The sequence below is a fragment of the Puniceicoccus vermicola genome (assembly GCF_014230055.1).
GTDB classification, from domain to species: domain Bacteria; phylum Verrucomicrobiota; class Verrucomicrobiia; order Opitutales; family Puniceicoccaceae; genus Puniceicoccus; species Puniceicoccus vermicola.
The window spans coordinates 1-51,676 of sequence record NZ_JACHVA010000047.1 but is presented as its reverse complement, the minus strand read 5'-3'; the positions used below and the strand labels follow the sequence as shown (position 1 = coordinate 51,676).

Below are 51,676 nucleotides of genomic sequence, written 5' to 3'. Positions count from 1 at the left end.
TTGCCTTGGCACACCGTCAAACGCATTGACAAAGCTAGGTTGGTTCGGGAGTTGCCTGAAGTCGATTACGGTTCGCTCAGAACTCTGGTCATGGATGAGTTCGCATTGCACAAGGGGCACCGCTACGCCTCCGTCGTAGCCGATGCGGACACTCGGCAAGTGCTTTGGATCGGTGAAGGGCGCAGTCGCGAATCCATACGCCCCTTCTTTGAATCACTGGGCGAACACTGCGATCAAATCGAAGCGGTCGCGATGGATCAGAACAGCGCCTTTGACCTGGAGGTGAAGATGCACTGCCCGAATGCGGAAGTCGTCTACGACCTTTTTCATGTCGTTGCCAAATACGGCCGTGAAGTCATCGACCGAGTCCGCGTGGATCAGGCCAATGAACTAAGGCAGAACAAGTCGGCTCGCAGAGCGGTCAAACGTAGCCGATGGTTACTTCTAAAGAACAAGGACAACCTCAATGAAGAAGAACTTGTCAGGCTCGAAGAGCTGATGAATGCCAACCAATCCTTGGCTCAAGTCTACGTCCTGAAAGAACAGCTCAAAGAACTATGGCGAAGCTCAAGCATCTGGGGCGCCTTCAAACGCTGGCGCACATGGTGGAGGATGTGCCGTGAGTCCAAAATCAAACCCCTGCTCGCCTTCGCTGATAAACTCAGACCCTACCTCCGTGGAATCATAGCCTCAGCCAAATACCCACTCAACACCAGCGTGCTCGAGGGCATGAACAACAAGATCAAGGTCATCAAAAGAACCGCTTATGGCTTCAGGGATACGGAATACTTCTTCCTCAAGATTAAGCATGCTTTCCCCGGTAAATGACGATGAACCTTTTTTTTGGGGGCCGGCAACCAGTGAGAACGGGTAAAGAGAATCTTTAGAGGCGCACAAATCCTTACACCAGGTGGGCCCGCCTCAACCCGACTCCCCAAAATCGGACTTTCGCTGGGATTTCAGCGATTTCCAGCGCCGCAATCGATCATTGATCGCCTTCTCCGCGCCATCCACCCCAGGGGCATAAAACTTCTTCGGCTCGATCATAAACTCCTGTCCGCTCACCGCTTCCGGATAGTTATGACTGTAGCGATATCCCTCCCCATGACCCATTTCCTTCGAAACCTTGGTATGGGAATCGCGCAACCAGAGAGGAACGGATTGCAGCCCCTTGCGCCGAATCTCCTGCTTCGCCGCGGCAATCCCCATGCAGGCCGAATTGCTCTTCGGCGCTGTCGCCAAGAAAACGGTGGCATGGGCGAGATTCAATTCGCACTCCGGCAACCCGATGACTTCACAGGCTTGATAGGCAGCCATCGCCAACGGAAGGGCTCGCGAATCGGCCAATCCTACATCTTCTGAAGCCTGAATCACCAACCGCCGGGCGATAAACCGGGGATCTTCCCCGCCGACCAACATCTTCGCCAACCAATAGAGAGCCGCATCCGGATCACCGCCCCGCATGGATTTAATAAAGGCCGAAATCGTGTCGTAGTGCTCATCCTCCCCCGCATCGTAGCGAATCTGGCGCTCATTCAGAAACCGCTCCAACTCGGGAAGGCCCGCGGTGCTCCCGACCGGCTGCCCCAGAATCAAGGTCTCTAGAGAATTCAACCCTCGCCGGAGGTCCCCATCGGCGATCCGGGATAATCCACTCAGAACTTCATCCTCAATCTCGACCCGCGCCGCCTGGAGCTGGGGATCTTCCTCCAATGCCAAGCGCAACACCCGCTCCACCTCTTTGGGTCCGACCGGCTGCAGCCGAAACAGATGACTACGGCTCAATAGGGCAGGGATGACGTAAAACCCGGGATTATAGGTCGTCGCTCCGATCAATCGCACCCAGCCCTCTTCAACATCCGGCAAGAGCAAATCCTGCTGCGCCTTATTAAAACGGTGCAACTCGTCGATAAAGAGAACGGTCTTCCCCTCCCGATCGGATCGCGCCGAAGCTAAATGCTGCCGCAACTCCGCTACATTCGACGAAACCGCATTCACACGAATCATGCGGCTCCCCGTCTCATGGGCAATCACCTCTGCCAAAGTGGTCTTCCCGCACCCGGGAGGGCCGTAGAGCAGCAAACTTCCGAAACGATTATCCCGTACCAACCGCGGTAAGAGGGACCCCTCGCCCAGCAAATGATCCTGCCCGACAACCCCTTCCAACTGAACCGGTCGCATGCGCGCCGCCAAAGGCCGATGCAAAGGCACCGCAGGGGCCCCTTGAAAAAGATCCCCTTGGCCGCTCACGAAAAGCTTCTCCCGTTCAAATCAAATACCCCGTTCAGCATCTCCTCAACCTAGGTCACCCCCTCCCGAATTGCCAACTTCATCATGAGAGAAATCGGTCAATTAATTTTAAGCAGGTAACTTATTCGTAGGGATCGGACAAAATGGAACGGACCTCCTATTCCGCAAAATGGGGACTTCACCCATCATATAAGCCTTTGGTCATTAGACACCTTCCGACAATATGCTCCGACAAGCACTCCCACCTACCTAGACTCCTTGGTCAAATCTCGCACAGAAGGCTTCGACTCGCGACGGGCTCCGCTCTTCCTGATCCTCATACCATTCGGACTCGGTCTTTTGGCAAATCGCGCCCTTCCTCTGACCACTGCGATCCCGGCGGCTTGCTTGGTCCTTCTTCTCCTTGGGCTCCTACTCCGAGCCCATCGCGACCTGCGGTCCTTTGCATGGCAGTCCGTCTTTTTTCTCGCCCTTTTTAATCTCGGAGGGCTCTACGGCGCTCGTTTTTCTCCCGAAAGAAGTCCTCTTCAGAACCACGCTCCAACTCCTCTCCGGGAGAAATCTTTTACGGTCGAGCCCGTTCAGGCTTTTGTCACACCTCCCTACTCGGATTCGCAGATTGGCCTGGCTCGCGTCCTGGATGAGAACGGGCTCATTTACTACAAAGCCCCATCCGGCCCCCAGTCTCAGGAACTTCCGCCAGGATTCTTGATTCGGTTTTTCGGGATTGAACGCGACCTCGAAGATTTGGTGATGGACCCGGGATTTCGCGCGTTTCTGGAGGACCAGGGAGCCACGGCTGGACTGGATGCGTTGAGACCCGGGGAAATCGTGGGAGTGGAAAACCCCTTCCGAGCAACCTTTGCACTTCTACTCCAAAACAGCAAAATGGCGCTCGCTGCGGGTTCAACTCCCCTCGATCTATCCACCCGGGTCTATCAGGCCCTAGTCCTTGGCCAGCGAACAGGCTTGGATTCACGCCAAAAGGAAATTTTCCGGGATACCGGGACCGCCCACTTATTCGCGATCTCCGGACTCCATGTCGGGCTTGTCGCCACATTTCTGTTCTTCTCACTACGATTTCTCCGCGTCAGTCGGCCCACACAGGTAATCGGCACCCTGACCATCCTCCTCTTCTACGTTCTCCTGACTGGGGCAACCCCTTCTGCAGTCCGCGCGTTTCTGATGATCACCTTCCTCGTGGGAGCCAAAGCCTTTCGCCGCGCCTACTGTCCCGCCTCCGCTCTTGCCGCATCCGCCTTGGTCGTCCTTCTCATCGATCCAAACCAGATCTTTACCCTCGGCTTTCAGCTTTCCTACACGGTCGTTCTCTCAATCCTAGTTTTCGGAGCACCTCTCGCCCAATTCCTTCTCGATTCCACGGATCCCGAGTATTGGCTTCCCGGTCAATCCGGGAGCCCCTTCCACCGATGCCGCCGTTGGATTTTTGCGAGTTTCTCCATCAGCCTCGCCGCGTTTTTGGGAAGCTCGGTTCTCATCATCGACCATTTCGGAATTCTTCCTCTCTCTTCAATTCTGCTCAATTTACTCCTCATCCTGCCCGCTACGGGAGTTCTCCTCATCGGTTTCCTTTCTCTCGTTGCCGGTCTCCTCGGAGCCCTCTGGATTTCCGCGCCCCTCAACTGGATTGCCAGGGGCATTCTCGACGCCATGACCTGGCTCGTCTCTTCGGCTGCGGAAGTCCCTGTCTCGGCCATTCCAATTTCCTTCCACAACTCTTGGGCCGGTCCGATCGGCATGCTCCTCCTCCTGGCCGCAACCCTCTGGACATCGACCCGCCCCCAGTTCCTGCCACGTTATCTCATCCTCCCCGCAACCTCTCTCCTCGTTACGATCCTCATCGGATTCATTCCTTGAAACTAGTGAGGAAAACCTTCCTCCATTTGGCGCTCTCCCCGCCCCCACCTCGGAAAGCGATACCTACCGAAGGTTTCACCGCGAAAATCGTTGACCTACCCTTCACAGCCACACGAAATCATAGCATGCGCGTGCTTGGTTTTCTTCTCCTCTCCACCCTTTTCTGCGGCCTCCTCCCCGCCCAATCCCCTACCCAACTTAGGGACATTATTCGGACGGGGCAGAAGAGTGAATTGACGATCTCCGTTCAGTCCAGCGACCCAATGGTCGGAGCCCTCGCCAAGCGCGCCTTCCAACTTCATGGAGCCTTCCGCGTCGTCGCTGGCGATGCCGACGTTTCGCTTCAACTCCGCACTTCCGGCAACGACACGGTCCTCTTCGGAGCCCAGACCGGCCGGACGAATTTCAACGGCACCGCCACCGGCTCCGATAAACTGGAAGCCGCGGCCATGGCCTGTGACGATGTCGTCGAACGCCTCCTGGGCATTCCCGGATTCTTCGCCGGGCAACTCGCGCTCGTCGGTGAGCGCAACGGAAAGAAGGAGATCTTTGTCGGCGACCTCTTCTTCCAAAAGATGAGGCAAGTCACGAACGGGAAACAGAACTCCCTAAGTCCTCGCCAGTCTCCCGATGGCAAAAAACTCCTCTACACCACTTACGCTCCCACCGGATTTCCCGACATCTACGAGTATACGATCGCCTCGGGACGCTCCACCCCCTTCGCCACCTACAAAGGCACCAACACAGGAGCCACCTACAGTCCTGACGGCTCCCGAGTCGCCATGATCCTCTCCTCCAGCGGAAACGCCGAGCTCTACGTTTCGGGCGCCAACGGTCGCTACCCCAAGCGCCTGACGAACAACCGCAGCCTCGAAGCCAGCCCCACTTGGTCGCCCGATGGACGTAAGATCGTCTTCACCTCCGACCAGATGGGAAAACCCCAGCTCTACGGGATCGCTTCCACTGGCGGCAGCATGAGCCGCCTCCCCACCAACATCAGCGGATACTGCTCGGAGCCGGCATGGAATCCCCGCAACGACCGCTTGATCGCCTTCACGGCCGCCGAATCGGGAGGTTTCCAGCTCGCCCTGTACGACACTGGCTCAGGCAAAAGCAAATTCCTCACCACTCGCTCCGGGGATGCCATCGAACCCGCATGGCTCAATGACGGGCGCCACCTCATTTTCACCGCCCGCGAAGGCGGCAACACCCGGCTCTACATTCTCGACACCGAGACGGGATCGTCGGCCCCACTGCATTCGCAGCGCTTCGGCAACTCCTCGCAGCCGAACTTCGTCATGCCCCGATAAGGGTTCCTACGCGGAACTCAGCCGACGAAGCGGACCACCACGCAGGTCGTCCGCAGGAGACTACCCCTGTCCGGGATAGCCCCTAGCCAATCTCAGAGATAAGAGAAAGCTCCCAAGAACTTCCTCGGGAACAGATTTACCCGTTTAAGGTACCCTTCGTCGACGCCACCTTACCGCCGCGCCGTGGATCGATCTGAGTCGCTTCGTCGAGAGCCCGGGCCGTACCTTTAAAAGCGGCCTCTGCCAAGTGGTGCGGCTCAATACCCGCTTCCCGGCGGATATGAAGATTGATCCGCGACTGATTGACAAATCCTTGGAAAAATTCCCGGAAAAGACCGACATTGAAGTCTTTCACGAATCCCGGCGACGCCGGCAAATCGTAATCGAGCCAAGGCCGATTACTCACATCCACAGCGACCCGCACCAACGACTCATCCATCGGCAGGTAAAAGAATCCATAGCGGCGAATCCCAGCCTTGTCCCCGACGGCTTCATGGAAGCAGTCCCCGAGCACGATGCCCAGATCCTCTACCAAGTGGTGGTAATCCACATCGATGTCGCCCTCGGCTTCGATCTTCAGATCAAAAAGCCCATGCACAGTAAACAGCGTGAGCATATGATCGAAAAACGGCACCCCCGTATCGATCTCGGCCTGACCCGTTCCATCGAGGTTCCACTCAGCTGAAATCTGCGTTTCGGCCGTCTCGCGCTTCCGCGCTGCTATTCTTTGCTCCGCCATTCTATAATAGTGTCCCAGAGGACCATCATTTGATCCTCATCGCCGATACTGATTCTCAGGAAATCCCGAGTCAAGGCGTGGCTTCCGAAGTACCGAACCAGGACTTTGTTCGCCTTCAGAAAGGAAAAGAGCGACTCCGCAACCTCGGGTCCCCATTCGCCGTCCACCTTTTCGGGACGCACAAACAGAAAATTCGCCTGCGACGGATAGACCTTCCACCCCATTGTTTCAAACTCACGCCGATAAAAGTCCCGGATGTAGGTCGTCTTCCCTATGGTCGCTTCGTAATATCCCCAATCCTTGAGGGCCGCGACTCCGGCAGCCTGCGCCACCCGATCCAGGTTATAGGAATCCCGGATCCGATCGAGCAGTCCCACCACCTCTTCGGAACCGATACCAAAACCGACCCGCAAACCAGCCAACCCAAATGACTTCGAGAAGGTCCGGGTCACAAAAAGCTTCGGAAAACGCTTCACCAACGAAACTACACTGCCCCCGGAAAAATCCCCATAGGCCTCGTCCACCACGAGGATTCCCTCAAAGCGCTCAGCCAACTCCTCAATCTCCGCCATGGGAAAGACCACTCCCGAGGGCGCGTGGGGACAGGTGAGGAAAAAGAGATTAAATCCACCAGCGAGAATAGCTTCCACCGGCAAACGAAACGGCTCTTCGAAAGGTACATTCTCCCACGCCGATCCATTGGCGGAGGCCAACACCGGGTAGAGCGAATAACTGGGCTCCATGGCCCCGGCCTTCCGCTCGCCATCACTGAAGACCCGGATCAGCAGATTGAGGATATCGTCTGACCCATTTCCGGCGATCACCTGAGTCGGTTCGACCCCAAAGTGTGAGGCCACCTGGGCGCGCAGCTTGCGAGCGGGGGGATCTGGATACAAAGTCGCCTTCTCCACCTCGGCCTGCGCCGCTTCGATGACCATCGGGCTCGGCGGAAAGGGGCTCTCATTCGTGTTCAGCTTCACCCACCCGGATTCATTGATCTGGGCTCCCGGAACATAAGGATCCACCGCGAGAACCTTCGGCGTTGCCAGAGAAGAAATATCGCTCATCTCACTCATGACTGTTCCTCCGAATCGACCCGACACCGTAGCGAGGCCGTGTGCACTGGCAGAGATTCCATCTCACCAAAGGCCTCAACCGTCGGCAAGACCGTCCGATTCGCCTTGGCCGTGGAACGAACAAAACTCGACCGCCTCATAAAATCAATGGCCTGCAAACCTCCCGAGAAACGTCCTGTCCCGTCAGTTGGAAGCGTGTGACTCGGTCCGGCCACAAAGTCCCCCAACACCGTCGGAGTGTGATAGCCTTGCAGAATGGCTCCTGCGGTCGTGATGTCCCGGCTCAACGAAGCAATTTTTCCCGGAGCAACCTGCAGCTCCAAGTGTTCCGGCGCCACTGCGTTGGCGAATGCCGTTACGTCTTCGTCTGAGCGATACACACCGATGAGGAAACGATTTTTAAGAATCTTCTCCATCGTCTCGGAATTCTCGATACCCGCTAGCTGGTCCTTCAGCTCGGCCTTGATCTTTTTCCAAAGGTCTTTGCTCGGCACCGCGAGGTAGATCTTCTCCTTGCCCGTGCCGTGTTCAGCCTGCGAGAGGAGATCGGCCGCGACCCAGGCGGGATTGGCACCCTCGTCGGCAATCACCATCACTTCGCTCGGCCCGGGCAACAAGTCGATCCCGACCTGCCCATAGACCTGGCGTTTGGCTTCCATGACAAACGCATTCCCCGGACCCGCAACCATGTCCACGGCGGGAATCGTCCGCGTCCCGTAAGCCATCGCTCCAATCGCTTGGGCTCCCCCGATCCGATACACTTCACTCAACCCGAGAGCGTGAAAAGCACCCAGCAACCCATCGGCCACCGACCCATCCTTCTGTGGAGGAGTGCAGAGGGCAATCTCCTCAGCACCAGCTACCTGGGCCGGGACTACCGTCATCAAAACGGTCGAGACCAGCGGAACCCGTCCTCCAGGCACGTAGAGCCCGACTCGCTTCAGCGGATAAAACCGTTCGCCGACGGTCATGCCTTCAGCATTCTTGCCGGACCAGCCCTTGGGCAAGCATTTGCGATGGTAATCCCGGATCGCCCGAATCGAGTGGCGAATCGCCTTTTTCTCCGAAGCGGAGAGACGCTTCCAGCCTGCGGCCATTTCCTCGGCCGTCACCCGTAGCTTCCTCCGGTCCAACCGCACACCGTCAAAGCGTTCGGTGAAATCCAAAACCGCGGCGTCTCCCTTGGCCTGAATTTCTTCCAGCACCGGACGCACGGCCGCGGATGTTTCGACCGAAAATGATACGGATTCTTGGAACCGTTTGACTGCGCCCGCTGCCCGGGCGGCATCCATTGTAATTACCTTCACTCGAGCAAACTAGCAGGTTGCCTTGCTTTGACAAGTGGAGAGCTACGCCGGAACCCCCGTCGACAAAAAATTTACCCCCTCAGTCCACTCGCCGGCTCAATGGCCAAGCGCTCACTCCGGAAAGGTAAAGGCGCCTTCCGGCACTTCCGGATTCACCTCGATCTTGTCGAAGGTGATGGTGTGCGCGAGTTCGTCGCCTTCAAAGGAAAGGACCTTATCGGAGAACCGGAGCCCATCCACTTGAATCGCGCCCTCTTCGGTATTGATGGTCCCGGTATCCGTTTCCGTTCCAAGAAGTTCACCCGTCTCCGGATCAAAATACCGGAAGAACTGCACTCCTCCAGAGTGAATGAAACGAACCGCATCGACAGGCTGTCCGCGAAACTCCTGCTCTCCCAGATATTTGGAGCGAACTCGTACGCTGGAGGGGAATTTGAAGAAATAAAGATTCTCGGCCGCGTTCGCCTTAAACCGGCGGACCTGGTCGGTCGGAAGTGGGGAAAACCCTTTCTGCCCATTGACCAGATTCTCCTGCATCATGAACCCCTCCATATCATTCACCACCATCGTGATGCGACTCTCTCCTTGAGTGATTTCCAAACGCTGGCTTGCCGGTTTTTTTAAGAGCAGCGAAATCCGACGCTCCTCCGCTCCATTCTCTGGCACGAGCACGCCCTCGTAGAGGAGGGTATCGATCGACTCGATCTTCTCGTTCGGTCCCACGAACTCGCGCGCTTGCGTAATGACATCTTCGAGCGTTTTCGCGGAAAGGGCTAGGCTACTGAGGAGAAACAGAATGGAGATCGTGCGAATCATGAAGACATAGCTTCGCGGATCCGCCCGAAAACTCAACCCACAAACACAATCAACCCCAGCACGACTCGCCGCCGTGCCGAGGAGAACTCGGTTCACTTCCCCTCAGCAGTGGGGCTCAAAGAAGCGCTTCGCGGTTCAATTTCTTCAATCCGGCTGGCACAAAGACACCGTCCTTGCGTATGAGTTTCCCATCGAACCAGATTTCGCCGCCGCCAAACTCTTTTCGTTGAATCGAGACCATATCCCAGTGGACTTGAGAGCGATTGCCATTATCGGCCTCCTCATAAGCCTGCCCCGGGGTGAAGTGGAAAGAGCCGTCGATCTTCTCGTCGAAAAGAATGTCCCCCATGGGCTCCCGAATGTGCGGATTGAATCCAATGGCAAACTCCCCGATGTAACGCGCACCCGGATCCGAATCCAAAATCTGGTTCAGACGCTTCGTGTCACTCCCGGTCGCCTCGACGATTTTCCCTTTTTTGAAGGTGAGGCTGATCTTCTCGAAAGCCACGCCCTGATAAACGGTCGGCGCATTGTGACTGATCGTCCCCTCGACCGAATCTTTCACCGGCGCGGTAAAGACCTCCCCGTCGGGGATATTGAACTGCCCCCCGCATGGAATCGCCGAGATCCCTTTGATCGAGAATCGCAGATCGGTGCCCGGACCCTTGATCCGAACCTCGTCCGTCTTCTCCATCCAGCGCTTCAACGCCGCCATGCCCGGCTTCATCTTGGCGTAATCCAGAGTGCAGACATTGAAATAGAAATCCCGAAACGCCTCCGTGCTCATTTTCGCCTGCTGTGCCATCGACGGATTGGGCCACCGAAGGATGCACCACTTGGTCTTTTTCACCCGATAATCGAGGGTCGGCTTCATCTTCTTCGAGTACATCTTCATCTTCTCCGAAGGAATGTCAGCCGTCTCGAACACATTACCGGATCCGCGCAGAGCAATATAGGCATCCATCTTTTTCATCCGAAAAAGCTCCCAAGCGTTATCCGCCCCGTATTGATCGTTCGTGCCCTCAATCAGCAACTCCCGCGATACTCGCTCGTTCCGCAAAGAAACATGAGGAACCCCTCCGCGCTTCCGCACTTCCCGAACCAAAGCAATGACCATCTCCTCCGGAATCCCTCCCGCGTCAATCAGGACATGCTCGCCCTTTTTCACGTTCACCGAAAACCCCGTGAGTCCCCGGGCCAATTCCTCATATCGTGGATCCATAGTCTCAGAGGTTGGGAATAACTACCGCAACGAGCAAGGAAAACGCGATTTCCCGAGCAGAGAGACCACGGCTCTGCGCCATTCGCAGTAAATGATATTTAACATTCTGCGCATAAATCTTGAATCTATCATTCCCCTACTTCGACATGCACACCCAGCAATCAATACCTTTTTAACCTGGTTTAATATATTGACACGGCAAACGTTCCCAAAACCTGAATGTCTGGCATGGGAGCTACCGATTCCACGACCGCCCTCCAAAAATCACTGTCTTTCCCGTTTGTCATCTCAGCGAACCCTGCCATAGTGAAACGTTTCGTTTCTATATTCCTCCGAGTTATGTCTTCCAGCGACGCATCGTCCACCGGCACTGAGCCAAAACCGCAAATGGGTTTCGACCCTTCGTTCCGGCCTGCCCAAGAATATGTCCAGGGTCTCCCCGACACCCAGAATCTCCGTGCGACCGAGATCCAGGGTGCACGCGTGGCCATTCAGGAAGTCGGCTCGTCGAACTTCCGGCTGCCACTGCGTTTCCGGATGGACGATGGTAGCATCACGACTCTCGAGGCCTCCATCTTCGGGGGAGTCAGCCTCAACGCGGACCGGAAAGGGATCAACATGTCGCGCATCATCCGGGTTTTTTACGAACACCGCGAGGAGGTCGTTGATTTTGGGATGATCCGCCGAGTCTTGGAGGACTACCAAAAGAAACTCGATTCCGAATCCGCACGTCTACGCATCTCTTTTTCGATGCCGACCCTTCAATCCAGTCTTCGCAGCGGACTCGAGGGCTACCAGTATTACGATGTGGTCATGGAAGGGCGGATCTCCGGACAAGGGGTCTACACCCGGATGCTCCAGATCGGCTTTGTCTACTCCTCGGCTTGCCCTTGCTCCTCGGACCTCTCCGAGCACGCCCGGGAAACCCGCGGAGTCTTTGCCATTCCGCACTCCCAGCGCAGTCGGGCCCGCATTCGCGCCGTCCCGAGCGAAGACGACACCATCACTCCCGAAGGCCTGGTCAAGGTTTGCCAAGAGGCTCTATCGACGGAGACGCAGTCCATGGTTCGCCGACTTGACGAGCAGGCCTTCGCTGAACTCAACGGAGCCTATCAGAAGTTCGTCGAGGACGCGGCCCGATTGGTCTACGCGGCCCTTGACGAAGTTCCAGGAATTGCCGCCTTCGCAGTCTCCTGCTCCCACCTCGAATCGCTTCACTCGCATGACGCGGTCGCCACGATCGCGAAAGGCCTCTCTACCGATCTTTCTGGAGGTATGGACAATTATGGCGAACTCATCTGCTGACAATGAATGGTTCGACGTGGTCGACGAAAATGACCGCGTCATCGGGAAAGAGACCCGCAGCCAGGTTCACAAAAAGAAGCTGCTTCATCGGGCGATTCACGTCTTTGTCTTTCGCTCCGACGGAGCCCTCTATCTTCAAAAGCGTTCCGCAACGAAAGATACCGCTCCCAATCGGTGGGTGAGTTCCTGCTCGGGTCACGTGGATTCCGGGGAGGATTACGAGACCGCCGCCCGGCGCGAACTCGGCGAAGAGCTGGGAATCGACGGCCAAAACGCCGATCTCGAGGAAATCCAAGCCATCTCCGCCGTTCGCGAGACTGGCCACGAGTTTGTTCGCCTCTACCAGATTCTCAATTACGACGGCCCAATCGTCCCGGATCCGGAAGAAGTTTCAGGAGGCGCATGGAAACAACCCGCGGAGGTCGATGCATGGATCGACCGGGCTCCGCGAGAATTTTCTCTCTCGTTTCTCTATCTCTGGGACTTGTTTCGCAAGCGAGGCGAGTAACAAACCACCTCTGCCCGGGGCTTTCGCCCCGGCAGAAAATAGAAAATCTGGCGAACCCTATTCCTGGGGATCGACTTGGCGCAGCTGCAGCCCATCGACCAGACGCTTGCGGCGAAGAACCGTGGTGATCAAAACCGCCCAGCTACCCACAGCGACATAGCCGTGCTCGGTGAGGAGTCGGAATGCACTCTGAATCGTGGTTTCCCCGTCCTCGGCAAAATCAATGAGAAACGGATGGACCCCGCGAATCAGTCGCATCTGCGGAACCAAATGAGGCTGATCCGTAAACGCGAAGATCGGCGTCCCCACTGGACGGAGAGAGGACACGGTCTGCGGCAGATTTCCCGCGCGGGTGAAAACAATCACGCTGGCGTTGTCCACATCCTCGGCCAGACGCGCGGCCGAGCGAACGAGTTTGCTCTTCGGATTCCGCAAATCCAATGGCACCCGAGTGGCCACATTGTCGAGTTTCTCGGTAGTCTCGGCGATGCGCTTGAAGACGCGGACACAGTCCAAGGGGAACTTTCCAACGGTTGTTTCCCCGGAAAGCATGATGGCATCCGTTCGCTCTGCGACCGCATAGGTGATGTCCGAAACTTCGGCACGGGTCGGCACCGGATTCTCGATCATCGACTCAAGCATATGAGTCGCCACGATCGCCGGCTTGCGCAAGCGGATACAAGTTGTCACCGCGCGCTTTTGGATCACCGGAAGATCCTCGTAGGGACACTCAATTCCGAGGTCCCCGCGAGCAACCATCAACCCATCTGAGGCACGGATGATATCGTCGAGATTCGAAATGGCCTGCTGGTCCTCGATCTTTGCAATGATCCGGGCCGAACTTCCTTTCTCGGACAGAACCCGCCGAAAGCTTTCTACATCTTCAGGTTCCCGAACAAATGATTGGGCAAAGAAATCCACTCCCGCCGCGACACTGAATTCAATATCCAAGTAATCTTTCTTGGTCAGAGCGGGGAGACTGACATGAGTGCCCGGCAGATTGATGTGACGGCGACTGCCCATCTTCCCTCCGATCTCGACCTCACACTGGAGGCGGCTCTCGGTCTTTTTGAGCACCTTGAAGCGAAGCAGTCCATTGTCCACGAGGATCGAACTCCCCTCCTTCAAGTCGTTGATCAGCCCGGGATAATTCACCTGAACCAGTGGCACATCAGGCTGCTCATCAGCATCTTCGGAGCAGGCGAGATCGAGCAAATCACCAGCCTTGAGTTGTAGTGGTTCAGAGACTTCACCGGTCCGAATTTCCGGGCCCTTGATATCGACCATAATCGCGATATCACGCCCCTCATCCTTTCCGGCCTCGCGAACGCGAGAAACGATCCCGGCCAAATCCTCGCGAGGAGCGTGAGCCATATTAATTCGGCAAATATCCACTCCCTCCCGAATCAAGGCGCGAAGCATTTCGGGCGTGTCGGTGGCGGGTCCGATCGTGAAAATAATTTTTGTATTTCGATGGTGCATAATCCGTATCTGCTAGTTAAGCGGGGTGCGGCGGAACAACAGTCATTTGCACCGCCGAGGGGCAGGATTCGCAGAAAGGGCCAAAGGTGTCTTCGACCAAATTGACCGCATTGCAATCACGGCTCAAATGTGAGAAAAAAAGTTGTTTCCAGCGAGGTTTTTCGACTGCTCGCAAAGCCTGCAATGTGGCCCGGTTGGAGAGGTGACCATGTCGGCTACGAATCCGCTGCTTGAGCGAATACGGCCGCTTCATATCATTCTCCAGCATATCCTCGTCGTAATTCGCCTCGATCACCAAGGTATCCGCTTCGGCAAGAACCGAGTAGACCGCTGGGGGCACATGTCCAAGATCGTTCACCCAAGCAAGATTGCGCCGTGGAGAAAAGAGATCATCCCGCCCCCAGGAAAAAAGGAAGCACACCGGATCATAAGCGTCGTGAGGAATCCCGACCGGACGAATTTCCAAATCCCGAAAAACAAAGGGCTGGCCCGTCTCGAAAACTTTCCAAGAAACTTTCCGCTGCAGCTTTCCCTGCAAGCCCTCCGCGGTATCACGATTGGCAAAGAACGGAATCTCCTGAAATCTCGATAAACCCCGCACACCGGCCGAATGGTCGTTATGCTCGTGAGTAATAAACACCCCATCGAGATCTTCCGGTTCCACTCCAATCTCCCGCAGCATCGACACCGTCCGGCGCCCCGAAAAACCCGCGTCGATCAAAATGCGCGACTCCTCGGTTTCCAGCAAAGCACAATTCCCTGCGCTGCTTGAACCGAGAATATGAAACCGTCCCTCCATTAAAGAATCAACAAACTCCTGCCAGACGCTATCGGCAAACGTTTTCTTCGACCCCCCACACTTGTTTCCAGATCTTCACCAAATATTTTACCTGGTTAAAAATAACTGACAACAGGGCATTGGCTTCAGTTTTTGCCAAAAGAAACGGAGAGGAACAGATTTCCTCCATTCGCGGAGAGGCTATGTTGGAGGAAGCCGGCAGAGACTCCGATCAAATCGGCTCTCGCAAAATTCTCTCGCCAAAGCTCCGCCCTTCACCCAACCATCTAGGGTGCTGAGTGCGCTGCGGAATTTGTCCGAAACTGGGAGACGACGAGCCCTACCCGAATAAGTTCTTTCTCATTCCATTCCCCACCGAGAGCCCCCGCCAATCGGCTCCGCGCATTTGCAGAGGCTTGCGGGGACGAAGACGGCCATCCTGCTCGGATTTCAGATGATCATCTACAAATTCAGGAGAGCCCAGGACAATTCCGTCCGCAAAATACCTCACCCGGCAGCGGAGAATGACGGAAAGGGGCAGTTTCCCTTTTTCCTCTTCCAAGACTCGAACCGCTTCCTCGCGATCAATCGCGACCTTTCCCTCTTTCTCTCCCCCTCCAGAGCCATAAAGGGTTTGTCGGTATCCAGCCAGATCTCGATCCACCACCATCAGCCCCTTGCGAGCCAAACGGCTTCCGCCCATAGCTTCGCCGTATCCGCAAAAACGATAGTCCTTCGGGTCCTCGACCAGCCCGGCGCGAACTGCATTCAAATCAATATAGGCAGCCACCGTGCGCAAAGCCCAGCGATCCCCCTCAATCAATACACTCTTGAACCGCTCACACCACAACGGCCCAAACCGCTCTCTCGACCGATTAAACCAGAGGGTAAAGCGCTGCTTGAGCGTTTTCATTAGCCACGAAATGTCATGCATCCGACGCGTGAGGTTTTTCCTCAGGATCTCTGCCTCCTCTCCATCTTCGGCCAGAGTCTTCTCCAAAACCTCCGCCCTCATCGGATTCCAAGGAGTCGGCTTCGGATAAAGCCTCCGATACCGTCGAAGCAATTCCGCATCCGAAACTTCCGTCACCGGAGGCACCTCCACCATTAGATGAAAATGGTTCTTCATCACCGCATAAGTCACCACACGCACCCCGGAAAAATCGGCTACCTGCCAAATCATCTTCCGCAGAACCTCCCTCTCCCGATCTCCAAACAAAGCCTCCCCGTTCACGGTCCGACTCATCAAATGATAGTAAGCCGTCTGCCCTTCGACTTTTTTCCGAACTTTCCTTTTCATGATTGAGCTAAATTAAGATCTTTTGTCTTTTCGTCAAACAGATTTAACCAGGTAAAATCAATTACCCTGAACACCGTAAAACGGAAGACTTCTGTCCTACCGGCACAGAGCCGGATTGATTTCTCCGCCTTGCTGGTCTTAAGTTATGCATTCTTCACTATCATCCCACTTCTCGTCCTGAATCGAAATGTCCTCAACAAAACCACTTGTGATCATTGGTGCTGGCGGGCACGGTGTCGAAGTCTTGTGGCTGGCGAAGAATATCAACAAGGTTGCGCCCACTTACGAGATTCTCGGTTTCTGCGACGATGACCGGAAGCTGCTCGGAAAGACGATCAGTGGCTTTCCGGTTCTCGGAGGGATGGACGACGTCGCCTCCTCTCTTCAAGGTCCGGTCTATTTTCAGGTTGGGATCGGGAACAATGCGACTCGTCGCGATGTGGCTCGCCGAGCGGAGTCCCTTGGTTGGATCCCTGAAACGCTCATCGACCCTTCCGCCGCTGTTGCTGAAGACATTCAACTGGGTGCGGGGTGCTACGTTGGGGTCTGCTCCAATATTTCTCCGACGGCAAAGATTGGCCGACATGTGATCGTTCACAACCAAAGTTCCGTTGGGCATGACACGGAAATGGCCGATTTCTCCCAAGTCGCTCCCGGGGGCCGGGTTCTCGGACATGTTACGGTTGGGGAGTGTGGCTACCTTGGTTCCAATGCGGTGGTCTATCCCAATAAATCCGTTGGCGCGCATGCCGTGCTCGGAGCCTGTTCTTTTGCACTCACCAACATTCCTGACGGAGCGGTGGCGATGGGAGTTCCCGCCCGCATCCGCACCCGCCATCCTCTACCCGAATCCTCGACCCCATGAAACTAGAAGAATTACGTGCCACCATCGCGGACCTATTCGAGATCGAAGGGTCTAGTCTAACCCTCGAAACCCCCTTTCAAGACCAAGGTGTTTACGACTCCCTGAAAGTCGTTCTCCTGATGGCCGAGCTCGAGGACCAAGCTGGACTGAGTGTTCCACCAGAAAAGACCCAAGAGCTTCAGACCCTTCAGGACATTCTCACCTTTGCCCGCGAGCAGGGAAAACCCATCGAAGAGTGATGAGCTCCGCCATCCTCGACATGCACTACTGCCTGGCCCCCAACGAAAGGACGGATGCCGATCTTCTCGAAAATTTTGACGCCAAGCAGCTCGCATCGATCACCAAGATGTCCGGCATCCACAATCGCCGGGTGGTGCCGCCTGGGGTAACGGCCTCCGACCTGGCCTTCGTCGCCGCCCAACGCCTCTTTGCCCGCGGAAAGTTCCAAAGGGAGGACATCGACCTTCTGATTTTTGCGAGCCAAACCCCGGACTATCAAATTCCCGCGACCGCCTGCGACCTGCACGGCCGTCTCGGACTCAAGCAGGAATGCGGCGCCTTTGACATCAACCTCGGCTGCTCCGCCTTCCCCTACTGCCTCGCCGTCGCCCACTCGATGCTGACCGCCGGCCTCGCGAAAACGGCCCTTCTCTGCAATGCCGATGCCGTTTCCACTGTCGTTCACCCCAAAGATCGTGGCCTCGTTCCGCTCCACGGCGACGGAGCGGCCGTTTGCATTCTCCAGCGAATCGAAGGGGAGGAAGGCATCGAAGGCTGCCTCATGGGAACGGATGGAAAGAGCAGCCGGAAAATCGTCATCCCCGCCTCCGGCATGCGGCAGCCCCGCTCCCCAGCAACTCAGACCGAGGAGACCGATTCTTCCGGCAGTGTTCGCACTCCTGAGCAGCTCTGCATGAACGGCCCCGCCGTCTTTCACTTCTCCCTGAAAACGATCCCCACAGCAATTGAGAGCTATCTCTCGCAGCACGACTGGACCCTCGATGAGATTGACCTCGTCCTTCTGCACCAAGCGAACAAGACCATGGTCGATCTGATCTACCGAGCTCTCAAAGTCCCCGAAGATAAACGCTTCTACTTCATGGAGCAGATTGGAAATCTCGCCGGAGCCTCCACCCCCATCCTCCTCAACGAGGCTTGGAGGCAAGAACGACTGAAACCCGGACAACGGGTCCTGCTGGCCTCCTTTGGCAACGGCCTCTCATGGAGTGTCACCTCCCTCGTCTGGTCGAGTGCCCTCGGGAAAGCCCCTGAAGATTCCGTCGAATTCGATCCGACCCTCCTCTCCGCTCAAGACGCCTAAGAACTCCACCACCATGTCGACTCTCCTCCGCCTTCAAACCATCTTTCGCGACGTTCTCGACGACGACGAACTGGTCCTCACGGAGGAGTTTTCGCAGGCCGACAGCGAAGACTGGGATTCCGTTGCGACGGTTCAGATCGCTCTCGCTGTTGAGGAAAACTTTGGGGTCAACCTCCCGACTCAGCTCGTCGGAAACCTGACCTCCGTTCGCCAGCTCCTCGACCACCTTCCCGAATAGAGGCTTCTCCGATGTCGTCTCTCGAACTCTCCCTGGAACACCTGCAGCGATTTCCCGAATCGACTCTGGTTCGCCTTCTGGAGAGTGCATCCCCCGAACAACTCCTCTCTACCTGGGCTTCAAACGCCGGCACACTCCCCCAGATCCGGGAAGAGTGGATCGATGCCTTTCTCCGCCTCTGCGAACAAACGGAATCATTTCCTGCCCTGCAGGAGGCTGGATTCCTCTCCATCCCTGGCCCATGGTCGCAAAACCCTCCGAGCCAGTGGCTACTCGCCCGCGCCCTCACCGCGGCCAGCGATCCCTCACAGGCACTTTCGTTTTATCGAGGCTTGATCCCGCAACCCCTCTCCCCGCGCCTTCTCCTCGACGCGGCCCAATGCGCCATCAAGGCAATCCAATGGGACGACGCCTGGCAATGGCTCAGCACCGCCACCCGGGAATCCCGCGACTACAGCCTCCTCCAAAAAGCGGCCCGTCTCTATCGCCGTATTGAGAAGGCCGACACACTTCCCGAACTCATCCCCCTCAAGGTTGCCTTTCTTTTCAGCAGTGCCCCGCAGCTGATCCTCCCCATTCTCACCGCCAAGGGATACGCCTCCGGGATACAGCTCAAGCTCCTGACTCCTCCCTTCGACAACGTGACCCCGTTTATTCGGGATCCCGACTCCCCTCTGTACGAGTTTCGCCCCGACGTCGTCATCCTCGGACTCAATTACCGTCAGCTCGAACCTCTCTCCGAGAACGAATCCGCCGAAACCTGGATCGACCGTCAGGCCCAATCCATTCGAGACCGCTGGACCGCCATCACAGCAAACCACTCCTGCCGGATCCTCCAACAAACCTGCGACCTGCCGCACCATCCCTCCGACGGAAACCTTTCCACAACCCTCCGCTCCGGACTCTCGGCACGTATTCACCAGCTGAATGCAGAGATTCTAAATTCGCCCCCACCGTTCGTTAACTTTCTCGACAGCGGCCGTCTACAATCCGGTTTAGGTGAAACCATTTGGAACGACGATCGCCTTTGGCACATCGCCCGCCAGCATCCAGCCACTCCGGCAGTCCCGGCACTCGCCGACGAGATTACCGCCCTCCTCCGCGCCCAAGCCGGCCAAACCCGCAAAGTCCTCGTCCTCGACCTCGACAACACTCTCTGGGGAGGCGTCATCGGAGAAGATGGCATTGAGGGGATTCAGGTAGGCCCGGAGACTCCGACTGGCGAAGCCTTCACCGCTTTCCAGGAATATCTCCTCGAACTCAAAGCCAGGGGAATTCTCCTCGCCGTCTGTTCCAAAAACAACGAAACCGAAGCTCGCATCCCGTTTGAAACTCACGACGGAATGCGACTTCGGCTCAATGATTTCGTCGCCTTTGTCGCGAACTGGGATCCGAAGGACCAAAACCTCCGGGCAATCGCCAAACAAATCAACCTCGGGCTCGACAGTCTCGTCTTTGTCGACGACAGCCCCGTAGAGTGCGACTGGATCCGGAGTCGCCATCCTGAGGTCGCAGTCGTTCAACTCCCCGACGATCCCACCCGCTATGTAGAAACCCTCGACCGGGGACGCTGGTTTGAATCGCTGCACGTCTCCGCAGAAGATCGCAACCGCCACGCCCTGTATCGCTCGCAGAAACTACGCAACCAAGCGAAAGAGGAAGCGCCCTCCCTTGAAAGTTATTTGGCCAGTTTACAGATGCAGGTGCGATCGGGCCCATTTGACTCCCTTCACCTGCAACGGATTGCCCAACTCATCCAGCGCACCAATCAGTTTAACCTGACTTCACGGCGGCACTCTCCCGAGCAGCTAGAACGCCTTGTCAATGATCCTCACATCTGGACCCAGTGGTTTGCCCTCGAAGACCGCTTTGGCGACAACGGACTGGTGGGACTGGTGATCGCCGAGTGCGGCGAGACCACTTGGACCCTCGACAGCTTTCTCATGAGCTGCCGCGTCATTGGCCGAAAACTTGAGGCCCAGATGCTCGAGACGGTCACCGAAGCCGCCCGTCAATCCGGAGCGACCCATCTCCAAGGCATCTATCGCCCCACCCCCAAGAATGATCTCGTCTCCAACTTTTACCGACAGCATGGTTTTGAAGCCATCGGGGAGAAAGACGGAGTGTTTCTGTTTCAACGGACGGTTGGGGGTGATTGAGGGAGGAAGGATGAATCGGAAACCTGAAAGTCGGTGGTCGGTGGTCGGTGGTCGGTGGTCGGCAAATGCTGTGGTTTCGTTCGGTGGATTGGGCAAGTCGAAACGTACCCTAGGCAACTTGCCTGTGTTGCAGTGGATACTTGATGGCGAAGGACTCATGGCGGATTGCTAAATGAGTATGGTGCATCGTGGATCCATTGATTCTGGACTACGGGGATCGGAAATCCATTTGTCGCACTCGCAGGCTGCTTGGGTTGCGGGGTTCGGATGGCTTCTGGGGGCGGGAATTGTTTTGGACCTTATCGGGAGATGAGAGAGCTGGAAGCTCTCACTACTTTGGGGGCCGCTCAGGCGGCACCTCCATCACAGGCTGGCAGCCTGTGGTACGCTAAGAGAACTCTGGGTATTCGGGTTCACCGCATCTAAAATTTGCGCCTTGCGCGGCTTTGATTCCGCCCAGCACCGCAACCATCAAACCTTGAAAATTCGATGTTCCGACTGACTTCTCCGTGACACGATCGTCGGGGATTTCTTCCGGCATCGCCCGCGCAAAGCTCTGGGAGCGATGGCGATGAACGAAAGGGACCGTGCGATTTCAGTCACTTTTGGCGGAAAACACGGCTACGCCAAGAAGCCAACCAAGTGCAGGGGCATTCGATCGGTAGCGAAGCCCCCTCCATCGGCCATGACGATCTTACGATCGGCTCGAACTCCCTTGAATTGGCTACGTCCTTTTCCCTTCCCACCAATCTCGAAAACCCAGTTTTGGCCATCCAACTGCAGCAGGAAATCGGGGGTTTTCGCACCCCGCGTTGATTTCAAGTAGTTCAGCTCCCGTCCCGCCTGGCGCATAGCCAGTGCAAAAAAGTCTTCCCGTAGACCTCCACGCACTTCTTCGAGCGGGCGATACAGCCTTCGGATTGGGGGCATCAGCAGAACTTTCGGCTCTTTCAGGACATTGGTCCCCGCGGGAAAAATGCGCTGCAGAATGAACGCATTCTCGAAGGCCGCCGCGTATTGCTCTGCCTTGTATTTGGTGATGCCGAGATTACTGGAAAGGCTGCTGTAGTTGATTCCGTCCACATCCGATCGACCGACAAAGGCGATCATCCGGCGTAGAGTCTCCAACTCATCCACCCGTAACCTCAGGGAATTCGGAATATCCTTTGCAATGATCGCCTCCAAGGTCGCTTCAAGTAGAGGAAAAGGATCCGGCTCTTCCAATGCGAAAGGAATCAAACCGCCGGCCAGATAGGAACCAAAGCGATCACCCGCCCGTAGATACTCCGGTGCGACCGCTCCCTCCAGCAGAGCGTTCCATTCCAAGCGCGGCAAGACTTCGCCATGCTTAAACTCAAGATACTCCCGGTACGAAAAATAATCGAGCGCATGTAATTTGACGCGTCGCGCCAGATCGTAAACGGATTCTCGGATTCGCAGCGCAACCGAACTCGTAAAATAAATTCGGACATCCAAAAAATCATAAATTTGCTTCAGAGCCCCCAACCCCTTGTCGGCGAAATGAATTTCGTCCAAAAAAAACCGTCGGTATTGATACCCTTCGGCCAGTTCCCGAACCAACGCATACAGATCCACATCGCGCGGCAATGTGTCCAACGAAATGTAGATGCTGTCATCGGTCGAGGCCGCGAGCTGCTGCAAAAGAATCGTTTTGCCAGCTCCTCTGGGACCGACAATTCCATTAAAGTGGCGCCCGTCATCCACGCTCAGCGAAGCAAACAACGCCCGCCTCAACCCACGACGGCGACCGAGTTCTTTGGCCCTACGGTCCAACTCTAGAATTGATGATATCAACATTTTGATCAATTATTTGACAAAAAAGCATACATTTCGTCAAATCGTTAATCTAAAACAACCCTGAATCGGAAACCTGAAGGTCGGTGGTCGGTGGCCGGTGGACGGTGGACGGTGGACGGTGGACGGTGGACGGTGGACGGTGGACGGTGGACGGTGGACGGTGGACGGTGGACAGCAAAGTCTGTGGTTTCGGTTGGCGAATGGGGCAAGTCCCAATGTAGCACAGGCAGCCTGCCTGTGTTGCAGTGGATACTTGATGGCGAAGGACTCATGGCGGATTGCGGAATGAATAGGGTGAATCTGGACTACGGGGATCGGAAATCCATTTGTCGCACTCGCAGGCTGCTTGGGTTGCGGGGTTCGGATGACTTCTGGGGGCGCGTTGGGGACACAGGCTGGCAGCCTGTGGTACCTTTTTCACCCGCGGGGGCGGGAATTGTTTTGTACCCCTATCGGGAGATGAGAGAGCTGGAAGCTCTCACTACTTTGGGGTACCGTTCGGGTTATTCGGCGAAAGGCTTGTTTTCCCCACTAGCGGCTTAGGATCCGAAATCGCAGGCCCTTCGACGAGCTCAGGATTACTCACTGGCAGCCTGGGGGACACTTTTTCACCCGCGGGGGCGGAAATTGTTTTGGACCCTATCGGGAGATGAGAGAGCTGGAAGCTCTCACTACTTTGGGGGACCGTTCGGGTTATTCGGCGAAGGGCTGGTTTTCTCCACTAGCGGCTTGGGATCCGAAATCGCAGGCCCTTCGACGAGCTCAGGATTACTCGCTGGCAGCCTGGGGGACACTTTTTCACCCGCGGGGGCGGAAATTGTTTTGGACCCTATCGGGAGATGAGAGAGCTGGAAGCTCTCACTACTTTTGGGGGAGCCGCGTGGGTTATTCGACGAAGGGTTGGTATTCGGGGACCCGCTCGGCGATCTTTTTCTTTAGCTCTTCCCGGGAGAGGGTGAGGAGGTCTTTTTCGAGTTCGGCGATCCACTCTTCAAACCTTTCCGTCCTCGCCGAGAGGCATTGGAGACGACGGATTCTGGGGTGATTGGTTTCGTCGGAGGTCTCGGTGTCGTAGTTCAGTTCTTCGAACAATTTTTCTCCCGGACGGAGACCGGTGATCTCAATTTCAATCTCCGTTTCCGGCTCGTATCCGCTCAGCTGAATCATCTGTCGGGCGAGGTCGATGATCTTGATGGGGTCGCCCATTTCGAGGAGAAAGATTTCGCCTCCCTCCCCCAGCGAAGCCGCCTGCAAGACGAGGCCTACCGCTTCAGAGATGGTCATGAAATAGCGGGTGACCTCTGGATGCGTCACGGTCACGGGTCCGCCCCGGGCGATCTGGCGTCGAAAGGTGGGAATTACACTCCCGGAGGAGCCAAGAACATTTCCGAAACGCACCGCAAGGAACTTCGTATTCTGCGATTCCCTTTGAAGGCTCTGGAGAGCGATTTCGGCCATTCGCTTCGAGCAGCCCATCACACTCGTCGGGTTGATCGCCTTATCGGTCGAGATGAGAACAAAGCGCTCCACCCCAAACTCGATGGCGAGCTTCGACAGTTGGTAGGTCCCGAGAAAATTGTTCAGGACAGCCTCCCGAGGCTGGGACTCCATCAGGGGAACATGTTTATAGGCAGCTGCATGAAAGATCACCGAAGGCGGCTGCGTTTCCAGAATGCGGCGAGTGATCGCCCACTCTCGATAATCGAGCACCCACGATTCCAGGTCCACCCCGGGAAACCCCTCTCTCATCTCTTCTACGATCTCGAAGAGGGCATTCTCGGCCGCGTCGATCAACAACAGTTTCTTCGGGGACAGGGTCGCCAACTGGCGCACCAGTTCAGAGCCGATACTTCCACCCGCTCCGGTAACGAGAACCGTCTGCCCTTCGACAATCTTTCGAATGAGGTCGACCTTGATCGGGACCGACTCCCGCCCCAAGAGATCTTCCACCTCAACCCGCCTCATCTCTTCAACACGGATCCGTCCGCTCGAAAGCTCGTGGAGGCTCGGGACAATCACCGTCTCCAACCCGACGTTTCCGGCGGTCTTCAAAATTTCGCGAATTCGCCGCGCCTGGAGGGTTGGCACCGCGATGACAATCCGAGTAGCCGAAAAGCGTTCAGCGGCATCCTCCAACTGTTCCGGATTTCCCCAGATGGGAACCCCGTGGATCTGCCTTCCCTTCTTCTCCGGGTCGTCGTCGAGGAAAACAACCGGATGCAACCCGAGCTGAGGACGGGCCAAAAGGTCCGCAGCGAGAGCGGCTCCCGTCGAACCCGCACCGATGACCACCACCCGATGGCGTTGATGTTTTTCCCGTGGCCCCGCCCCTTTCTTTTCCCGGTAGATTCGCAAAACCATCCGAAATCCGACCAGCCCGACCGTGGAGAACAAAAGATCAGCGAGAATGATCCCGCGGGGGATGTCCACCAAACCGGGAGCAGGAAATATCCGGATCGCAAAAAAGATCAGGCTGCACAAAAACAGAGCCGCAAAGGTCCGATTCAAATCCGGAACCCGAAAGAAAGATAGCAACCCCCGAAACTGCCCAAAGCAAAAGAGGGCCAGCAACTTGAGAGGCAAGACATAGAGGAGCGCCCACCAACGCTGATCCCGATAGGACTCCGGGATCAAAAAATCAAATCGCACCTCGTAAGCCAGCAACAACGCCGCGACAAAAAGGGCCGAATAGACCAAGGCAAGCAGAACGATTCGAATCATCTTATCGATGAAGAGAGCTGAAGAAAACCAAGAGCACAGAAAGACTAAGTAGACAGGGGAACTGTAAATAGAATCTTAGACGGGTAAAGTTGTTTTGAGGGATGAAGGGTGATTGAGGGATGAAGGGTGAATCGGAAACCTGAAGGTCGGTGGACGGTGGTCGGTGGTCGGTGGTCGGTGGTCGGTGGTCGGTGGTCGGTGGTCGGTGGTCGGTGGTCGGCAAATGCTGTGGTTTCGTTCGGTGGATGGGACAAGTCCCAATGTACCCCAGGCAGCTTGCCTGTGTTGCAGTGGATACTTGATGGCGAAGGACTCATGGCGGATTGCGGAATGAATAGGGTGAATCTGGACTACGGGGATCGAAAATCCATTTGTAGCACAGGCTGCCTATGTTGCGGGGTTCGGATGACTTCTGGGGGCGCGTTGGGGACACAGGCTGGCAGCCTGTGGTACCTTTTTCACCCGCGGGGGCGGGAATTGTTTTGTACCTCATCGGGAGATGAGAGAGCTGGAAGCTCTCACTACTTTGGGGGACCATCCGTGTTATTCCGCGAAGGGCTGATTTTGCCCACTGGCGGCTTGGTATCCGAAATCACAGGCTAGCAGCCTGTGGTACTTTGAATGTAGAACAGGCAGCTTGCCTGTTTCGCGTAAGGGCGGTGGACTGGGGATCACTGGCAGTCTGTAGTCGGTTTGCCTTGCGGCAAAGGTAGTTGCTTCGAGGGGAGGATTCGCGATAGATAGATTTCGATGGATCGTATTTACCTCTCGCCGCCGGATGTTGGCCCACGGGAAAGGGAGGCTCTTCTTCGGGCTTTCGATTCGGGCTGGGTGGCTCCGGTGGGGCCGGAGATCGATGCGTTTGAATCCGAGATGGTCCGCTATCTATCGGGGGCCTCTCGGGAATACCATCCCGACGGTTCGCCTAGGGATGACCTTTTCTGCACCGCCCTCTCCTCTGGCACCGCTGCCCTTCACCTCGCCCTCCTTCTTTCGAGGATCGAGCCTGGCGACCGAGTGCTGGTCTCCGACTTCACCTTTGTCGCGAGCGCCAACGCCGTCCGTTACTGTGGCGCCGAGCCCGTTTTTCTCGACAGTGACCGGTCCACTTGGAATCTCGATCCGGACTGCCTCGCCGAAGCCCTCGAGACCCTTTCCCGGGAAGGCGCTCCCGCGCGCGCGCTGATCTGCACGGATTTATACGGCCAATGCGCCGACTACGGTCGCATCGCTCCACTTTGTAGAGCTCATGGCATTTCCCTCATCCAAGATGCCGCCGAAGCGGTGGGGACCGTTTACCAAAACCCGACGTCGCATGACGATCCGCTCAACGGACCCGCCGGGCTCCAGGGGGACTACGGGATTTTCTCCTTCAACGGAAACAAGCTGCTCACCACTGGTGGGGGCGGGATGCTCATTTCCAAAAATCAATCCGACGCGGATCGGGCCCGCTTCCTCGCCACCCAAGCCAAGGAGCCCCTCCCCCACTACCAACATGAAGAGGTCGGGTTCAACTACCGGATGGGCAATCTAACCGCCGCAATCGGCCGCGGGCAGTTATCCCGCCTCCCCGACCTGATCTCCAGCCGCCAACAAACCTTTGTCGCCTACCAAGAAGCGCTGGCCCCGTATCCGGAGATCCGCTGGATCCCCTACGGAGCTACCGGGCAACCCAACTACTGGCTCAGCTGCCTGCTCCTCGATCCGTCCGCAACCGCAGTCACCCCAGACCTCCTCCGCAAGGCGCTCGACGCTCAAGGCATCGAATCCCGTCCGCTCTGGAAACCCATGCACCTCCAGCCTCTCTACCGAGAGAACCGGATTTTCGGCGGAAGCGTCAGCGAAGATTTGTATTCTCACGGCCTCTGCCTCCCCAGCGGATCTGGGCTCACCCCGGATGAACGCAACCGCGTGATTCAAGTCGTGTCCCAGACGCTCAAAGCGCATCGGAGCGAAGGGTGAAGGATGAATCGGAAAAATGCGGGCGTTGGGAAGTTGGGAAGCTTTGAAGTTCGGAAGTTAGTCAATGCAGAGAGATTACGAATTAGCGCGGGTGGGGATCCGGTTGTCGGTTGTCGGTTGTCGGTTGTCGGTTGTCGGTTGTCGGTTGTCGGTTGTCGGTTGTCGGTTGTCGGCAAATGCTGTGGTTTCGCTCGGCAGATTGGGCAATCCAAATGTACCACAGGCAGCCTGCCTGTGTTGGGGTGGATACTGGATGGCGAAGGACTCATGGCGAATGGTAAAATGAAAATGGTGCATTGCGTTAGACGGATATCTGAACTGTACCAATGAGTCTCACCTGCCGGCCCGGAGCGGATATTCAAAATCACAGGCTGGAAGCCTGGGGGTAAGTTTCGGTCTTCCCCCATCAGGTTTCCTATTCACCCTTCATCCCTGTCGTCCCCCCGCTCCTACCGGGCGCCTTTGACCATGGCCACTACAGTGCCGAGGAGGATTTGGATCTCCAAGACAACACTGGCGTACTTCAGGTAATACAAATCGTAGTCGAGCTTCTTGCGGGCGTCGGCGATGGAAGCGCCATAGCCGTAATTGATTTGGGCCCAGCCGGTAATGCCGGGCTTGACCAAGTGGCGGTAGGAATAGTTCGGAACTTCCTCTTCGATTTCGTCGATCATTTCCGGGCGCTCGGGGCGGGGGCCGATGAAGGACATGTCCCCTTTGAGCACATTCCAAAATTGGGGAGTTTCGTCGAAGCGAGTCTTTCGGAGAAAGCGCCCGAGACGAGTGACGCGGCAATCCCCTTTCTGAGCCCAAGCCGCTCCGTCCTTTTCGGCATCCTGACGCATGGTCCGCAGCTTGTAGATGGTGAAGGGCTGGTTGTATTGCCCGCAACGGGTCTGGCGATAGAAGATCGGCCCGCCGTCCTGCAGCTTGATGGCCAAGGCCAGGAACGGGAAGACCGGAACAAGACAGAGAAGCCCACAGAGACTGAGGAAGAGGTCGACCGCGCGCTTCGCCGCGAAGAAAAAGGGATGAAAGTAGACCGGGTCCTGCGACCAAAACCAATTCTCGCTCAGGTTCGAAGAGAATACCTGGAGCAAACGCCGCTCAAAAAAGTAGTTCAGATTCATGACCCGAATCCCTCTAGCCATGCAGGTCATCAGCCCATCCCGATCCCCTTCCGAAAGTTCATGGGGCGTATCGACGAGAACTTCATCGACCTCCATCTTTTCAAAAAACTCGGCGAGCGGCATGTCGGCCGGACGGAGAAATCCCGTCTTCCCCTCATCTTCATAGCTCCCACCCTCCGCGTTGCGCTTCGTATTAGTGAATCCAACAACCCGTAAGGGCAGCCGCGTCGCGTACAGCCGATTCTGCATGCTGAAGTAATTACTCTGCTCTCCAAAAACCATGATTCGGTGAATCGCGCCCGACTGGTAGCTCCAGGCAAACAAACGCGAAAAAGCAATTCCCCCAAAAGCCAAGAGCCAGTAAAGCCCGGAGACCACCCGCCCCAGAAGTTCAAACTGAACAATGGCAAAAAATACGCCGAAAAAGATCAGCCCGATGACCGGGGTAATTGCAGAGAGGGCGATAATCCGCAACCGCGAACGAATCTGGAGGTGATTGTGAAGCCCTGAAATGTGAGCTCCGATCACCGTGAGAACCGGAAGTACGAACCAGAACGAGAAAAGCTGCGTGTTTGGGGCGATCCCCTCCAGAATATCGACCCGAAACTTTGGAGCCAACTTCAAGGCCACGATGATGGCGACATAAGCAATGCAATAATCCAAGAACGCCAATGCGAGAGGACCCGCGAGAACGCTTCGAAGAAAATGTGTCAATTTACTCATGAGGAGCCTCCCTTTCGGGAAAACAGAATGCCCATTAGGGCAATCTTACCGAGCGAAGACAAGCGGGAATCGGGTGGTCGGTGGTCGGTGTTTCGAGGGATGAAGGATGAATCGGAAACCTGAAGGGCCATGGTCGGTGGTCGGTGGTCGGTGGACGGTGATCGGCTGTCGGTAAACGGTGGAGCGAGAACAGAAATCAGTGGTTGGTAGTCAGAGGTCAGTAGACGGCAGGCGGTGCTTTGAGGGATGAAGGGTGAATTGGAAACTTGAAGAGAATTCGGGAATCGCGAGTTGTGAAGAATGAACTGCGAATCAAAAAAAACTAGGCGGACAGATCGAGAAAATGCTCAAGGCACTCCTCAATCTTCGCAATTGCCCCTGGACTGAGGCGGCCAATCGACTCTTTGATGCGGTCTCTCCGAATCGCGGTAATCTTATCGACCATCACTTGCGAATTCTTCCTCAACCCATTCTGCTTCCCCGGTTTCAGATCGACCCTGAAAAGTGGGGCATCCACTAAATGCGAGGTGATCGGCAACACTGACACCGAATAGTGCGTGGGATTATACAGATCAGACTGGATGACAACCGCTGGACGAGGTTTTCCGTAATCACCCGCGATCACGCATAGCACCACATCCCCCCTCTTCACTTCCAATCTTCCCAATCCGCCCCAACCGTCCAGTCTTCCGTACTTCGCGACGAGGCAAGAATGGACTGGCGCCGCGCTTCGGCAGCCAATTCATCGACATCGGAACTCTCCAAATAGCTTTCCAACGCTTGGGAAATTACCCAATTCTTCCCCCTTCCTTCACGCTTCGCGCGAAGCTCCAGCGCCTTCCTCAATCGGGGACTCAGTCGAATGCTCGTCGTGATTGAACTCTGCATGAGGAAATTCTCGCAATAATACGGAGTATTGCAAACGAAAACACCCTCGTGGGTCAGACGGCAGAGGTCAGACCGGAGGGCGGGAAGCTCATGGCGAAGGGCGAATCAAAAAAGTAGTGGGAGCTTCTAGCTCCCGCGCATTGCCTCTCCGCCTCGTTGTTCTGGCCTTTGCCTGACCTGAGATTGCCGAAAGCAGGACGCGCTGGCTGAAGCCAGTACAACGAACCCGCTCCAACGTATTGAACTGGAACGGGAGGATTGCCCCCGTACCCGATCGACTTTAGTCGTAGAAATGGGGCGAGGGACGTGGGGCGCGGGGACGAGGGGAAAAGGCGCTACTCCTACGTGACGCAGTCTGAAGATCTGCGCTCCGGGGAGAAATCATAGGCGGGAGGCCTGGGGTACGTTTGAGCTGGCTGAAGCCAGAACAACGAACCCGCTCTAACGCATTGAATTCGATCCGAGGGCTCTGCCCCGTACCCGAATCGACTTTAGTCGTTCGGTGCGTCTAGGCAGGACGTGGGACGTGAATGACGAATGGAAAACTGCGAAAGAAGAATCCCGGGTGAAACCAAGGTAGTGGGAGCTTCCAGCTCCCGCACGCTGCCGCTCCGGCGCGACGCAGTCTGAAGATCTGCGCTTCGGGGAGAGAAACCACAGGCGCGCCGCCCGGGTGACTTTGTTTGTACTGAAAAGATTCGTTTTCGCAGCCTGACTTGCCTCGCGAAGCTTCTTGCCCCTACGATCACTTCCCAATGAGCGACGAATTTTTTCCGGACACGCACGCCCCCCCGAGGATGTTGATCACCGGAGCAACCGGGTATCTCGGCTCTGCCTTTCTGGAACGCGCCCGGGCCGAATACGAGGTCGTCACTCTCGGGCGACATGAGCCCGCCCGGCAGGACCCTGAGGAGGGCGCTGAAGCAACCCTCCCACTGTCGGACAGCCCCTCGTTCTTCCCTTGCGATCTCGCTGCGGATCCGATCCCCGCGAAAGCTCTCGATGGCGTATCGATAGTCGTCCACCTCGCTGGCAAGGCCCACGCCCTCGAAGAGCGCCCCGGATCGGAGGAGGAAAGCTACCGAAAGATCACCCTTGACGGCACGCAAAAGCTACTCGCCGCCGCGAAAGCCCAGGGGGTCAAACGGCTTATCTTCGCCAGCACAGTGAAAGTCTATCCCGAGAACCCACCGGAAATTCTTGATGAGACCGCTCCCACCGGCCCCAAAACTCCCTATGGACGCACCAAGCTCGAAGCCGAGGAGATGGTCCTCCACGGCGGCTACGTCCCCGAGCCGGTAGTTTTACGCTTTTCCATGATCTACGGTGGGCGCGAAACGGGGAACATGGAAAAGATGGAGGAAGCCATCCGCCGCCACCGGTTTCCCCCGATTCCGGAATTCGGAAACCTTCGTTCCCGAGTCCACATCGACGAGGCCGTCGAAGCCCTGATTCTCGCTTGCCGCCATGAAAAGGCGGCGGGTCAGGTCTTCAACGTCACCGATGGAGCCCCCTTTTCCACCCGGGAACTCTACCTTTCACTCCTCGCCAAACTCGATCGGCCTCCGCCCCGCTGGACAATCCCGCTCGGGGCCCTGAAGCTCTTGGCTCGACTCGGCGATGGCATCGGAAAGCTTCGCGGCAAACGCTTCGTCTTCGATTCGGACGCCTTACAAAAACTCACCGGCAATGCCGCCTTCTCGTCCGAGAAAATCCAGCGCGAGCTGGGATTTCGGGCGCAGAGGACAGCAATCAGTGGTCGGTCAGAGGGCGGAGGACCAGAATCAGTGGGGAGATAGTGAACTCCAAACTCTGAAGAAATTTCCCCCGTACCCGAATCGACTTCAGTCGTAGGAATGAGGCGCGGGACGTAGGGCGCAGGACGAGGGGAAAAGGCGCCGCTCCGACGCGACGCAGTCTAAAGATCTGCGCTTCGGGGAGAAATCACAGGCGGGCCGCCTGGGCTACACGAGAAACACCGGGAGAATTGTCCCGCAGCCATTCGCCTCTCCCGTACCCGAATCGACTTCAGTCGTTCGCTCCGGCGAGAAATGTCGCGAACCATCGCTCGCCTCAGGCCAGCGATTGAAAGGAATGTGCCGACGCCGCGTAGCACTTGCCTTTCTCCCCACTTTCGATGCACTCGGTGGTTCAAACCGTATTTTATTTTACAAGAGCACCGAGCGCGCTTCGCCCGCAAGCGAGATCATGGATTCAACCCTTTTCGAAGATCCCGGATTTCTCGCCTTTCGAATAGAATCACAGGTTTCTGTGATTCTCCCTTGACAAAATTACACATAACTGTGATTCTGTTAGCATGATCAAGAGCTTCCGTGACAAACGGACCGCCCAAATTTTCGCAGGCAAGCGAGTCCCGAGGTTGCCCACCGAGATTCAGCGCCGCGCCCTCAACAAGCTTCGCATTATCGACAAAAGCAAACACCTCGAAGAACTCCGCATTCCTCCGGGCAACTGCCTGGAATCCCTGCGCGGCAACCGCCTCGGGCAGCACAGCATCCGCGTTAACGAACAGTGGCGAATCTGCTTCCATTGGGAGGGCAGCGACGCCCACAAAGTTGAAATCACCGATTATCACTAAACCGACAGGATATACCATGACCCACAAGACACACCTTCCCATCGACCCACCCGGCACGATACTGCTTGAAGAATACCTCGAGCCCATGGGGCTGACCCAGAAAGAAGTAGCGGAGGCCACCGGTATCGCCTATGTTCGTTTCAACGAAATCATCAAAGGCAAACGGCGGATCAATGCCGAATACTCGATCCGGCTGGGGCGCTACTTTGGGCAGCACGAAAGCTTTTGGCAGCAGATGCAGGCCGATACCGACTTGCGCCGGATTCAGGCCGAAAAAGGTCCGCAAATAGCCCGTGAAGTGCGCCCGGCTCGCGAACTGGCAAGTGCCCGATAAAAGTACTGCCTTCGCCCTCTCCGACGCGATGCAGTCTGAAGATCTGCGCTCCGGGAAGAAATCACAGGCGGACCACCTGGGCTACATTCTACCCGCTGACCTCTGACCTCCGCCGGATTGCCTTGCCCCTGCTCTGTTTTCAGGATTACAGTCTGCTCTGCCATGGCTGAACCTGTTTCCCAACCCCACTCACGCCGACCGATCATTCGCGCCATCCATGCCCCGCTGGGCTTTTACGTCCTCGCCCTTCTCATCGTGGAGGTCTTTCTCGCCTCCGTCCTGATGGCCGTCGATCTGCCCGCCGACTTGAAAGCCACTACTCTCTACGCCGGCATCGGCCTCTTCGTTCTCGTGCTCCTCGTCGTCAGCGTCCTCGTCTGGAAAAAGCCCGAGAACCTCATCTACGACAAAGAAGCGTATTTGCAGGAAGAAGAATGAGAATTTCGAATGAGGGGGAGAAGGAACGTGGTCCGCATAGCGCAGGCGGCCCGCCTGTGATTTCGCCCCCTTGGGCGGTTCTTGTTAGACGACAACACAACGGCGGAAACCTTTGTCTCTTCCAATCGCTTTCTGGACGAACTCAATCAGGACCGCAGAACGCTAACGATTACAATACGGTTCGCACAAACTCGGCCGCATTTTTCGCGGCAAAGTAGGAGTATGCTCGGCGAACTCCTTCCATTCGCCGAGCATACTCCTTTTGGTTGAAGATCTGTAGAAATTGTTCTTCCGAAAAATCGCTCCCGCAAAAGGAACACCCCCCTCCAAACTCCCGGCAAACCCGATCGGCATTCGTGTGACGAGGTCCAAAGTAGAGAATCGGCAGACTCAACTTAAGATAAGTCGCATATTTACTTGGGGACATGAGCCCAGCCCATTGCTCCTTCATGAGCACCAGCCCAAAATCCACCCCTTCTTCCCCCGATCTTCTCTGTAACTCTTCATCCGAAAGGGCTCCCCAATGTGTCCACGCCAAATTCTGACTCCGGTCCGCCAGCTCACGAAACCGGGATTGGCCCGCATCACCCGTCCCCACCGTGAACAGATGAATATTCGTCGCAACCAACGCTGTCCATCTCTCGAATTCCTCAAGGTCGTGGCCCGAACCGAGGTTTCCGCAGTAGAGAATTTTTGTTCGTTGTTCTTCGTTCGCCGTTCTTCGTTCGTTGATTGAGGTTCTCGATTCTCGGTTCGTTGTTTCTTGTTCTTTGCTCGGCGTTCTTCGTTCGGCGCCTGTTTTCCAAGTAGGAAACACGACAATTTCCGCCTGGGAAGAATTGGCGCGGACAGCCTCCTCCATAGCAGCATCCGGAACGACAATTTTGGAGTATGCCCCCTGACTCCAACGATCGATCTTTCGAAGCCAAAGAGCAACAACCCGACCGAACTTTCCCCGATTTTCCAATCCCCTTGCCTCAATCTCGGGATGATAATCCATCAGCCAGAGCACTCCCTTGCGGCGAAAAAGCTTCATCCACAGTGCCACCCAAATCTGAATTCCGGGCGGCGTTGAGCGGACCAGAACCTGGGTCGGACGGACCGACAGAAGTCTCCACGGCAGAGCAAGAGCCATCCAGCCGTAATTGAGAAACCGAGTCCAACCGAGTCCACCGGGGCGGTACTGCCGAAAAATCCCCTGCAGATAAGCCACCCGAGCCCCCCGCTTTTCCAACTCGTCGCGCACCTCCGGCACCATCGTCTCCTGCGGACTCTCGCAGAATTCGAAAACGATTAGGATACGCGCCTGAGGCAATTGCTTTTCGATCTTCAAATCTGCCTACTTTGAACCTCTTCGCTGAAACCCATTCTTTCCAACCACTGATGAACTGGTGGGCACTGATCCGATTACTCGCAAAAAATCAAACCCCCACTCATCCCGCCCTATTGCGGCACTGGATCCTAAATCCAGTTCTTCTTCTATCCAAGCGTTATCGAGCAGGCGCTAGCGTGTAAGAATTTGCAATTGAATGCTTTCCAAAACGCTCTAACAGAGCCCCTTTGTCGCCAGAATCAATGTTCTCTCGTTCAATCTGCTTTTGGACCTTGGGCTGCTCCAAACTGGGAATCCGAGAAGCGAAGAAAGGCCACAGGTCTTTCATCGCATAGGACTTTTCCTTTTGCGGGAAATCGGCAATCACTCGAACTCGGTCTTGCTTGAGGAAATCCTCACTGTAGGAAAATCGCCACCCATCCAGAGCCTCCTTCAAAACTCCCACCTGCAAGTCACCATACCAGACGCCAAATGTTCGCTCGACATTGCCGTGCGATGCCCGCTGTGCGTCATCTCCTCGCACAGCACCTCCCAGACGTTGCAAACACTTATAAACCGCTTTCATAATATTACTTATAGTAATTAGAACCCTAAATAATTCAAACGCAGATCCAAACAGTCAAGGAGAATACGGGCTCTCGTGGGACTCATCAATTTCGAAAATTCCTGGCCGCCCAACAGTTTCTCGGCCTCCGCCAACACTCGAACTTTCGAAAACTCGGAGACCATCGAAGACCAGTGCCCTGAAGAAGAGACCAGATTTTGCCAGAGCTGGAAATGGTTGAGATTCTTCTCCCCCTCCCAACCGATTTTCGGACGACTTCTTTCCACATATTGCTCGAGTTTCCGACGATAACTGCCCTTCTCTTCAAGATACTTCTTCAACTGAATTTCCCGAGAATTCCAGAACAACCCTCTTGCAGTATCATAGATGGGCGAGAACCTAGGTTCGATTTTTTCTTCCGGATGCTCGATTACGCCCCAATTATAGAAATGACGGTCATTGTTTCCCACAATCGCATCAAACAGAATCATCCTCACAAAATCCCAAAGTATTTCAAAACTCTGAGTGGGATACCGCTTCAGAATGGAATCCTGTACAAACTGAAATGTGAAAAGATTTCGCGACTCATCCTCAGCCTCGATTCGCTGCACCAGCTCCTGGTCTTCCAAATATCCCCAAAACAGTTCCGCTCCGTGGATCAAACTCTCCCCATTACGCAGAAAATATCGACTACAAAATCGTATTTGTCCATGGGCATTGATCAGCTTCGAGTCCGCCATCCGAAAACCCAGACTCTGCCCTAAGCGAGTAAAAAAATGCTCCATTATGGATTCCATAGGATACCATTTGTGTCCGACTTTGGAGATATAACTCGGCCAGCTATTCGGAGAGTTCCTTTTTCCATGGCCGTATTCGTAAATTCGAATAAAATCTTTCGGCGCATCGCCTGTGATCGCAACATCACAAACCTGATACTTCCCCAACTTTAAGGATTCAAGACTCCCAACATACGGTGGATCCCATCCCGATCTGTTGATGACTTCGACTTTTTCCAGTTTTCTCAAATCTTCACCTGAACAACGTTGTCATCCGCTCACTCGCAAAAATTCAATACCCACACATCCCTCCCCATCAGTGTTCATCGGTGTCCATTTGCTTCGCCCGTCACTCCGTTCGATTGAGTGTCGCTCCGCTCGAAAGTGGTTAGCACTTCCCGATACTGCTCGATGACTTTCTCGCGGGTATATTTCTCCAGGACGGCTTTCCGACCGTTCTCGCCCTTTTCTTTCAACCGGTCGCGATTCTCCACCAGCTCACGGAGAAGGGGGGCGATCTTCGCGGCGATCTCCTGGGGCGAGCCCTCTGGGGGAAAGGCCCACCCGCAATCCTCTTCAGCCAAGACCTGACTGACCTCCGAATGAGAATCGGCAACGGCGAGGACCGGCCTCGAAGCGGCCATGAGGTTGTACAGCCGCGAGGGTACCGAGACCCCAGCCATTCCCGGGAAAAACGACACGAGCAACAGATCTGCGGAATGGAGAAGCGAGGCCAAATCCTCGCGCGAGACAAAGGAGGTCGTATGTAGATTCGTGATCCCTGCCCGCTCGACCGCCTCTTCAAACTTCGCCTTTCCACTCCCCTCTCCGGCGAAAAGAAACCGGAATCGATCATCGTCCAAAAGCGCTGCGGCCAAAGCGACCCAGACTTCCAAAAAATGGGTTCTCCCGTGATTGCCATTGTAGACGAGGAGAAAGGCATTGTCCGGGATCCCAAATCGCTCTCGCGCCGAACCTGAACTCGGAGTTTCCGCAACGACCTCATCCATGGCCCAGTTCGGAATGGTATGGACCCTGAATCGGCACCTCTCGGGAAGCTTCCCGGCGATCAACTCCTTCATGTCGCGTCCAAGAACAATGATCTCGCGACAAGATCGAAGAAGAATCTGGTTCGGTATATCCAACAGACGAAAGAAAATTCCGCCCCTCCGCATCCACCCTACCGAGACAAAGACCTCTGGATAGACATCGTGGACCAACAAGACGAAGCGACCACCTTTTAACCAGCAGGCCATCCGCACCATGAAAGGAACCAGCGGAGGATTGGTGACGACCATCACCGTCTTACCCCGTCGAATTTCCCACAGTGCGCGCCATCCGAGCGAGAGGCTGGTGGTCAAAAAGTTCAGAGCACGCCCGAAAATTCCCCGATGATCACAGGAGCTCGACCAGCACCGTCGAATGAAGACACCATGACGTGTCTCCCGAACGGGCGCTTTTGTTCCCCTATCATTGTAACCCGGTTGAGCACAAATTACCGACACTTCATACCCCCCTGAACTCAACCCTTCAGCAATTCCGGTCAAAAAATACCCCGTAGCATTCTCCTCCGGGTAAAACAACTCCGAAACAAATAAAATATATTCAATTTCATCTCTGTTGGTATCTCCCATCGCAATCACGCATCTTTCGAAAAGCCTCTAACTACCGGAATCAATCGAGATAAATGAACGTCCCTACGAAAGAATCTCTCATACCGTTCGCGGGAGGCACTACAGAAACGAAAATATCTTTCATCATCCGAAGTGATCTCTAACACCGCGCGGCGGATTTCCGCAGGTGAACCAGCATTAACGAACAGACCGTTTATGCCGTCCTCTACCAATTCGGGTATTCCTTTATGCCGACAGGTAATGACCGGTAGAGAAAACGCAAGAGCTTCTATTATACTCAGCGGCTGTCCTTCCCACGGGTAATAGGTTGGGAGCAAGAAAATGTCTGCCGTTATAAAAAGTTCCTCTTTTTCATTCCCGATCACTTGCCCATGGTAAGTCACGATATCTTCTAATCCTCTATTTTCAATATAACCTTTCAATTCCTCAGCATTTTTAACCGCAATACCAACCTCGGTTGATGCACTTATAAATCCTCCACACAAATTTAAATGAAACTTATTTGGAAAGAGGTTATTTAACATCGAAACGGCATCCAAAACATCGAGATACCCCTTCGACGGCATCAAACTCGACAGATACAACAATTCGAATCTACACGCTAACTTCCGTGCAATCCGTTTAGGTTCAGGGAGATCTCTTGGAAATCCATTAGGGACGACAATAAGCTTATCCTCTACAAACTTTCCTACTACGCAGAATTGCTCCTTCAAAAGGTCGCCTAAAACGATGATTTTATCCGTCCTGGCTAGATTACTCCGTATCAAGTGCCGAACAATTGCATTCTGACGTCGATAAAATTCTTCAAACCCGCCTCCATGAAGATGTAAAATCGTTCTTCGCCTCAATAGACTCGCAAAACCAATTGTCAAATAATCCCTAAAAAAGCCAAAAAATGAGGTCGACATCGTCGAGTAATAGGTAGTCGAAAACAACAAAAAAAACCAAACCTTACAAACAACAAATATAGTCTCAAACGCTCTCAAGCATGAAAAGCTTCCAACTTTGAAGTTGCACTTGCTACCTGTCGAGTCGACAACAAAAAAATCAACTCCATCCCTCCTAAGACCATCAACTAAAAGTTCGCACGCATTCGCGACTCCGGTCACTATTCTACCACTACGAGGGACACATAAACACAACCTACCCATGAATATTAAAACTAAAGTTTACTGAAAAACACAACACACCGGGCTAACGCCCAAATGAGGTAAAAAAAACTTGAACGCACAACCGAACAGCACTTTGGAAAGTCCGTCGATCAAATTTCATGGAAACACACATTAAAGCAAACCCTTGAAATGCTTTAATGATAGATACGCCAAAACGAGACGACAATGATCGATATATACAATACCGACCAAAATGGTACATTGATTCCCTGAGCGTAAGATCCAGAATATGCTTTTTCAAAAATCTAGCCTGCCCAACCATAACAACATCAAAATTCGAAGATATTCGAGAACTTGATTTATGAACTCGATAATCAACAAGGACATCCTCCAAAAATCTAATCGGGCCATTCCGAATGATACGGAAATACAAATCATAGTCTTGAAAAGATTTCATTTGCAAATCGAAGACCTCATTTCCGCCTAAAGCCGACCTTCTAAAACACATAAACGAAAAAGACCCGAAAATATTATCGCAATGGAATCGTTTCTCCGCGTAATCACTCGAAAATGTCGTTTCCTTGCGCACACAACCATTTATTACAACGCCTCGATTGCAGGAAACAGCTACAACTTCCGTATTTCTTTCCAAATATTCGATTTGAACTTCTGCCTTCCTAGGCCGCATTATATCATCGGCGTCAAGAAACATTACATACTTACTATCCACCTTAAGCAGCCCTTCTCGCCTGGCTGCATTTGCACCAAAGCGCCTTCCTAAAAATATGAATCTTACTATCTGAGACTTTTCCAAATCTGACAAACAAACTGGAACTGGGCCGTCTATAACCACAAAAATATTGTCAGGCAACAAAGTCTGCCTCAAGACACTGTCTATAGCTTCTCCAAGATAGGGACCAAGCCCCAATGTAGGTATGACAACAGAATACATTATAACGTTCTATTACGATTTCTCGTAGATATGACAAGGTGAAGCATAGCATAAATTGACCCCAATAGCACCCAAAAATTGATGTCTGAACCAACCCTGATCCATGGTAAAGAATGAACTGAACCAAAAAGTGCAAAAAATGCACCAGTCAACGGAATTACGGGCCAAAATTGATAAATTCTTCGATCTAGGGAGGCGCTAATAAAAGAAATAAACACAACAGAAAACAATCCGAAGAATCCCAATAGCGGGAAAACCCCCGCCTGATAAACCAGCTCAGCCCATCCGCCATCCGTGGATCCTAAGACATGAATCTCACCGACTTGGATACCAAGCATCGATTTATCTCCAACTACGCCAAGCCCACTACCAAAGACTAAGATCGATGGATCCTGCAGACTGGCATCCCAAAAGTATCCATAAGTCTCTCCTAAAAAGACTTGGGCCGCATACTGATAAATATTCATATCCTGGAGCCCCAAAACATTTTTCGTCACACCTTCAGACATCCCAATATTGAGAAGATATAGAAGTAACACAAATAGCGGAGCACCAACTAAATACAGGAAATGTGCTTTGCGTAGAAGTGGAAAATAAGTGAGGAACAAGAACGCCACGCCAGCGAGCGCAGAAATTGAAACAGAGAGAACTATCGAAAACAAAACGGGGATCATTAAGAAAATCCAACTCCTAACCTTTCCTATTCTTGAGATTATTGCACCCATTATGAGACCTAACGCCGAAGCAGAAAACACGCCTATGTGTGAAGGACCACTGCCCATAAACGATTCTAATCTCCGGAGATCAATCGGACCAAAAGATCTGGTTAAGGTGCCTTTTCCCGGAGTAAAGAAATCCCTAAAATACATATCCCCATGCACCGGGTACAGCGCTAAATTAATACATACCGTTAAAACACAAGTAATTATAAGAACATAAAATATTCTAATTGCATACCTTGGATTTTTTTCGCACAATGAACAGGTTACTACCGAAATAAGTGAGTACTTAGCAAGATCACGGACACCAAGCACAGACCCGATAAACGAATTACCGGATTTAAGCGCAACTAAAACACACCAAAAGTTAAAGAACAAGACGACACAAACTAATAACGAAAGTCTAACTCGGAGAACGCCCGAGAAAATTTGGACCAGAAAAAAGAACACGACCCAAACAAAAAGCACCTCGCGCCACGCTGTGGTGATAAAATTAAACGGGGAACTATATCGAATGAAAAAATGAAAAGGGCTTACGACTATCAAGAACAGTAAAATATTTTCCAGACCTCTCATTCTCCATGGTTTAAGGAAGGCCATCGCGGAGAAAATTCCGAAATAAATCGCCAAAGTCGACAGGCTTGAGCTAAACCGACCAACCCCAAACGCCAAGAATGCAGAAAAAGCACCAAATCCCAAATAACAAAGAACCCAGGCTCTTATCCACTTAATACTAATCATTATTTCCTCCCTACTTTTCTTCCAAATATCTCATCATACAAACAAATATTTTCACTGTGATACGGATATAAACCGATTTTCTTTTTCACTTTTTGCACAACAATCTCCATCCACTCACATCTAGATAGAAGACTATTCATAAAGAGAATCATAATATTAAAACACCCACACCCACCTAAAAGATGATGCTCATCTCTCAACAAAATCTCGAGAACCCTTCCTTTAAACCGATTTTCTCGCATAGCAGAAATCCCACTTAAAGAATATAAACAAACGACCACATCAATTTTTACGAAATTTCCGGATTCTAATGAACGAAGCCACAAATCATAGTCCATTTTTAATTTTAAATCAAGATCGAACGATTTTCTCAAAAGAAACTGCCTCCGAATAAAAACAGCCTGATGACATATAGAATTGTGCTGTTTCAGCCTTTGGTGGTCCCCACATCTCATAATCGCGTAACCGGAACCGACACCAATACTGTCACCATAAATAATGTCACCACCGCTTACACATTCTTTTATCTTATTTGAAGCATCTTTAAGCGTCGTGGACTCTAAAAATCGATCACCCGCATTTAAAAATATTACATATTCTCGCCCAGCTAACGAAACACCTTTATTAAAGGCATCCGAAATACCCCTATCGGGCTCACTAACCAATATATCGATAATCCCAAAATTATCATTTATCACATTGATAGTCTCAACATCAGAACCTCCATCTATAACAATAAACTCGAAATCTTCGAACTCCTGCGAGGAAACACTGTCTATAGTGCATCTAAGGTCTTCCGGAGAGTTATAGACTATTGTAACAACAGAAATCATATAAAAACTACATTCTTTATCCGACGCACAACATCCTGAACGAAGGTGGAAAGACGTCTCCCGATTAGAAAAATCACACGAACTTTCATATTAGCGACCAGGCCATGCCTTAAACCGACTTTACCAAGTTCATTCCTAAATAGTTTTATACTATCTTCCGGCATGTCTCGATAGGTCCGAAGAAATAGCTCTATCAAGACGATCGACTTATATTTGTCAAAATATTCCTGCGAAAAAATTGAACCGTACAGATTCTCAAAACGGGGTTTCCATTTATCACAAAACACTTCCAATCCACTTATTCGCTCAAAGATTCGAGTGGTCATTTTCGTGTCAATATCGCCACTCACATGTTCTTCCACTAAAGCTTTTTCGACAAAATCTACAACAGCGTCCGCCTCCGCCAATTTGAACCAAAAATCATGATCAATTCCAGTTACTAGATCTTCATCAAATCCTCCTATTGAGTAGAAGTACTCTCGAGAAATAAATATACTAGAAGGAACGGTCCTGAGAATACCAGAACAATTTTGTATATAGGATCGGACACTTCCTCTAACCACTGCACTAATTTTAGTCTCGCGCCCACCCCCAATATGTCGTCGAATTCCGCATGAAACCACATCCGAAGCGGTTTCTCTATAGCGACGAGACTGAAAACTAATTTTTCGACGATCCCAGACATCATCATCGTCGATGAACGCCAGATAATCACCCGTAGAATTTGATACACCGCAGTTTCGTGCGGCGGCGAGCCCAGACGATGGCGAAGATGTACTAACTATCTTTATTGGAAAACGACAATCTACCGAAGAGAGGAAACTACAAAATTCTCTGTTTGGATAATCTAATACAACTACAATTTCAATCTCGTCGTAGTCTTGCGCAGAAATACTTTCGAAAGCTCGAACCGCCTCATCGCTTCGTTTATAATTTGTTAATATTACAGAAACAAGTTTCACGACATCCCAGATCTAATTTTAAAATTTATAATTAAACAATCTCAAGTCACTAAAATATCTTTGTTCCACCAACTTCCTCATTTTCTCACTATAAAAATCACTATAGTCTAAATTTCGTGAACCCATCACATGAGGAAACGAGCCTCGATAGTCGATAATTTTGAGTACTTTTTCCGCATCCTCTTGGATTTGCTCAAACCTTCCGACGAAGCTCGTTAAGGGTTTCTTTCCTTTGTACAAAAAGGTATGTTGAGAGCGAAAGTGCTGGTCCGAAAAGTAATCGGGGATTCCACAAACCGCCTCAACAAAATCTGGGAACGACATACCGCCTTTAAAACAGTAATATTTAGCAAGCTCATTTGCTACACCATTTTTGTAATTGTTCGAATTGTGGTCTTCATTCCGATGGATTTTATGATTAAAGCATGACCACAGTCGATCGAATGGATTCCGCACAAATCCAAACTTAAAATATCCATCATATTTTCGTCCGACCCGAAAAACCTGAGGAAACTTGGTCTTATGAACTGTGCACCCTATTGAAAGCCGTAAATCATTTGCTATTACGTTTTTCCAAGAGCTACAAGCCACTTTCGGAACAACAAAAAACAAGTATCGTTTCTCATGATTCGGAATAACGCTACCACCCGACGATCTCATCAAGTAAGAGATAGCGGTCTTAATATGTATCTCCATTCTATTTCCTCCTAGCTACCGCACAAATGCGCAAACAATCTGATTCCTTCCGGCCTCGAAGCATCGTCCTTTCGTAATAATTATAGACCGCTCGCATCATCCTCCCGTTTGTTAGAATATAGTACTTCCCCGTTCCGCCGATCAACATCTCTATGATTCGGAATCGCCTTGTATTGCGGTCAAATGGAACGAATTTTTCCACATGAAATTTCTTTTCCAAAAGGTTTGAGAGAGAATCGCTGTCAAAATGCTGATAGTGTTTTTCATTTAATATCTTATTTTTATGAGGAACTGTAAGAATTAAATATCCGTTAGGTTTAATCATTTTTGAGACTGCATCAAAAAATCGAGGAAGGTCCAAAGGATCTATATGCTCTGCAACCTCTATCATAGTCGCTACATCGAATTCATCGAAACTCTCTTCGCTCAAAATGTCCTTTGAAATAAATTCTGCATTCGAGGTAGACAACGCTTTCGCTAGACCGATTGCCCTTTCAGAATAATCTATGCCTAAATATCTTCTCGTTTGGCTCCCTCCGCTAAGCATATTGACGAATCGACCATCTCCGCACCCTATGTCAACCAAACTACTATAGTCCAAGCTCTCAAGCTCTTTCTGAACTATACGCAATCCGCCGAGATATCTCATTCCCCAAGACCAGTGCAAATGCTGTTGAAAGGAATTTTTCGATATCACAGGTATATAATGATACGGAAATTTATATTGTTTTTCCTGTATGTTCTGCTCTTTACTTCTCATTAAATAATTATATTTGTATTAGAAAAATTAGAACTTTTTTTTCACGAGATTCTTAACCGAACGAACAATATATCTAATGTATGTTCGGTATGAATCTAGCAGATCATGAAATTTGATATTTACATCATCTGAATGTTTATTTTTCCGAAAGACTGCAAAGGTGGATGTGCTTTCCACCAATTCCAACGATCCTCCATATATCCTGAGCCAATTTCCTGCGCAATGCTTAGAGGTTTCTCGATGATAATCATCTAGCCCGATCGAAGCGCCAACTTTCAAACTGTCCCACAGTAAGTATAAGGAATATTCTCTCGCTCTTGGAAAAACACTTTCAACAGGACCATCAACTAAAAGGGCATCATATGACTCTTTACGATTCAAATTGCCTAATCTATAAGTTGTTAGCGTCATTCCTTTCCAACGGGTTACGCCAATAGGAATCAAACGAACTTCAGCATTATCAATCTTATGTTTCAGTAATGTATTCCTACTGCTCTCAAAATACTCTGGGTGGCTTTCTACAGATGTGACAGTTGAGGCAGGAAAATCTTCCGCTATTTGGCATGTGCTTTCGCCACTACCAAGTTCTAGGATATTTGTTGGATTTCCAATATGCTTAACAAACAACGTGTAATCTTGACGACCCATACTGTATGGGCCGTCAAGATTCCAATAATTATTCTGTTTACTATAATGCATTTTTTCTGAGGACTCTTTCATCTTATTGGCGACTCAATTTTTTATCTAGTTATCGTTTCAAATTCGAAAGCCTATTTTAATACCCTTCGCAAAACAATTGACGTCTGCGTTTTCACGACTGTCTTCATTCTGTAAAAAAAAACACTTGGATACCTTAAGTTTGTCCAGAAATACTTTCGTAACAAATAAGAATTCGCCTTTCTCACCGCAATGAGATTTCGGTTGGACACTTTTGAGGTCATTCGATTGGGACTATTCTCATAATATCTACACGTTATATCTTCCATGAAATGAACATGATATCCATACTTAATCACAACTCTCCGAAAAAACTCACTATCCACTCCTCTAGGCATTTTTTCGTCAAAACACCCAACTTTTCGAATCACATTGCTCCTCAAGAAAGCGGTTGAGTTATGAATTAATCCTCCACGAAGCATTGTTTTTACTAGATTCTTTGGACGATTCGCTTTTTCGCTTCTATTTTCACCATTGATATCTGTTCTTAGGATACCAGTGCACACCACTCCGAGCATGGGGTCATTACTAGACCTAAAGACATCTAATTGTTTCTCGATCTTCCTATCATCTATCCATTCATCATCATCATCGAGAAATGCAGTAAAAATACCACTACTTTTCAAAAATGCAGTGTTACGCGCTGCTGCATTTCCTTTGTTTTTCTTGTGCCGATAATAGTTTATGCGTCTATCTGCAAGTTGATAACCCTTCACAACTTCTTCTGTATTGTCATTTGAGCAATCATCTACTATATTGATCTCTAAATATTCATAGGTTTGTCTCAGCACAGAATCCAGACAACGGGCTAAAAGCCTAGATCTATCGTATGTAGTGATGTTCACACTTACCAATTCATTATTAATACTAGCGGTAGATAGATTCATAACATCCTAAAATGTACACGATTTTTTCTATTTCGGAACAGACATCTTTACTAGTTTAATCGGAACAAATATTGCCAGCAATTGAAATCGAATCGAGGGTTTCTTCGTTAACAAAAGAAAACTACTAAAATATGATGATATAGAGTAAGAAGCTAGAGTGGATACCGCAGCTCCTACTCCACCGAAACGCGATATAAAAATCGAATTCAATGCAATATTTACTACAGCTCCAAAGATCGTGCAAAGCATCGAAAATTTAAAAAGTTTTTCGGCGATCAGATATTGGCTACGAGCGACCCCAAGGAACACGAACAATCCACACCAAACGTGTATCGCAAGTATGACTCCCGCAGGTCCGTAATTGGATCCATACAAGAGTTCAACTATCCTGTTCGAACAAACCGATACTACAGCACAGATAACATATGCCAATCCAGCGTTTAGATTAAAATAATGTTTCAGCCTTCTCTCGTAATTCACTCTTCCTTGTTTCATAGAATTTACTATTGCCGGAAACAGAGAAATAGCTAAGAGTTTTGGGACAAAATGCCAGATTGCACTTAGTCGCACAGCTACGGCATACTCACCAACCGCTGTTTCTCCGACGATTTTCCCTAACATTATCTGATCGATTCTCATATATACAGCGACCGCAACCCCAGAGAAAATTAGAGGCCAAGACTGCCGTAATAGATCTTTGGCGGTTTTCAAATTTGACATCCATTTCAAAACCGATCCAAAGTTTTTTTTATAGAAATACAGGTACATAAAGGAAACTAAAAAGCCTTCTATTAGCACGATATAACCGAATTCTATTAATGTGCCTCCTTTCAATACGACTGATACTTTTAAAATCGCTGAAATGATAACAACAACCGTAACTGCTGCAACTGAAAGATCAGATCTAACTTGTGACTGGAACCATGTTTCGATACACTTAAAAGGATTTGTGAACAAAACCGACCCCAGCAGAGCAAACAGGCCGAGCCATTCGTATGAGTTCGAAGAACATCCAACTATAAATAACATCCCAATGTACGATGAGACGCCAGTTGCCGCCGTTAATACGAATGCTGTACCAAGGATCTGATTTCGTTGTTCAGGAAAATCCACAAGCTCTCGCTTAATCAGGTTCTGCAAACCTAGATTCCCTACCACCGCAACCAACGCCACAATTGAGGTAATAAAATTGTATAACCCAAATTGTCTAGGGCCCAAATAGCGAGCAACCGCAACCGATACGAAAAGTCCAATTATCATTCGGATCATTTGACCAGAAAACAACCAACTTGTATTTTTCAGATACCGCCTAAACCCTTTATGCACACAGATAAACTGTATGTGTTTAAATAATTTTTGAGGATATGACATCAAAAAAGGGATATAATTTTTCAATATACTGACAAGAAAGTTGCGGCGCGTAGTAGCTAACTATGTATCCGCTATTTTTTATTCTCCAACAACTCATCGTATATCATCATATCCAACAGTAATAGCGCTCAGGACCTATTGAGATGAATTCCACTTGCGAAGTTCGATATGGAATAAAGAGAGCCTCAGTAGTCATTAATCATTAATCATTACAGGCAAGGCAGACAAATGACGTCATGTCTTAATTCTTGAATTCTTCATCCCGCGCCATTGGCGGTTGCCTGAGGGGCTATCCCGGGCAAATGAGGGGGACAACCCAGGGCCGGACGCACTACGCTTTGAAATATTTTTCGGGCCGGTTTCTGACACAGCTACGAGCATCAACGACCGGGCAAGTGAAGCCGGAGAAATCGAACTCGGTGTATTCCGCATGGTTGGTGGCGACGAGGAGGCAGTCGTAATTGCCCGAAATTTCTACGGAGTTCCGCCCGGCGTATTGCGGATGATCGCGGGTATGTTTGATCACCGGCACAAATGGGTCGTTATACTCCACGACCGCCCCCCGCTCTTCCAACTTCTTCATGAGCACGTAACTCGGCGATTCCCGGTCATCGTCTAAATTGGGCTTGTAGGCCAGACCGAGGATGAGGATGCGGGAGCCCTTGACCGCCTTTCCGTCCTCGTTGAGAGCCTCGGCCACGCGATCGATTACATAGTCCGGCATCTTCGTGTTGATTTCACCGGCAAGCTCGATGAAGCGGGTGTGCTGCTCGTATTCCCGCGCTTTCCAGGTGAGGTAAAAGGGGTCGATGGGGATGCAATGACCGCCGAGCCCGGGCCCGGGATAGAAGGGCATGAACCCGAAGGGCTTAGTCGCGGCGGCGTCAATGACGTCCCAGACGTCGATGTCCATCTTCTGGAAGACGACCTTCAGCTCGTTGACAAGGGCGATGTTGACGGAACGGAAGATGTTCTCGGTCAGCTTGGTGGCCTCGGCGACCCGGCAGGAGGCAACCGGATGTACCTGATCGAGGGCTTGGGAATAGAGTTCCACGCAGCGGTCAAGACACTGGGGCGTGTAGCCGCCCATGATCTTGGGGATGGTCTTCACCGAATGGTCTTTGCGTCCCGGATCTTCCCGCTCCGGGGAAAAGGCGAGATGAAACCCCTCCCCCGCTTTCAGCCCCGATCCTTTTTCCAAAACCTCGCGCAACTCGGTGTCGGTCGTGCCTGGGTAGGTCGTGGACTCGAGAACGACGAGTTTCGGCATCGAGGAAGATGGAAGATCGGAGATAGGAGATGAGGAGTTCCCTCTATCTTCCCTATCCGATCTCCCAGATCCCAAATACGGCGCAATCGCCTCCCCGGATTTGAGGACGTAGGAGATATCCGGCTCGCGGTGTATGTCGAGGGGAGTCGGCACGCAGAGGAGGATCGCTTCGACTTCGGCTACGCGGGAGAAGTCGAACGAGGCCTCAAAGTGTCCGGATTCCCGGGCCGCCTGGATGGCGGCGGATTCGATGTGCTTGATGTAGGAGGTACCCCCGTTGAGGGCCGCAACCTTCGCGGCATCGACATCCAGGCCGAGGACCGATACGCCGGATTCCGCGAAACGAAGTCCTAAAGGCAGTCCGACATAGCCGAGGCCAATAATTGCGATCTTCATGGTTGTTTTGGTTGTCCAGTTGTCAGTTGGGGAGCCTTGCAGAAGGCAGAAGGCAGAGATCAGGAATCAGAAGACGGAGGTCGGAGGTCGGAGGTCAGAAGACGGAGGTCGGAGGTCGGAGATCGGAAGGCGGAGGCGGAGATCGGAAGGCGGAGGCGGAGATCGGAAGGCGGAGATCAGAGGACAGAAGGCAGAGGACGGAAACATTTCGAACGTTCAACTCTAAACGTTCAACGTTAAACGTGAAACCTCCAACATTGAACGAGGAAAGGATCTGGTTTTGCCCCCCTTGCGAGCGGATTTTCACGCCGTAGCTCAACGAGCGCAGGAGGGAGCGACACGCAACCGAACGGGCGCAGATAAATCCAAAGTCAGGAATGCGAACAGCTTTGATCTATTTCAGTTGCGGGAATCCTCGGGCTCCGTGCCAAAAGCGGAGAATATCGACTCCTTGTCCACTGGGAAGAATTCGGTATATGATTCGGTAGGGTTCATGCTGGATTTCCCGGATGCTCGGTTCTGAGAACTCCAGAGTGACCTTTCCTCGGCGAGGGAGGATTTGTAAGGAAAGAGCGGCATCGACTAATTCGTACCCAAATGATTCCGCACGGTCCGGATCATCTTCTGCGATATGGCGAACGATTGCCTCCAGGTCAGCCTCGGCTTCAGGCGTAAAGCTTACCGGGAGGCCCATGTGGAGATCTTCTTCCGAACCTTTTCAGCCGGAACCCTTTCTCCTCGTTCGGACGACTCCAACGCTTCTTGGACTCCGAGAATGAAATCCATTCTCTCATGCATCTCTCGGGCGGTGATGCTTTCCGGGAGGCTTTTTATTCGTCGAATAACTTCTTCTTTCACTGTCATATTTTTACGCCTCTTTCTTCTATCATTTCACTGTCGAACAAGCTAAAGGGCAAGGCGAAACGCGGTATGAAAGGCAGCGACCAGAGGTCGGAGAGGTTCATCAAATGCGGCGTGGGAGGGATGTGAATGAGGTCAGCACGAATTCTTATTTTTTTCTCTGTGTGCTCTGTGCCTCTGTGAGAGGGAAATGCGTCCGGAGAGGATGACTGGTTTCTCACACCCAGCCGTCGCGCAAGGCTTCCGCCTTCTCCCGCGACCGCGGGATACGGCGTGACAAGAAGGCGGGCAGGCAGAGGCGCGGAGGCACGGAGATGGAAGGAGTGAGAGAAACGCAGATGAGGGCGGACGCAGCCTTCGACACGCTCAGGGCCGGCAAAATTTAAAGATTAGCGCTTTTGGCACTAGTGAGGATGGATGATGAGGGCGTCAGGACAACTCCAGTGCCAAGACGTTTACCTGCCGAATTGCATCATCGATATGATAAGTAATTAGCCAGCGGTCAAAAACCACCAGATGGTAAATGTTGCCATCTTCATCGAGAAAATCTTCCTTACTGTTGCCAAGCGGATCAGAGGACAGTCGGTCAAAGAAATCAGTAACTTTTTGGCGCTGGCCAGTTCCACGAATCTGAAGCAGTCGCTCGACAACCTGCTGTGAAGCAGACCAAGTGAATTCACTCATAGGCCGCTGTCAGACAGCCGCTTGTGAAGATCAAGAACTTCTGCCCTCTTTACTTCGTGCCCAGACCGCATCGACTTTAAGCGTGATGACATCTCGCGGGCATATGAGACGTCGCAGATGCGCTCTTTCATTTTCAGGTAGGCACTCAGATAGGAGCGTTCACCCTCGCTGAGTGCGTCGACGGTTGCTGCCAATTGTGCGCGATTCATCAATAGGAGTCTCGAAGATTTTTCTCGAATTTTCAAGTGAGAACGGCAGTGATCGAGTGAGGAGGCTGAAAGGGGTCAAACGCAAAATATAAAGATATTCTACAGGAACCTCTTTTCCAGAGGCTTACCAATATCGACCCAAGAAAAAGGGATGTGAATGAGGTCAGCACGAATTCTTATTTTTTTCTCTGTGTGCTCTGTGCCTCTGTGAGAGGGAAATGCGTCCGGAGAGGCAGGATGATTTTCTCTCACCCAGCCGTCGCGCAAGGCTAAGGCGGGCAGGCGGAGGCGCGGGGGCGCGGGGATGGAAAGAAGCGCAAGGCGGCTGGCTGAAGCCAGGACAACGAACCCGCTCCAACGCGAAGAAGGAGGAGGAAACTCGAGGTCGGCCCGACTACGCGGCCACGGGGCTGTAATGCAGTTCCATCAGCTCGCTCTCCTTCAACGCAACCATCGCATAGGTGCGCCCATCCTCATCGCTAAACTCGACCTCGAAGACACCAGGAGCCAAGACTTCAACGACCGTGCCGACTTGACCCGCAATCAAATCATGTTCGCCGCAATCGTGAAGCAATGCGACTACATCAAGAAGCTGAATTGCATCCTCCATTCTCTTTAAGGGTGAATAAAACAGGATGTGAGTCGAGGATTATTCTCGTTTTTCCGAACGATCCAAAGCGTCCGGATGCGCCCCACTCTCTCATTTAACCTGATCTGAAGATCCACATGAAAGCGACTTCCATACCGATCTTTTCCGTCAAACTCCCACTCTGCTCCCGAAAGGCTCTTACGAATCGCAGCCTCAAGGAGTGACCAGTCATCTTGCGAAATCCCAAGCACGGTTTCAAAGACCCGAGCCTTGTGCTTACCACGGGGATGGTTCGGAGACAGGCAATAAGTCCCGAAGTTTCGCTGGGTCGACTACTGTGTTTTGTGGATCAAAATCCGGCATCGATCAATCGGTGAAACGGAGTCAGTCTACGATTTTCCATGGGGAGTCCGTTTTCGCCATAGATGAAAGGGCGGGACGGAATTCGAACCACTTTCAAGCG

The 51,676-nt window shown here is 52.5% G+C and carries 50 protein-coding genes; 15 read left to right on the top strand and 35 right to left on the bottom strand.

What is annotated here, in order from left to right:
* Window positions 1–828, top strand: an 828-nt coding sequence (locus tag H5P30_RS05520; protein WP_185691362.1) for an ISL3 family transposase, incomplete at its 5' end; no start/stop codon positions are given.
* Window positions 829–921: 93 nt separating this feature from the next.
* On the opposite strand, the gene H5P30_RS05515 is transcribed toward H5P30_RS05520, so the two are convergent.
* The gene (locus H5P30_RS05515) at window positions 922–2,211 is read right to left on the bottom strand and encodes a replication-associated recombination protein A (protein WP_221774286.1); all 1,290 of its coding nucleotides are present in this window, start codon (window positions 2,209–2,211) and stop codon (window positions 922–924) included.
* 297 nt (window positions 2,212–2,508) lie between these two features.
* On the opposite strand from H5P30_RS05515, the gene H5P30_RS05510 reads away from it, so the two are divergent.
* Together H5P30_RS05510 and H5P30_RS05505 are read left to right on the top strand one after the other, a co-directional pair.
* Window positions 2,509–4,128, top strand: coding sequence for a ComEC/Rec2 family competence protein (locus H5P30_RS05510; RefSeq protein WP_185691951.1), 1,620 nt, complete (start codon window positions 2,509–2,511; stop codon window positions 4,126–4,128).
* A gap of 125 nt (window positions 4,129–4,253) precedes the next feature.
* Entirely contained in the window at window positions 4,254–5,438 is a 1,185-nt protein-coding gene (locus H5P30_RS05505) for a PD40 domain-containing protein (protein ID WP_185691950.1), read from the top strand.
* A 136-nt stretch (window positions 5,439–5,574) separates the two neighbouring features.
* Here the strand turns inward: H5P30_RS05505 and hisB are convergent, their stop codons facing one another.
* The 5 genes from hisB to H5P30_RS05480 all read right to left on the bottom strand — a co-directional run bounded on the left by hisB (window position 5,575) and on the right by H5P30_RS05480 (window position 10,598).
* Window positions 5,575–6,177, bottom strand: a complete 603-nt coding sequence (hisB, locus tag H5P30_RS05500) for an imidazoleglycerol-phosphate dehydratase HisB (protein WP_185691949.1) — start codon at window positions 6,175–6,177, stop codon at window positions 5,575–5,577.
* Window positions 6,159–7,253 carry a histidinol-phosphate transaminase gene (gene hisC / locus H5P30_RS05495; RefSeq protein ID WP_185691948.1) on the bottom strand — a complete coding sequence of 365 codons (1,095 nt, stop codon included), beginning with the start codon at window positions 7,251–7,253 and terminating at the stop codon, window positions 6,159–6,161. The genes hisB and hisC overlap by 19 nt, the downstream gene beginning before the upstream one ends.
* Window positions 7,250–8,560, bottom strand: coding sequence for a histidinol dehydrogenase (gene hisD / locus H5P30_RS05490; protein ID WP_185691947.1), 1,311 nt, complete (start codon window positions 8,558–8,560; stop codon window positions 7,250–7,252). Before hisD ends, hisC begins: the two co-directional genes overlap by 4 nt.
* Before the next feature lie 111 nt (window positions 8,561–8,671).
* Window positions 8,672–9,472 carry a hypothetical protein gene (locus H5P30_RS05485; RefSeq protein WP_185691946.1) on the bottom strand — a complete coding sequence of 267 codons (801 nt, stop codon included), beginning with the start codon at window positions 9,470–9,472 and terminating at the stop codon, window positions 8,672–8,674.
* A 19-nt stretch (window positions 9,473–9,491) separates the two neighbouring features.
* A complete protein-coding gene (locus H5P30_RS05480) occupies window positions 9,492–10,598 on the bottom strand; it encodes an aminopeptidase (RefSeq protein WP_185691945.1) in 1,107 nt (368 codons plus the stop codon).
* A gap of 339 nt (window positions 10,599–10,937) precedes the next feature.
* Here H5P30_RS05480 and folE2 point away from each other — a divergent pair, with 339 nt between their 5' ends.
* Together folE2 and H5P30_RS05470 are read left to right on the top strand one after the other, a co-directional pair.
* Window positions 10,938–11,903: a GTP cyclohydrolase FolE2 gene (gene folE2 / locus H5P30_RS05475; RefSeq protein ID WP_185691944.1), complete on the top strand. Its 966-nt coding sequence runs from the start codon at window positions 10,938–10,940 to the stop codon at window positions 11,901–11,903.
* Window positions 11,884–12,411 (top strand): NUDIX hydrolase, encoded by a 528-nt coding sequence (locus tag H5P30_RS05470; RefSeq protein WP_185691943.1) that lies wholly within the window; start codon window positions 11,884–11,886, stop codon window positions 12,409–12,411. Before folE2 ends, H5P30_RS05470 begins: the two co-directional genes overlap by 20 nt.
* A 57-nt stretch (window positions 12,412–12,468) precedes the next feature.
* Here the strand turns inward: H5P30_RS05470 and pyk are convergent, their stop codons facing one another.
* From pyk to H5P30_RS05455, 3 genes are all read right to left on the bottom strand, one after another.
* Window positions 12,469–13,893: a pyruvate kinase gene (pyk, locus tag H5P30_RS05465; RefSeq protein ID WP_221774285.1), complete on the bottom strand. Its 1,425-nt coding sequence runs from the start codon at window positions 13,891–13,893 to the stop codon at window positions 12,469–12,471.
* Window positions 13,894–13,909: 16 nt separating this feature from the next.
* Window positions 13,910–14,692 carry an MBL fold metallo-hydrolase gene (locus H5P30_RS05460; protein WP_185691942.1) on the bottom strand — a complete coding sequence of 261 codons (783 nt, stop codon included), beginning with the start codon at window positions 14,690–14,692 and terminating at the stop codon, window positions 13,910–13,912.
* A 319-nt stretch (window positions 14,693–15,011) separates the two neighbouring features.
* Complete coding sequence (locus H5P30_RS05455) at window positions 15,012–15,971, bottom strand: transposase (protein WP_185691941.1); 960 nt, start codon at window positions 15,969–15,971, stop codon at window positions 15,012–15,014.
* Between the two features lie 187 nt (window positions 15,972–16,158).
* Between H5P30_RS05455 and H5P30_RS05450 the strand changes: the two genes are divergently transcribed.
* Genes H5P30_RS05450 through H5P30_RS05430 form a run of 5 tightly spaced genes read left to right on the top strand, consistent with a single transcriptional unit; the run spans window position 16,159 to window position 20,554 of the window.
* Window positions 16,159–16,836 carry an acetyltransferase gene (locus H5P30_RS05450; protein ID WP_185691940.1) on the top strand — a complete coding sequence of 226 codons (678 nt, stop codon included), beginning with the start codon at window positions 16,159–16,161 and terminating at the stop codon, window positions 16,834–16,836.
* Entirely contained in the window at window positions 16,833–17,075 is a 243-nt protein-coding gene (locus tag H5P30_RS05445) for an acyl carrier protein (RefSeq protein ID WP_185691939.1), read from the top strand. The genes H5P30_RS05450 and H5P30_RS05445 overlap by 4 nt, the downstream gene beginning before the upstream one ends.
* A complete protein-coding gene (locus tag H5P30_RS05440) occupies window positions 17,075–18,157 on the top strand; it encodes a 3-oxoacyl-ACP synthase III family protein (RefSeq protein WP_185691938.1) in 1,083 nt (360 codons plus the stop codon). The genes H5P30_RS05445 and H5P30_RS05440 overlap by 1 nt, the downstream gene beginning before the upstream one ends.
* Before the next feature lie 13 nt (window positions 18,158–18,170).
* Entirely contained in the window at window positions 18,171–18,395 is a 225-nt protein-coding gene (locus H5P30_RS05435; protein WP_185691937.1) for an acyl carrier protein, read from the top strand.
* A gap of 11 nt (window positions 18,396–18,406) precedes the next feature.
* Window positions 18,407–20,554 carry an HAD-IIIC family phosphatase gene (locus H5P30_RS05430; protein ID WP_185691936.1) on the top strand — a complete coding sequence of 716 codons (2,148 nt, stop codon included), beginning with the start codon at window positions 18,407–18,409 and terminating at the stop codon, window positions 20,552–20,554.
* Window positions 20,555–21,175: 621 nt separating this feature from the next.
* On the opposite strand, the gene H5P30_RS05425 is transcribed toward H5P30_RS05430, so the two are convergent.
* Together H5P30_RS05425 and H5P30_RS05420 are read right to left on the bottom strand one after the other, a co-directional pair.
* Window positions 21,176–22,372 carry an AAA family ATPase gene (locus H5P30_RS05425; protein WP_185691935.1) on the bottom strand — a complete coding sequence of 399 codons (1,197 nt, stop codon included), beginning with the start codon at window positions 22,370–22,372 and terminating at the stop codon, window positions 21,176–21,178.
* A gap of 885 nt (window positions 22,373–23,257) precedes the next feature.
* Window positions 23,258–25,093: a polysaccharide biosynthesis protein gene (locus H5P30_RS05420; RefSeq protein WP_185691934.1), complete on the bottom strand. Its 1,836-nt coding sequence runs from the start codon at window positions 25,091–25,093 to the stop codon at window positions 23,258–23,260.
* Between the two features lie 750 nt (window positions 25,094–25,843).
* Between H5P30_RS05420 and H5P30_RS05415 the strand changes: the two genes are divergently transcribed.
* Entirely contained in the window at window positions 25,844–27,055 is a 1,212-nt protein-coding gene (locus H5P30_RS05415) for a DegT/DnrJ/EryC1/StrS family aminotransferase (RefSeq protein WP_185691933.1), read from the top strand.
* A gap of 75 nt (window positions 27,056–27,130) precedes the next feature.
* Here the strand turns inward: H5P30_RS05415 and H5P30_RS05410 are convergent, their stop codons facing one another.
* From H5P30_RS05410 to H5P30_RS05395, 4 genes are all read right to left on the bottom strand, one after another.
* Window positions 27,131–27,352, bottom strand: a complete 222-nt coding sequence (locus tag H5P30_RS05410; RefSeq protein WP_185691932.1) for a hypothetical protein — start codon at window positions 27,350–27,352, stop codon at window positions 27,131–27,133.
* 152 nt (window positions 27,353–27,504) lie between these two features.
* The gene (locus H5P30_RS05405; protein ID WP_185691931.1) at window positions 27,505–28,908 is read right to left on the bottom strand and encodes a sugar transferase; all 1,404 of its coding nucleotides are present in this window, start codon (window positions 28,906–28,908) and stop codon (window positions 27,505–27,507) included.
* A 322-nt stretch (window positions 28,909–29,230) separates the two neighbouring features.
* Entirely contained in the window at window positions 29,231–29,560 is a 330-nt protein-coding gene (locus H5P30_RS05400; protein WP_185691930.1) for a type II toxin-antitoxin system PemK/MazF family toxin, read from the bottom strand.
* Window positions 29,557–29,796, bottom strand: coding sequence for a ribbon-helix-helix protein, CopG family (locus tag H5P30_RS05395; protein WP_185691929.1), 240 nt, complete (start codon window positions 29,794–29,796; stop codon window positions 29,557–29,559). The genes H5P30_RS05400 and H5P30_RS05395 overlap by 4 nt, the downstream gene beginning before the upstream one ends.
* Window positions 29,797–30,551: 755 nt before the next feature.
* On the opposite strand from H5P30_RS05395, the gene H5P30_RS05390 reads away from it, so the two are divergent.
* The 4 genes from H5P30_RS05390 to H5P30_RS05375 all read left to right on the top strand — a co-directional run bounded on the left by H5P30_RS05390 (window position 30,552) and on the right by H5P30_RS05375 (window position 33,167).
* Window positions 30,552–31,595, top strand: a complete 1,044-nt coding sequence (locus H5P30_RS05390; protein ID WP_221774284.1) for an NAD-dependent epimerase/dehydratase family protein — start codon at window positions 30,552–30,554, stop codon at window positions 31,593–31,595.
* A gap of 518 nt (window positions 31,596–32,113) precedes the next feature.
* On the top strand, window positions 32,114–32,395 hold the full coding sequence (locus H5P30_RS05385; RefSeq protein WP_185691928.1) for a type II toxin-antitoxin system RelE/ParE family toxin: 282 nt from the start codon (window positions 32,114–32,116) through the stop codon (window positions 32,393–32,395).
* A gap of 16 nt (window positions 32,396–32,411) precedes the next feature.
* Complete coding sequence (locus H5P30_RS05380; RefSeq protein WP_185691927.1) at window positions 32,412–32,729, top strand: HigA family addiction module antitoxin; 318 nt, start codon at window positions 32,412–32,414, stop codon at window positions 32,727–32,729.
* Between the two features lie 162 nt (window positions 32,730–32,891).
* Window positions 32,892–33,167 (top strand): hypothetical protein, encoded by a 276-nt coding sequence (locus tag H5P30_RS05375; RefSeq protein ID WP_185691926.1) that lies wholly within the window; start codon window positions 32,892–32,894, stop codon window positions 33,165–33,167.
* 169 nt (window positions 33,168–33,336) lie between these two features.
* Here the strand turns inward: H5P30_RS05375 and H5P30_RS05370 are convergent, their stop codons facing one another.
* From H5P30_RS05370 to H5P30_RS22625, 20 genes are all read right to left on the bottom strand, one after another.
* A complete protein-coding gene (locus tag H5P30_RS05370) occupies window positions 33,337–34,500 on the bottom strand; it encodes a glycosyltransferase family protein (RefSeq protein ID WP_185691925.1) in 1,164 nt (387 codons plus the stop codon).
* Between the two features lie 157 nt (window positions 34,501–34,657).
* The gene (locus tag H5P30_RS05365; protein ID WP_185691924.1) at window positions 34,658–35,065 is read right to left on the bottom strand and encodes a HipA N-terminal domain-containing protein; all 408 of its coding nucleotides are present in this window, start codon (window positions 35,063–35,065) and stop codon (window positions 34,658–34,660) included.
* Window positions 35,066–35,082: 17 nt separating this feature from the next.
* Window positions 35,083–35,988, bottom strand: coding sequence for a HipA domain-containing protein (locus H5P30_RS05360; protein ID WP_281388010.1), 906 nt, complete (start codon window positions 35,986–35,988; stop codon window positions 35,083–35,085).
* Window positions 35,989–36,143: 155 nt separating this feature from the next.
* Entirely contained in the window at window positions 36,144–37,454 is a 1,311-nt protein-coding gene (locus H5P30_RS05355; protein WP_185691922.1) for a glycosyltransferase family 4 protein, read from the bottom strand.
* A 5-nt stretch (window positions 37,455–37,459) separates the two neighbouring features.
* Window positions 37,460–38,362, bottom strand: coding sequence for a glycosyltransferase family 4 protein (locus H5P30_RS05350; protein WP_185691921.1), 903 nt, complete (start codon window positions 38,360–38,362; stop codon window positions 37,460–37,462).
* A 286-nt stretch (window positions 38,363–38,648) separates the two neighbouring features.
* Complete coding sequence (locus tag H5P30_RS05345; protein WP_185691920.1) at window positions 38,649–39,518, bottom strand: glycosyltransferase family 2 protein; 870 nt, start codon at window positions 39,516–39,518, stop codon at window positions 38,649–38,651.
* Window positions 39,518–40,978, bottom strand: coding sequence for a hypothetical protein (locus H5P30_RS05340; protein WP_185691919.1), 1,461 nt, complete (start codon window positions 40,976–40,978; stop codon window positions 39,518–39,520). The genes H5P30_RS05345 and H5P30_RS05340 overlap by 1 nt, the downstream gene beginning before the upstream one ends.
* On the bottom strand, window positions 40,978–41,811 hold the full coding sequence (locus H5P30_RS05335) for a glycosyltransferase family 2 protein (protein ID WP_185691918.1): 834 nt from the start codon (window positions 41,809–41,811) through the stop codon (window positions 40,978–40,980). Before H5P30_RS05335 ends, H5P30_RS05340 begins: the two co-directional genes overlap by 1 nt.
* Window positions 41,808–42,773, bottom strand: coding sequence for a glycosyltransferase (locus H5P30_RS05330; RefSeq protein WP_185691917.1), 966 nt, complete (start codon window positions 42,771–42,773; stop codon window positions 41,808–41,810). Before H5P30_RS05330 ends, H5P30_RS05335 begins: the two co-directional genes overlap by 4 nt.
* A gap of 18 nt (window positions 42,774–42,791) precedes the next feature.
* The gene (locus H5P30_RS05325; RefSeq protein WP_185691916.1) at window positions 42,792–43,469 is read right to left on the bottom strand and encodes a sulfotransferase family protein; all 678 of its coding nucleotides are present in this window, start codon (window positions 43,467–43,469) and stop codon (window positions 42,792–42,794) included.
* Between the two features lies 1 nt (window position 43,470).
* On the bottom strand, window positions 43,471–44,229 hold the full coding sequence (locus H5P30_RS05320) for a class I SAM-dependent methyltransferase (protein WP_185691915.1): 759 nt from the start codon (window positions 44,227–44,229) through the stop codon (window positions 43,471–43,473).
* Window positions 44,230–44,256: 27 nt separating this feature from the next.
* Window positions 44,257–44,949 (bottom strand): class I SAM-dependent methyltransferase, encoded by a 693-nt coding sequence (locus tag H5P30_RS05315; RefSeq protein ID WP_185691914.1) that lies wholly within the window; start codon window positions 44,947–44,949, stop codon window positions 44,257–44,259.
* Between the two features lie 50 nt (window positions 44,950–44,999).
* Window positions 45,000–45,833, bottom strand: a complete 834-nt coding sequence (locus H5P30_RS05310; protein WP_185691913.1) for a glycosyltransferase family 2 protein — start codon at window positions 45,831–45,833, stop codon at window positions 45,000–45,002.
* Window positions 45,834–45,860: 27 nt separating this feature from the next.
* Window positions 45,861–47,204: a flippase gene (locus H5P30_RS05305; RefSeq protein ID WP_185691912.1), complete on the bottom strand. Its 1,344-nt coding sequence runs from the start codon at window positions 47,202–47,204 to the stop codon at window positions 45,861–45,863.
* A 331-nt stretch (window positions 47,205–47,535) separates the two neighbouring features.
* Window positions 47,536–48,870 carry a nucleotide sugar dehydrogenase gene (locus H5P30_RS05300; protein WP_185691911.1) on the bottom strand — a complete coding sequence of 445 codons (1,335 nt, stop codon included), beginning with the start codon at window positions 48,868–48,870 and terminating at the stop codon, window positions 47,536–47,538.
* A gap of 394 nt (window positions 48,871–49,264) precedes the next feature.
* Window positions 49,265–49,564 (bottom strand): type II toxin-antitoxin system RelE/ParE family toxin, encoded by a 300-nt coding sequence (locus H5P30_RS05295; protein ID WP_185691910.1) that lies wholly within the window; start codon window positions 49,562–49,564, stop codon window positions 49,265–49,267.
* The gene (locus H5P30_RS05290) at window positions 49,549–49,728 is read right to left on the bottom strand and encodes a hypothetical protein (RefSeq protein WP_185691909.1); all 180 of its coding nucleotides are present in this window, start codon (window positions 49,726–49,728) and stop codon (window positions 49,549–49,551) included. The genes H5P30_RS05295 and H5P30_RS05290 overlap by 16 nt, the downstream gene beginning before the upstream one ends.
* Window positions 49,729–50,160: 432 nt before the next feature.
* A complete protein-coding gene (locus H5P30_RS05285) occupies window positions 50,161–50,415 on the bottom strand; it encodes a hypothetical protein (protein ID WP_185691908.1) in 255 nt (84 codons plus the stop codon).
* A gap of 603 nt (window positions 50,416–51,018) precedes the next feature.
* The gene (locus tag H5P30_RS05280) at window positions 51,019–51,234 is read right to left on the bottom strand and encodes a DUF4926 domain-containing protein (RefSeq protein WP_185691907.1); all 216 of its coding nucleotides are present in this window, start codon (window positions 51,232–51,234) and stop codon (window positions 51,019–51,021) included.
* A 5-nt stretch (window positions 51,235–51,239) separates the two neighbouring features.
* Window positions 51,240–51,515 (bottom strand): DUF6883 domain-containing protein, encoded by a 276-nt coding sequence (locus tag H5P30_RS22625; protein ID WP_425504931.1) that lies wholly within the window; start codon window positions 51,513–51,515, stop codon window positions 51,240–51,242.
* Between the last annotated feature and the right edge of the window lie 161 nt (window positions 51,516–51,676).

What these genes read in the sequence shown, in the direction of transcription:
- H5P30_RS05315 (WP_185691914.1), bottom strand. Translation starts at nt 44,949, where the DNA reads ATGAAAGAGTCCTCAGAAAAAATGCATTATAGTAAACAGAATAATTAT.
- H5P30_RS05325 (WP_185691916.1), bottom strand. Translation starts at nt 43,469, where the DNA reads ATGGAGATACATATTAAGACCGCTATCTCTTACTTGATGAGATCGTCG.
- H5P30_RS05450 (WP_185691940.1), top strand. Translation starts at nt 16,159, where the DNA reads ATGTCCTCAACAAAACCACTTGTGATCATTGGTGCTGGCGGGCACGGT.
- H5P30_RS05440 (WP_185691938.1), top strand. Translation starts at nt 17,075, where the DNA reads ATGAGCTCCGCCATCCTCGACATGCACTACTGCCTGGCCCCCAACGAA.
- H5P30_RS05295 (WP_185691910.1), bottom strand. Translation starts at nt 49,564, where the DNA reads ATGGGCCTCCCGGTAAGCTTTACGCCTGAAGCCGAGGCTGACCTGGAG.
- H5P30_RS05435 (WP_185691937.1), top strand. Translation starts at nt 18,171, where the DNA reads ATGTCGACTCTCCTCCGCCTTCAAACCATCTTTCGCGACGTTCTCGAC.
- H5P30_RS05415 (WP_185691933.1), top strand. Translation starts at nt 25,844, where the DNA reads ATGGATCGTATTTACCTCTCGCCGCCGGATGTTGGCCCACGGGAAAGG.
- H5P30_RS05505 (WP_185691950.1), top strand. Translation starts at nt 4,254, where the DNA reads ATGCGCGTGCTTGGTTTTCTTCTCCTCTCCACCCTTTTCTGCGGCCTC.
- H5P30_RS05420 (WP_185691934.1), bottom strand. Translation starts at nt 25,093, where the DNA reads ATGATTCGAATCGTTCTGCTTGCCTTGGTCTATTCGGCCCTTTTTGTC.
- hisB (WP_185691949.1), bottom strand. Translation starts at nt 6,177, where the DNA reads ATGGCGGAGCAAAGAATAGCAGCGCGGAAGCGCGAGACGGCCGAAACG.
- H5P30_RS05355 (WP_185691922.1), bottom strand. Translation starts at nt 37,454, where the DNA reads ATGGGAGATACCAACAGAGATGAAATTGAATATATTTTATTTGTTTCG.
- H5P30_RS05335 (WP_185691918.1), bottom strand. Translation starts at nt 41,811, where the DNA reads ATGATTTCTGTTGTTACAATAGTCTATAACTCTCCGGAAGACCTTAGA.
- H5P30_RS05320 (WP_185691915.1), bottom strand. Translation starts at nt 44,229, where the DNA reads ATGAGAAGTAAAGAGCAGAACATACAGGAAAAACAATATAAATTTCCG.
- H5P30_RS05480 (WP_185691945.1), bottom strand. Translation starts at nt 10,598, where the DNA reads ATGGATCCACGATATGAGGAATTGGCCCGGGGACTCACGGGGTTTTCG.
- H5P30_RS05350 (WP_185691921.1), bottom strand. Translation starts at nt 38,362, where the DNA reads ATGTCGACCTCATTTTTTGGCTTTTTTAGGGATTATTTGACAATTGGT.
- H5P30_RS05455 (WP_185691941.1), bottom strand. Translation starts at nt 15,971, where the DNA reads ATGAAAAGGAAAGTTCGGAAAAAAGTCGAAGGGCAGACGGCTTACTAT.
- H5P30_RS05340 (WP_185691919.1), bottom strand. Translation starts at nt 40,978, where the DNA reads ATGATTAGTATTAAGTGGATAAGAGCCTGGGTTCTTTGTTATTTGGGA.
- H5P30_RS05445 (WP_185691939.1), top strand. Translation starts at nt 16,833, where the DNA reads ATGAAACTAGAAGAATTACGTGCCACCATCGCGGACCTATTCGAGATC.
- H5P30_RS05395 (WP_185691929.1), bottom strand. Translation starts at nt 29,796, where the DNA reads ATGCAGAGTTCAATCACGACGAGCATTCGACTGAGTCCCCGATTGAGG.
- H5P30_RS05285 (WP_185691908.1), bottom strand. Translation starts at nt 50,415, where the DNA reads ATGAGTGAATTCACTTGGTCTGCTTCACAGCAGGTTGTCGAGCGACTG.
- H5P30_RS05300 (WP_185691911.1), bottom strand. Translation starts at nt 48,870, where the DNA reads ATGAAGATCGCAATTATTGGCCTCGGCTATGTCGGACTGCCTTTAGGA.
- H5P30_RS05390 (WP_221774284.1), top strand. Translation starts at nt 30,552, where the DNA reads ATGAGCGACGAATTTTTTCCGGACACGCACGCCCCCCCGAGGATGTTG.
- H5P30_RS05460 (WP_185691942.1), bottom strand. Translation starts at nt 14,692, where the DNA reads ATGGAGGGACGGTTTCATATTCTCGGTTCAAGCAGCGCAGGGAATTGT.
- H5P30_RS05405 (WP_185691931.1), bottom strand. Translation starts at nt 28,908, where the DNA reads ATGAGTAAATTGACACATTTTCTTCGAAGCGTTCTCGCGGGTCCTCTC.
- H5P30_RS05375 (WP_185691926.1), top strand. Translation starts at nt 32,892, where the DNA reads ATGGCTGAACCTGTTTCCCAACCCCACTCACGCCGACCGATCATTCGC.
- pyk (WP_221774285.1), bottom strand. Translation starts at nt 13,893, where the DNA reads ATGCACCATCGAAATACAAAAATTATTTTCACGATCGGACCCGCCACC.
- H5P30_RS05365 (WP_185691924.1), bottom strand. Translation starts at nt 35,065, where the DNA reads ATGAAAGCGGTTTATAAGTGTTTGCAACGTCTGGGAGGTGCTGTGCGA.
- H5P30_RS05430 (WP_185691936.1), top strand. Translation starts at nt 18,407, where the DNA reads ATGTCGTCTCTCGAACTCTCCCTGGAACACCTGCAGCGATTTCCCGAA.
- H5P30_RS05385 (WP_185691928.1), top strand. Translation starts at nt 32,114, where the DNA reads ATGATCAAGAGCTTCCGTGACAAACGGACCGCCCAAATTTTCGCAGGC.
- H5P30_RS05380 (WP_185691927.1), top strand. Translation starts at nt 32,412, where the DNA reads ATGACCCACAAGACACACCTTCCCATCGACCCACCCGGCACGATACTG.
- H5P30_RS05310 (WP_185691913.1), bottom strand. Translation starts at nt 45,833, where the DNA reads ATGAATCTATCTACCGCTAGTATTAATAATGAATTGGTAAGTGTGAAC.
- H5P30_RS05425 (WP_185691935.1), bottom strand. Translation starts at nt 22,372, where the DNA reads ATGTTGATATCATCAATTCTAGAGTTGGACCGTAGGGCCAAAGAACTC.
- hisC (WP_185691948.1), bottom strand. Translation starts at nt 7,253, where the DNA reads ATGAGTGAGATGAGCGATATTTCTTCTCTGGCAACGCCGAAGGTTCTC.
- H5P30_RS05470 (WP_185691943.1), top strand. Translation starts at nt 11,884, where the DNA reads ATGGCGAACTCATCTGCTGACAATGAATGGTTCGACGTGGTCGACGAA.
- folE2 (WP_185691944.1), top strand. Translation starts at nt 10,938, where the DNA reads ATGTCTTCCAGCGACGCATCGTCCACCGGCACTGAGCCAAAACCGCAA.
- H5P30_RS05280 (WP_185691907.1), bottom strand. Translation starts at nt 51,234, where the DNA reads ATGGAGGATGCAATTCAGCTTCTTGATGTAGTCGCATTGCTTCACGAT.
- H5P30_RS05305 (WP_185691912.1), bottom strand. Translation starts at nt 47,204, where the DNA reads ATGTCATATCCTCAAAAATTATTTAAACACATACAGTTTATCTGTGTG.
- H5P30_RS05345 (WP_185691920.1), bottom strand. Translation starts at nt 39,518, where the DNA reads ATGTATTCTGTTGTCATACCTACATTGGGGCTTGGTCCCTATCTTGGA.
- H5P30_RS05410 (WP_185691932.1), bottom strand. Translation starts at nt 27,352, where the DNA reads ATGCACCATTTTCATTTTACCATTCGCCATGAGTCCTTCGCCATCCAG.